Origin of the sequence: Veillonella sp. CHU110 (genome assembly GCF_003992255.1) — a bacterium.
Taxonomy (GTDB): Bacteria; Bacillota; Negativicutes; order Veillonellales; family Veillonellaceae; genus F0422.
The window spans coordinates 1-57,671 of sequence record NZ_RQVA01000009.1 but is presented as its reverse complement, the minus strand read 5'-3'; the positions used below and the strand labels follow the sequence as shown (position 1 = coordinate 57,671).

General features: G+C 40.7%; 51 protein-coding genes (1 of these 51 running past the window's edge). 45 read left to right on the top strand and 6 right to left on the bottom strand.

The window, feature by feature from the left end; genetic code table 11:
* Window positions 1–1,049, top strand: partial view of a homocysteine S-methyltransferase family protein gene (locus tag EO122_RS05220; protein ID WP_127009681.1) — the 3' portion only. The gene continues 1,378 nt to the left of window position 1, outside the view; the window shows 1,049 of its 2,427 coding nt (coding positions 1,379–2,427); the start codon falls outside the window, past its left edge; its stop codon occupies window positions 1,047–1,049.
* Between the two features lie 260 nt (window positions 1,050–1,309).
* Here the strand turns inward: EO122_RS05220 and EO122_RS05215 are convergent, their stop codons facing one another.
* Window positions 1,310–1,798, bottom strand: a complete 489-nt coding sequence (locus tag EO122_RS05215) for a hypothetical protein (protein WP_127009680.1) — start codon at window positions 1,796–1,798, stop codon at window positions 1,310–1,312.
* A 103-nt stretch (window positions 1,799–1,901) separates the two neighbouring features.
* Window positions 1,902–2,390 carry a hypothetical protein gene (locus tag EO122_RS05210; RefSeq protein ID WP_127009679.1) on the bottom strand — a complete coding sequence of 163 codons (489 nt, stop codon included), beginning with the start codon at window positions 2,388–2,390 and terminating at the stop codon, window positions 1,902–1,904.
* Between the two features lie 877 nt (window positions 2,391–3,267).
* Here EO122_RS05210 and EO122_RS05205 point away from each other — a divergent pair.
* The 10 genes from EO122_RS05205 (at window position 3,268) to EO122_RS05160 (ending at window position 10,496) form a co-directional block, all read left to right on the top strand.
* A complete protein-coding gene (locus tag EO122_RS05205; RefSeq protein ID WP_127009678.1) occupies window positions 3,268–4,032 on the top strand; it encodes a ParA family protein in 765 nt (254 codons plus the stop codon).
* Window positions 4,022–4,891, top strand: a complete 870-nt coding sequence (locus EO122_RS05200; protein ID WP_127009677.1) for a ParB/RepB/Spo0J family partition protein — start codon at window positions 4,022–4,024, stop codon at window positions 4,889–4,891. Before EO122_RS05205 ends, EO122_RS05200 begins: the two co-directional genes overlap by 11 nt.
* A 7-nt stretch (window positions 4,892–4,898) precedes the next feature.
* Window positions 4,899–6,116 carry a [FeFe] hydrogenase H-cluster maturation GTPase HydF gene (gene hydF, locus EO122_RS05195; RefSeq protein ID WP_127009676.1) on the top strand — a complete coding sequence of 406 codons (1,218 nt, stop codon included), beginning with the start codon at window positions 4,899–4,901 and terminating at the stop codon, window positions 6,114–6,116.
* An 11-nt stretch (window positions 6,117–6,127) separates the two neighbouring features.
* On the top strand, window positions 6,128–6,649 hold the full coding sequence (locus EO122_RS05190; protein ID WP_127009675.1) for a DUF4446 family protein: 522 nt from the start codon (window positions 6,128–6,130) through the stop codon (window positions 6,647–6,649).
* 12 nt (window positions 6,650–6,661) lie between these two features.
* Complete coding sequence (locus tag EO122_RS05185; RefSeq protein ID WP_127009674.1) at window positions 6,662–7,612, top strand: M23 family metallopeptidase; 951 nt, start codon at window positions 6,662–6,664, stop codon at window positions 7,610–7,612.
* 9 nt (window positions 7,613–7,621) lie between these two features.
* Entirely contained in the window at window positions 7,622–8,200 is a 579-nt protein-coding gene (locus EO122_RS05180) for a cob(I)yrinic acid a,c-diamide adenosyltransferase (protein ID WP_127009673.1), read from the top strand.
* A 64-nt stretch (window positions 8,201–8,264) separates the two neighbouring features.
* The gene (locus tag EO122_RS05175) at window positions 8,265–9,119 is read left to right on the top strand and encodes a hypothetical protein (RefSeq protein WP_127009672.1); all 855 of its coding nucleotides are present in this window, start codon (window positions 8,265–8,267) and stop codon (window positions 9,117–9,119) included.
* A 41-nt stretch (window positions 9,120–9,160) separates the two neighbouring features.
* The gene (locus tag EO122_RS05170) at window positions 9,161–9,505 is read left to right on the top strand and encodes a GerW family sporulation protein (RefSeq protein WP_127009716.1); all 345 of its coding nucleotides are present in this window, start codon (window positions 9,161–9,163) and stop codon (window positions 9,503–9,505) included.
* A 153-nt stretch (window positions 9,506–9,658) separates the two neighbouring features.
* Window positions 9,659–10,114: an OmpH family outer membrane protein gene (locus tag EO122_RS05165; RefSeq protein WP_127009671.1), complete on the top strand. Its 456-nt coding sequence runs from the start codon at window positions 9,659–9,661 to the stop codon at window positions 10,112–10,114.
* Window positions 10,115–10,226: 112 nt separating this feature from the next.
* The gene (locus EO122_RS05160; protein ID WP_127009670.1) at window positions 10,227–10,496 is read left to right on the top strand and encodes a hypothetical protein; all 270 of its coding nucleotides are present in this window, start codon (window positions 10,227–10,229) and stop codon (window positions 10,494–10,496) included.
* Window positions 10,497–10,641: 145 nt separating this feature from the next.
* Here EO122_RS05160 and EO122_RS05155 read toward each other — a convergent pair whose 3' ends face one another.
* The 3 genes from EO122_RS05155 to EO122_RS05145 all read right to left on the bottom strand — a co-directional run bounded on the left by EO122_RS05155 (window position 10,642) and on the right by EO122_RS05145 (window position 12,860).
* Entirely contained in the window at window positions 10,642–10,923 is a 282-nt protein-coding gene (locus EO122_RS05155; RefSeq protein WP_127009669.1) for a cupin domain-containing protein, read from the bottom strand.
* Between the two features lie 94 nt (window positions 10,924–11,017).
* On the bottom strand, window positions 11,018–11,671 hold the full coding sequence (locus EO122_RS05150; RefSeq protein WP_126938068.1) for a hypothetical protein: 654 nt from the start codon (window positions 11,669–11,671) through the stop codon (window positions 11,018–11,020).
* A gap of 1 nt (window position 11,672) precedes the next feature.
* A complete protein-coding gene (locus EO122_RS05145; RefSeq protein ID WP_127009668.1) occupies window positions 11,673–12,860 on the bottom strand; it encodes a DUF1858 domain-containing protein in 1,188 nt (395 codons plus the stop codon).
* Between the two features lie 739 nt (window positions 12,861–13,599).
* Between EO122_RS05145 and sfsA the strand changes: the two genes are divergently transcribed.
* The 24 genes from sfsA (at window position 13,600) to EO122_RS05025 (ending at window position 39,093) form a co-directional block, all read left to right on the top strand.
* Window positions 13,600–14,754, top strand: a complete 1,155-nt coding sequence (gene sfsA, locus EO122_RS05140) for a DNA/RNA nuclease SfsA (RefSeq protein ID WP_127009667.1) — start codon at window positions 13,600–13,602, stop codon at window positions 14,752–14,754.
* Window positions 14,755–14,908: 154 nt separating this feature from the next.
* A complete protein-coding gene (gene gyrA, locus EO122_RS05135) occupies window positions 14,909–17,383 on the top strand; it encodes a DNA gyrase subunit A (protein WP_127009666.1) in 2,475 nt (824 codons plus the stop codon).
* Between the two features lie 330 nt (window positions 17,384–17,713).
* Entirely contained in the window at window positions 17,714–18,631 is a 918-nt protein-coding gene (locus tag EO122_RS05130; RefSeq protein ID WP_127009665.1) for a DUF2156 domain-containing protein, read from the top strand.
* A 191-nt stretch (window positions 18,632–18,822) separates the two neighbouring features.
* Entirely contained in the window at window positions 18,823–19,431 is a 609-nt protein-coding gene (locus EO122_RS05125; protein ID WP_127009715.1) for a LysE/ArgO family amino acid transporter, read from the top strand.
* A gap of 172 nt (window positions 19,432–19,603) precedes the next feature.
* On the top strand, window positions 19,604–20,785 hold the full coding sequence (gene eis, locus EO122_RS05120; RefSeq protein WP_127009664.1) for an enhanced intracellular survival protein Eis: 1,182 nt from the start codon (window positions 19,604–19,606) through the stop codon (window positions 20,783–20,785).
* A 354-nt stretch (window positions 20,786–21,139) separates the two neighbouring features.
* Entirely contained in the window at window positions 21,140–22,078 is a 939-nt protein-coding gene (locus EO122_RS05115) for a DNA cytosine methyltransferase (protein WP_127009663.1), read from the top strand.
* A gap of 118 nt (window positions 22,079–22,196) precedes the next feature.
* A complete protein-coding gene (locus EO122_RS05110) occupies window positions 22,197–23,405 on the top strand; it encodes a restriction endonuclease PLD domain-containing protein (RefSeq protein ID WP_240632662.1) in 1,209 nt (402 codons plus the stop codon).
* A 3-nt stretch (window positions 23,406–23,408) separates the two neighbouring features.
* Window positions 23,409–24,386 carry a haloacid dehalogenase-like hydrolase gene (locus tag EO122_RS05105; RefSeq protein ID WP_127009661.1) on the top strand — a complete coding sequence of 326 codons (978 nt, stop codon included), beginning with the start codon at window positions 23,409–23,411 and terminating at the stop codon, window positions 24,384–24,386.
* Window positions 24,387–24,429: 43 nt separating this feature from the next.
* Complete coding sequence (locus EO122_RS08260; RefSeq protein WP_206168512.1) at window positions 24,430–25,245, top strand: HNH endonuclease; 816 nt, start codon at window positions 24,430–24,432, stop codon at window positions 25,243–25,245.
* A 189-nt stretch (window positions 25,246–25,434) separates the two neighbouring features.
* Window positions 25,435–26,064, top strand: coding sequence for a TonB-dependent receptor (locus tag EO122_RS05095; RefSeq protein WP_127009660.1), 630 nt, complete (start codon window positions 25,435–25,437; stop codon window positions 26,062–26,064).
* Between the two features lie 177 nt (window positions 26,065–26,241).
* Complete coding sequence (locus EO122_RS05090) at window positions 26,242–26,739, top strand: TonB-dependent receptor (RefSeq protein WP_127009659.1); 498 nt, start codon at window positions 26,242–26,244, stop codon at window positions 26,737–26,739.
* A gap of 135 nt (window positions 26,740–26,874) precedes the next feature.
* Window positions 26,875–27,768 (top strand): peptidoglycan editing factor PgeF, encoded by an 894-nt coding sequence (gene pgeF, locus EO122_RS05085; protein ID WP_127009658.1) that lies wholly within the window; start codon window positions 26,875–26,877, stop codon window positions 27,766–27,768.
* A gap of 271 nt (window positions 27,769–28,039) precedes the next feature.
* Window positions 28,040–28,729, top strand: coding sequence for a YggS family pyridoxal phosphate-dependent enzyme (locus EO122_RS05080; RefSeq protein WP_127009657.1), 690 nt, complete (start codon window positions 28,040–28,042; stop codon window positions 28,727–28,729).
* 14 nt (window positions 28,730–28,743) lie between these two features.
* Entirely contained in the window at window positions 28,744–29,247 is a 504-nt protein-coding gene (locus EO122_RS05075; protein ID WP_126938054.1) for a cell division protein SepF, read from the top strand.
* 16 nt (window positions 29,248–29,263) lie between these two features.
* Complete coding sequence (proC, locus tag EO122_RS05070; protein ID WP_127009656.1) at window positions 29,264–30,082, top strand: pyrroline-5-carboxylate reductase; 819 nt, start codon at window positions 29,264–29,266, stop codon at window positions 30,080–30,082.
* Window positions 30,072–30,857, top strand: a complete 786-nt coding sequence (locus EO122_RS05065; RefSeq protein WP_127009655.1) for an RNA-binding protein — start codon at window positions 30,072–30,074, stop codon at window positions 30,855–30,857. The genes proC and EO122_RS05065 overlap by 11 nt, the downstream gene beginning before the upstream one ends.
* Window positions 30,858–30,870: 13 nt before the next feature.
* Window positions 30,871–31,383, top strand: coding sequence for a DivIVA domain-containing protein (locus EO122_RS05060; RefSeq protein ID WP_127009654.1), 513 nt, complete (start codon window positions 30,871–30,873; stop codon window positions 31,381–31,383).
* 68 nt (window positions 31,384–31,451) lie between these two features.
* The gene (locus tag EO122_RS05055; protein ID WP_127009653.1) at window positions 31,452–32,087 is read left to right on the top strand and encodes a bifunctional precorrin-2 dehydrogenase/sirohydrochlorin ferrochelatase; all 636 of its coding nucleotides are present in this window, start codon (window positions 31,452–31,454) and stop codon (window positions 32,085–32,087) included.
* Entirely contained in the window at window positions 32,056–33,342 is a 1,287-nt protein-coding gene (hemA, locus tag EO122_RS05050; RefSeq protein WP_127009652.1) for a glutamyl-tRNA reductase, read from the top strand. Before EO122_RS05055 ends, hemA begins: the two co-directional genes overlap by 32 nt.
* A complete protein-coding gene (hemC, locus tag EO122_RS05045; protein WP_127009651.1) occupies window positions 33,339–34,277 on the top strand; it encodes a hydroxymethylbilane synthase in 939 nt (312 codons plus the stop codon). The genes hemA and hemC overlap by 4 nt, the downstream gene beginning before the upstream one ends.
* Window positions 34,274–35,809 carry a uroporphyrinogen-III C-methyltransferase gene (gene cobA / locus EO122_RS05040; RefSeq protein ID WP_127009650.1) on the top strand — a complete coding sequence of 512 codons (1,536 nt, stop codon included), beginning with the start codon at window positions 34,274–34,276 and terminating at the stop codon, window positions 35,807–35,809. Before hemC ends, cobA begins: the two co-directional genes overlap by 4 nt.
* A gap of 13 nt (window positions 35,810–35,822) precedes the next feature.
* On the top strand, window positions 35,823–36,797 hold the full coding sequence (gene hemB, locus EO122_RS05035) for a porphobilinogen synthase (protein ID WP_127009649.1): 975 nt from the start codon (window positions 35,823–35,825) through the stop codon (window positions 36,795–36,797).
* 21 nt (window positions 36,798–36,818) lie between these two features.
* Window positions 36,819–38,114, top strand: a complete 1,296-nt coding sequence (hemL, locus tag EO122_RS05030; protein ID WP_127009648.1) for a glutamate-1-semialdehyde 2,1-aminomutase — start codon at window positions 36,819–36,821, stop codon at window positions 38,112–38,114.
* 163 nt (window positions 38,115–38,277) lie between these two features.
* Window positions 38,278–39,093, top strand: coding sequence for a sulfurtransferase (locus tag EO122_RS05025; RefSeq protein ID WP_127009647.1), 816 nt, complete (start codon window positions 38,278–38,280; stop codon window positions 39,091–39,093).
* A gap of 314 nt (window positions 39,094–39,407) precedes the next feature.
* On the opposite strand, the gene EO122_RS05020 is transcribed toward EO122_RS05025, so the two are convergent.
* A complete protein-coding gene (locus tag EO122_RS05020) occupies window positions 39,408–40,607 on the bottom strand; it encodes an MFS transporter (protein WP_127009646.1) in 1,200 nt (399 codons plus the stop codon).
* Window positions 40,608–41,157: 550 nt separating this feature from the next.
* Here EO122_RS05020 and ileS point away from each other — a divergent pair.
* The 10 genes from ileS to EO122_RS04970 all read left to right on the top strand — a co-directional run.
* Window positions 41,158–43,992, top strand: coding sequence for an isoleucine--tRNA ligase (gene ileS / locus EO122_RS05015; RefSeq protein WP_127009713.1), 2,835 nt, complete (start codon window positions 41,158–41,160; stop codon window positions 43,990–43,992).
* A gap of 100 nt (window positions 43,993–44,092) precedes the next feature.
* Window positions 44,093–44,626, top strand: a complete 534-nt coding sequence (locus tag EO122_RS05010; protein WP_127009645.1) for a cysteine hydrolase family protein — start codon at window positions 44,093–44,095, stop codon at window positions 44,624–44,626.
* A 45-nt stretch (window positions 44,627–44,671) separates the two neighbouring features.
* Window positions 44,672–44,869 carry a 4Fe-4S dicluster domain-containing protein gene (locus tag EO122_RS05005; RefSeq protein ID WP_127009712.1) on the top strand — a complete coding sequence of 66 codons (198 nt, stop codon included), beginning with the start codon at window positions 44,672–44,674 and terminating at the stop codon, window positions 44,867–44,869.
* Window positions 44,870–45,285: 416 nt separating this feature from the next.
* Window positions 45,286–49,452 (top strand): DNA-directed RNA polymerase subunit beta, encoded by a 4,167-nt coding sequence (rpoB, locus tag EO122_RS05000; protein ID WP_127009644.1) that lies wholly within the window; start codon window positions 45,286–45,288, stop codon window positions 49,450–49,452.
* A gap of 32 nt (window positions 49,453–49,484) precedes the next feature.
* Window positions 49,485–53,729: a DNA-directed RNA polymerase subunit beta' gene (rpoC, locus tag EO122_RS04995; RefSeq protein ID WP_127009643.1), complete on the top strand. Its 4,245-nt coding sequence runs from the start codon at window positions 49,485–49,487 to the stop codon at window positions 53,727–53,729.
* 458 nt (window positions 53,730–54,187) lie between these two features.
* Entirely contained in the window at window positions 54,188–54,433 is a 246-nt protein-coding gene (locus tag EO122_RS04990) for a ribosomal L7Ae/L30e/S12e/Gadd45 family protein (RefSeq protein WP_127009642.1), read from the top strand.
* Between the two features lie 75 nt (window positions 54,434–54,508).
* Window positions 54,509–54,883, top strand: a complete 375-nt coding sequence (gene rpsL, locus EO122_RS04985; protein ID WP_009353904.1) for a 30S ribosomal protein S12 — start codon at window positions 54,509–54,511, stop codon at window positions 54,881–54,883.
* A 46-nt stretch (window positions 54,884–54,929) separates the two neighbouring features.
* Window positions 54,930–55,400 carry a 30S ribosomal protein S7 gene (gene rpsG, locus EO122_RS04980; RefSeq protein WP_009353884.1) on the top strand — a complete coding sequence of 157 codons (471 nt, stop codon included), beginning with the start codon at window positions 54,930–54,932 and terminating at the stop codon, window positions 55,398–55,400.
* A 20-nt stretch (window positions 55,401–55,420) separates the two neighbouring features.
* Entirely contained in the window at window positions 55,421–57,496 is a 2,076-nt protein-coding gene (fusA, locus tag EO122_RS04975; protein ID WP_126938037.1) for an elongation factor G, read from the top strand.
* Between the two features lie 80 nt (window positions 57,497–57,576).
* A partial coding sequence (locus EO122_RS04970; RefSeq protein WP_018590913.1) for a GTP-binding protein occupies window positions 57,577–57,671 on the top strand: 95 nt, incomplete at its 3' end.

Genomic DNA, 57,671 nt, shown 5'->3' with positions numbered 1-57,671 from the left:
AAGAAATCGTCTTAGAAGCGTATAACTATGGATTGCGACCAAATGATTTATTGCTTGACCCATTAGTATTGACCTTAGCAAGTAGCCAACATGCAGCAAGAGAAACATTAAAAACATTAAAACTCTATGCAGAAACTTTTGGATTCCCAACAGTGATGGGTTTATCTAATATATCCTTTGGCTTGCCACAGCGGGCGTACTTGAATGCACAATTCTTGACGATGGCATTGAGCAATGGATTGACTTGCCCTATCATGAACCCAATGAATGAAATCGTACGAAAAGCTTTTATTACAGGGCGTACCTTCATGGGATTTGACCCAGCCGCAGCGGACTTCATTGCTGAATATGGTGATGACGATGAAAATGCAGTGGTGACGAAAAAGGTGAAAGCCACAGCGGAAGCGTTCCACAGTGATGACCCAATTGAATGCATTAAACATGCTGTAGAACAAGGGGAAAAAGAGGCGGTTGTGCCATTGGTAAAAGAAGCCTTAGCACAAGGCCTAGATCCATTAGAGGTGACTCGTAGAGGATTATCCGACGCTATGGCAGTAGTCGGTGAAAGATTTGGAGCTGGTAAAGCATTCTTGCCACAAGTCATGTTAGCGGCAGAAACGATGCAAGCGGCTTTCACAACGATTAAAGAAGTGTTACCAGAAGATACTGCAGAGAAGAAAGCGACGATTATCTTAGCTACGGTAAAAGGTGACATTCACGACCTAGGTAAAAATATCGTATCTGCCTTGTTAGAAAATAATGGATACCAAATCGTGGACTTAGGTAAAGACGTGTCGCCAGAAGAAATTGTTGCAGCAGCGAAAGAACACAATGCACCGATCATTGGTATAGCATCCTTGATGACTACAACGATGCCAATGATTAATGAAACCATTGCGGCGGTACGTGAAGCGGGTGTCAATGCGAAGGTTCTTGTAGGCGGTGCGGTATTGTCCCAAGCCTATGCAGATGAAGCTGGTGCTGATTCTTATGCTAAAGATGGTATCTCTGCGGTGAACATCGTAAAAGGTTTATTAGGTGATGAGTAGAGAGTATTTATAGGAGCAATTTAGTTCATTAATAATTCGATTATAGTAAGATCTTATAATCATAGAAGAATAAAACGCATGTTCTTATACTAGGAACCCAAACATATTAGTGAAAGTCTAAAGCCATATAGAATAGAAAAGCAAACAGAGGAAGATAGACTCTATAAGATCCATCTTCCATATAAAAAAGGGACCATAAGGTCCCTTTTTTATTATATTGTTTCACGTGAAACAATAATTTGTTTAGATAGAATAAGGTATTATCGTACACATATATAGATTGATTTAACATAGCGGTAATTAGTAATAAATTCTATACCAGATTTTAGTAAGTCATGAGGAGTATTGGGAGTATAAGTACCATAGAATAATACATAATACCCTTGATTATTAACATAGGTTGTATCAGGTGGTCCATATTTTGTATAGATATCATCAATACTATCACCCACAGATATGCCTCTAGCAGTAACAGCATCTCGACTCGTAATTATTTTTTTCTTTACTTCAGGATAATTGCCTCGAGTAATTTCAAATATAAGACCACCATATCCAAGGCCATAGCGATATTTAATAGTAGGCTCTCCTAAACTTTGAATAATTGCGTTAGCAGTTGATATTTTTGGAATACCTGCCACAACAAAATCTGAATCTGGAAGATCATGACCTGCAGCATGATTAGTGCTTACTCCTAATGTAGTAAGTGCAATGGAACAAAGCAGTATAAAATTTCTTATTATTTTACTCATAAGATCTCCTTTAAAAGACAAAGTATGCGTTAGACTAACTATATAATGAAATTACAGTAGTTCTAAATACACATCTTTGGGTAGATAATAGAAATGATGAAAGCTATTCTCCAAGGGTTATATCAATTTCACGAACATAGTTGCCATTGGTGTAAAAATCTATTCCAGATGCATATCCACTATTTGGTATGTATTCTCCATAGAATAGTATACGATATCCATCTTTGTTTTGAATGAAATCTGGCTTTCCATAAGCATTATATACATCATTAATACTATCGCCTACTGAAATCCCCCTAGCTGTAGCAGCGTCACGATTTTTAATTGTTTTTGTAGTGATAGCAGGGTAATATTGACGACTAATATAGAATGTAAGACCGCCATAAGAGATTGTATCTCTACCAACAGAGGTAGGAGTTCCTAAGCTCTGACGAACTGCGTTTGCATTAGTAAGTTTTGGAACTCCAGCAACAACAAAATCGGAGTCTGGAAGTTTATGGCCTTGTATTCTTGATGCGTCACCATGGCCTATACCTAAAATAGTGAAAGCAACTGCACCTAGAATAGCTAATGTTTTAAACTTTTTAAACATAGTATATCCCCCTTTATATGAAATAATTGATATCTTAATTATACGATAGATGCATTGGGTTTGTGAATAGATAGTATGACAAATGATGGTATAAAGTATAATAAGAATAAGTAATACAGAAATATTCATAAATTAGTGTTGTATAGTGAGTTAGAAAGATACACAAGAGAAGGATGAATGGGTGGATGTTAAAGATAAAGTAGCCATTAGCATAATGTATAGAGAAAATACTTGCGTTGGATACTTGCATAGATAAAAAAGACGCATAGCTGTATAGGTAGAAGAAATAAGTGCAATATGAAAACTGATGTTACACCGCCTATTTTAGTTTGTATCTTTTTAACATACATATGGCATCATCTAAACTTAGTATGTAATTTTTTATCAGAGATGTCACACTATTAGCTGTGAGGGCGTTATATGTTTCACAGTATTTACGGTGTAGTATAGATAGGAACGATTGATGTACTAATTGTCTAGGGTAATTCGACAGGGTGCTATTATTTGTATCTAGATGTTTCACGTGAAACAATTAAGGGGATACGATGGTAAGGCAAATTCTATTTTAATGAGTACCATATATTGGTAAAAGATATATAATAAGATACTGCTGAAGATTCTAAAATATGGATGAGATTAGTAATAGTTATAAGAAATAGTGTAGCGTTAAATATTTATAATGGTGCATACACACTGAGTTTATAAGGTAGAATAGTCACTGTTTCACGTGAAACAAAGCTATGAAACGATAAATAAACAAAACGATGTAAAAAAGTATAGAAAAAAGAAGAAAATAGCTGAAATCCCATGTTCCTTTCATAAAAAATATAGAAATCTATGTTATAATGTGATAAGACTAGTAGAAAGAGGTGACATAATGGCTAAGATTATCGCCATAGCCAACCAAAAAGGTGGTGTTGGTAAGACGACAACTGCAGTAAATTTGAGTGCTTCTCTGGCAGTAGAAGGAAAACGAGTACTCTTATTGGATTTGGATCCTCAAGGAAATGCAACAAGTGGCCTGGGTATTAATAAAGATGATATAACTCAAGGCGTGTATGAAATGCTTGTTGATGATGTAGCGATTACAGATATTATTGAAGAAACAGTAATAGATACTTTGCATATTGCACCGACAACGATTGATCTAGCTGGTGCAGAAGTTGATTTGGTCAACATGGATGACAAAGGATATATTTTAAAGCATGCTATCGCACCGGTTGTAGCGAATTATGACTATATTATCATTGATTGTCCGCCATCCTTAGGGATGTTGACAATCAATGCATTAACGGCAGCAAACAGCGTATTAATCCCTATTCAGACTGAGTTTTATGCATTAGAAGGTGTAAGCCAGCTTATTAAAACGATTGAACTTGTACAAGAAGAATTAAATGAAGACTTAGAACTAGAAGGTGTAGTTCTTACTATGTACAATGGACGCACTAAATTAGCAGTACAAGTGGCAGAAGAAGTAACAAATTACTTTGGTGATGCTGTATATACAACGACGATTCCTCGTAATGTTAAATTGGGAGAAGCACCAAGTCATGGATTGCCAGTTGTGATTTACGATAAACGATCGAAAGGTGCGGAAGTATATTGTGCATTAGCTCGGGAGGTAATACAACGTGGTTCTTAAAAAGACGAAAGGTGGTCTAGGCAAGGGATTAGGGTCTTTTGGATTAACGGGTACATTTAAGGACGGTCATAAAGGTGGATACGAAGTAGATATCACAAAAATTCAGCCGAATCCAAACCAGCCTCGTAAACGATTTACAGAAGATGATATGACAACTCTTGTTGAATCTATTACAAAACATGGATTGATTGCTCCCATTGCAGTGCGCAAGGTAGAAGATCATTATGAAATCGTAGCTGGTGAAAGACGATGGAGAGCCTGTCAATTAGCGGGACTTTCCAAAATTCCTGTAGTAGTTCGAGACTATACAACAGAAGAAGTGAGTGAAATCGCTCTTGTAGAAAATTTGCAACGGCAGAATTTAGATCCGATGGAAGAAGCTTTTGGATACCAATATTTAATGGATACATTCAAAAAAACACAGGAAGAAATTGCTGCTATTGTAGGCCGTAGTCGTTCCTATATTGCGAATATGGTAAGACTTACACAATTGCCGGAATGTATTCAAGAAGATTTGATCGAAGGGGAGCTAACGGTAGGTCAAGCACGGCCTTTATTGGCATTAAAAAGCGAAGAATTACAACGAGGAGCTTTAGCAATTATTAAAGAAAAAGAGTTGAATGCACGTCAAATTGAACAACTTGTAAAAACATTACAGGCAGGTAAGAAAAAACTTGCGTCCACACAACCTAAAGCGACAGCAGAACTAAGAAAGCTGATGCAACGATTAAAACATAGCCTGGGAGCCCCTGTTGATATTCGTTTAAAAAACACAAAAAAAATACAAGGAACCATTGAGGTGACTTTCAAAAATGAAGAAGAACTAATGCGATTGATTAGCTATATAGAAGGAGAATAAAGCAGCTATGTTAGAAGGAACAGCAAAGGCGAATCGAGTGCATATTGGATTTTTTGGGCGATGTAATGCAGGAAAATCCACATTGATTAATACCTTAACAGAGCAGCAAATTTCCTTAGTATCACCTATCGCGGGAACTACAACAGACCCTGTATCAAAAACCATGGAATTACTTCCATTAGGCCCTGTTATGATTGTAGATACAGCAGGTATTGATGATACATCGGAATTAGGTGTGTTACGGGTGGAGCGAACAAAAACAGTAGTGCCACAAATGAATATGGCCGTGTATATGATGCGTACTGATGTAGCACCGATTCCTGAAGATATCGAATGGTTGCAACTCTTGGAAGAACAAAAGATTCCTACCTTAGTGGTCTATAACGAGGTGGAGGGTTATACAGGTGCAGATTTTATCAAAGCACATCCGGAATTGAAAGCCTATAGTACACATATAGCAATCGCTGATGTGAGTGATGGAGCTCATCGCATTGAGTTATTAGATTCTTTAAGCCGATTAAAACCTGTTGATGAAGAAGTACAGTCCTTATTAGGTGGATATATAGAGGAAAAAGATGTTATCGTTCTTGTATGTCCCATCGATGAATCGGCACCAAAAGGTCGTATCATTTTGCCACAAGTACAAATGATTCGAGAAATTTTAGACCATCACGGCATGGCAATGGTGTGCCAAGTAGAAGAATTACAGGATACATTGCAACACTTGCACAGAGCTCCTAAATTAGTGATTACAGATTCACAAGCGTTTGAGGCTGTCAGTCAAATTGTTCCAGAAGAAATACCTTTGACAAGTTTTTCCATTTTAATGGCTCGATTTAAAGGAAAACTAAAAGACTTAGTAGCTGGTGTACAAGCAATTAGTCAGTTACAGTCAGGATCTAAGGTATTGATCAGTGAAGGATGTACGCATCGTCAACAATGCGAGGATATAGGGACTGTTAAAATCCCTCGTTGGTTACAAGCCAAAGGATACACTGACTTAGTATTAGAGTGGACTAGTGGAGGGCAATTTCCTCACGATGTATCTAGTTATGATGTCATTATTCACTGTGGTGGATGCATGTTGACTCGCCGCGAAGTATTACGCCGTATCGACGTAGCATCTGTGCAAGGAGTTCCTATTGTGAACTATGGTGTGTTGATTGCATCCTTGCATGGCATATTGCAACGTGCTATTGCACCTTTTATACATGAATTAGAATAGAGAGGATTATTGTGTTAGAACAACTATTACCGTGGTTGCCATGGATATTAGGGGGTATTATTGTACTCCTTGTATTACATGCGTTCAGTTTACAGATTCGGGTGAATCGACTGACAAAGCGATACCGATATTTTATGAACGGTGGAGATGGACAAAGTATTGAACGTCGTCTTGCTATCGAAGTGAAGGAACTTCGAGACATGGCAAGCACATGGGAAACCATCTTATCAGAGCAAAAGATTATTAAATCCACACAATCAGAAACATTTCAACATATAGGTTTTGTAAAATATAATGCCTTTGAAAATATTGGCAATGAATTGTCATTTTCACTTACTTTATTAGATGGTAACTTAAATGGGATTGTTATCTCTAGTGTATATGGTAGAAATGAATCTCGTATTTTTACAAAACCGATTGTGAATGGTAAAAGCCTAGCTAGTCTTTCACAAGAGGAATTAGCTAGCTTACAAGCAGCGATGGGACAGCGTAGTAATGGCGATGTATTGGCCAGCTCATCCGTTTCTGCCTAGAAAGGAATAGCAATGCAAGCACCTAAGTGGTTACAGTCACGCCTAGAACAAAAAGGTGAGGATTGGACGTTGCGGTTTACCAAGAAACAGTTGCGAATAGTAGCGGTCATTCTTACTGTTCTGCTAGTAGCACTTCTTGGATTTGGCGTGTGGGGGATAGCTCGACAAGTAGAAGTCTTACAACTACGCCAAGAAAACCAACTACAGAAAGAGCAGCTTAAATTACTCGATCAAAAGGTTGAAGTATTAGATAAAAAAATGAAGACCTTAGATGAGTTAGATCAAAATATTAGAAATATGATTAAGGGGACAGAGTCGGGAACGGTACAGAATACAACCGCTACTCCTAAGACAAATGAAGAGAAAGAGGACCCTTCTCCCAAAAGCCCCAATAAAACTTTCACAATTACACAATTATCTGCACACATATCAAGTTTAGACAGACAGGCACAACGACGCATGACATCGATGTATACCCTATATCATGTGCTTCGTGATGGAGTGGGTAAAGATATTCGTGAATTGCAATCTATGTTATTGTCCGAAGGGGATGATACGAGTGCAAATAGTCATATGCCATCCATTTGGCCAGCAAAAGGTGTGATTACCTCTGGTTTTGGTGGGCGACAAGATCCCGTATACGGTGGCGGTGGATTCCATGAAGGATTAGATATCGCCAATGATACAGGAACGAATATTGTGGCTACAGCGGCAGGCACCGTAGTCTATGCTGGTGATGGTGGCGGATATGGTAACTTAGTAGAAATTGACCATGGCAATGGATTTGTCACACGATATGGTCACAATTCTGCTATTTTGGTGCAACAAGGGATGACTGTAAAAAAAGGGCAGTCTATTGCACTGATGGGTAGTACTGGTAAAAGTACGGGTAGTCATGTGCATTATGAAGTGCGCGTGAATGGTGTGGCTACCGATCCATTATTATTTTTGCCGATTCAATAGGAGGCAACTATGAAAGCCTACGTACAAGTTTATACAGGTGATGGTAAGGGAAAAACAACGGCGGCTATCGGGCTCGCAGTACGAGCGGCAGGTGTTGGTAAGAAAGTATTATTACTACAATTTATGAAATCCAAAGTCTACTCAGAACATGTTGTGTTAGACCAATTAGAGCCAATTACTGTAGAAACGGTAGGGAAACCGTTTTTTATCGTTCCAGAAGGTATGAAACGTGATGAAGAATTGCGTCGTTGGGGTGATGATGTAGTGGTCTTTCCCAAAGGGCAACCACCACAAGAATACAAAGATTTAATTCATATAGGGCAAGAGCGAGCCTTGCAAGCTGTGTCCACAGGCGATTTTGATATCGTTATCTTAGATGAATACAATATGGCTCTTTTCTTTGGACTCGTGGAAGAAGAAGAAGGCCGTGCGATCCTGGCTGCACGCAACCCTGATGTGGAAGTTGTCTTTACAGGGCGAGGAGCTCCACAGTGGTTATTAGACGAGGCAGATTTAGTGACTGTTATGGAAGCATACCGTCATTATTATGATCAAGGTGTAGAAGCTCGTCTTGGTATTGAGCATTAAGGGTAAAGAATGTTATAATTTAAGTAATATACGTCTTGTAAATTGCTGAAAGGCAGGTGGTATCGTGTCACTATGGATGATTCTATTACTTGTGGTAGTAGCTTTCATCATAGCAATTCTATGTATTCCAATCACGTACAGTCTGAAAGTAAGTTCTCGTAAACCCTATGAGTTTGACTTCCGATTGCAGTGGATGTATCGCATTTTAAAAATGCATTTTGCCTATAAACAAGGTCATTCGCTGTTCAAAGAGGTGTATGTATTAGGGTCTATGAAAGTGGGTTCTGCTCGCGATTATGAAGATTGGTTAAATCGTCGCGTTAAAGAAGAGCTAGATCCACTATCCTCGCAAATGGAGGATGAGGAGATGGACGCAGACTCTGTGCAAGAAGAGATGGATCCGTATCCATTGTCTGGTTATGATGGACCAGAGCCAGTGGCATCTGTACGATTTGATGCGGATGGAAATGTCATTGAAGAAGTAGGAACTACCTCATCAACAGACGAACAAAAAGAAACGAAAGATACAAAAGATCTTCCCACATTTTGGTGGTGGAAACATGTATCTAATCCTAAGCTGTATGAAGCCTTGTTTATCGTAAGTAAACAATGTGCTGGTCATGCAAGTCCTAGAGTGTTTCGTTTAGAGGGGGATTTTGGGATTCCAAAACCATACGAAATGGGACTGATTACAGCGACTGCCTATAGTCTTTGTCCGAAACAAATGGAAGAAGTAAATTTCTCCTATACGGATTTTGCCTATACAGGTAGTTTAGAAGTAAAGGGACATATGCAATTAGGAGTGTTTGCTTTTTACGGAACTCAATTCCTTCTAAAAAAAGCAGTTCGAGAATGTCTAACAGATAGCGTAAAAGCATTTTTACAGTATCGTCGTCGTAAGCAAAGTGCAGTAAATTAAAACTTTCAGAAGTCTAAGAATCATAGGAGGTTATGATGGATATAAAACTTACAAACTTAAAGGAAAATTTAGAACCCTTATTTGAACAATTCAAAGAAATGATCCGTGTAGAAACTGTAGTAGGTGAGCCTGTACGTTTGGGCGATACTACGATTGTTCCTTTTGTAGATGTATCTCTTGGTTTAGGCGGATGCCAAAAAGCAGGTGGTGGCGGAGCAAAAGTTGAGCCAACAGCAGTACTTGTTATTAAAGGGGAGCGTATCGAGTTATTCAATATTAAAGGATCTGCTAAATATACTGGCTTTGATCGTTTAATTGGTATGGTTCCAGAAATTATCAGCAAATTACGAAAAGAAGAATATGTATATGTAAGTGAAGAGAAATAATTGCAAACTATTCGCATAGATTTGTAGCTATTGATTTCATGTAATATTCATATACATGACGTATAGTAAAGGGGTAAGGTAAGTTGCTAAATAACAACAACTTTGCTATACTAGATAAATAGATGAAAATATTTCTCATAGGGAGGCTTATACATGAATTTAACTAAAAAAATTGCAACATTAGGTGCATTGGCTGTTATCGGTGCTTTCACAGTATCTAATGCAGCGAATGTAGGTGTTATTAACGAAGAAGCTATTTATACTGGTTATAACGGTTTTGGTGCGATCCAAATGCAAATTGAAAAGTTGCGTGGTGAATATGGTCCAAAATTACAAACTGAGTTCAATAAATTGAACAACTTCAAAACTGATGCAGAAAAACAAGCATACTTCGATAAAAACGTTCGTAGTATCCAAGAAAAATACAATCAAGAAGAAGCAAAAGTATTAGCTCCATTGGATACAAAAGTAGGCGAGGCTATCAAAGCTGTTGCAAATGAAAAAAATATTGATGTAATAGCTATGAATCCATCTTCTGTTGGCGCAGTAAAAGAAGGTAACCAAGTTATCGACTTAACTCAAGATGTAGTAGCTCGTATCAATAAATAAGATATAATAAACCCCTAGGTCGTGTGACCTGGGGGTTATTTTTTTATTCATAGTATGATATTCTTATGGTATAGATATAAGATACGAGTGTGGTAGTAAGGGAGGAAAAGACATGTTAAAACGAACATTACTATTGGCTGTTTTACTGATTTCATTAGGGAGTACGATGTCTTTGGCAACAAATCACTTGTATTATATGGGAACTATAGATGGGACATCATATTATATTGATCAAGACACAGTTCAGAAGAATGATAAGAATGCCTATGTATGGGTAAAGATCGTCGATAACCAAGGCAGTGAAGTATGGGGGCATATTTTAGTTAGTCGTTATGGAAAGTCCTATACTATTACTGAACTACGAGGACGTGGTTGGAGTTGAAAATTAGATCCATATAAAGAGTTACAACCTATTGCACCTAATGCATCAATAGAAAAAATTGTTGATTTAATTTGGTAGGTGAGCTAAAAAAAGGTGTGAGCCCAATGCTAATAGTTAGCATGGATTCACACCTTTTTGTATTGGCTTATTTATGGATTAGGTTTACAATGAACTCGCTATCTTCCACCAATGTAGCTTGGATATAGTTGTTGCCGTCGAAGTGCAATACTTCGCCTGGTGTTAAGATATGGGATTCTGTGTCGTTAAGGAATACGTTTACTTTACCTTTTACCACAGTGAAGATTACGTTAGCCTCTGGGTGATTGTGTTTTTCCACTTTGTCACCAGCGACACCGCCTTTTTTTACGATTTTGTAATTAGGGCCATCAAAAATTAAACCTAGTTCTTGTTTTACAGTTCCTGCCATAGTAGAACCTCCTATTCTGGGGACTTTCACAGCGGTGAAAGTCAATACCAACAGCGGTCATGCTGTTTTAATAATATAAAAAGGGTTTAGCTACTTAGCTTTTTGCAATTGTATATACAGGAATGTCACCATCAAGGTTCACATTGAATGCGAAGTCCGGTGCTACGTGACTCACGAAAGCGCTGAACCATGCTTGGAAGGCAGCGGCCATAATAATTGGATTTACGCCGGCTGTTTTCCAATAGGAAATTTGATTTTGGTGATTTCCGTACCAACTAAAAGTAGTATCAGTTTGCTCGATGATAGTATCGCTTGGATCGCAAGGCATACCATTTACATAGTAGTCTTGCATCACTGTGTAAATAGCAGGTGCTGTTTGAGCAGTAAGTTTTTCTTTTGCTTCAGTACCGCACATTGCGCCTTGTTTGATGAACGCTTCTAATACTGCATCGATACCGTCGTCTCCGCCACAATCCGTTAAATCTTTGATGAAAGTAGCTTCGCGAACGGAAGAGGTTTGTAATTGGTTTTGTAACCAACCGTGGATGTTGTTATGGTCGATGATGCGGTCCAACTGACGATCAGGAGGAATTGGTTTTCCGTATAAATCGATGGCTGTTGCATATAACTCATCGGCTAAGTCGTCGAGGCGACTTTGTGCCTCTTTCTTAATAATTTGTTCACGTTCAGCGATAAGCTGAATTTTTTTATATAACCAGAAATGAATGTGTCCCAGTACTGCTGACATGTTAAGCTCCTTTTCGTGCGACTTCTAATTTAGAAACAAGTTCATCCACATCCATGCCGTGAATGCTAGCGGCTTGCCATAGTGGTTCCCCCGTGGAGGAAGGACAGCCAAGACAACCCATACCGATGGATTGCAACACAGGCACCGTTTGTGGATACATATCTATAATATCACGAATGATGGAATCTTTTGTAATAGCAATTTCAGATACATTGCGACCGGCATTGAGTTTTGCCACTAATTCATCGATGTCCATACCGTGGATATTCGCCGCTTGCCATAGAGGTTCCCCTGTAGAAGAAGGACAGCCAAGGCATCCCATGCCCATGGATTGCAAAATAGGAATCAATTCTGGATATACGTCGACGATATGACGAACGATGGTGTCTTTTGTAATTAGTTGTCCTGGTGAAAGTGGAGTGGCCCCTTTATTGTTAGCCGGTGCAGCTGCCTCTACAAGACCTGCATTGCCTTGACCTGGTAATTTGACAGCTGGTTCTGCAGCGGCTTTCGGAGCAGTTTCTGCAGCATCCACTGTGTCTAATACAGCAGCTTTGAAAGCAGCAAGACCGATGCGTTCAATGAATTGGCCCATACGCTCGATTTGCGCATTTTCTTTATAGTACGTAATCATGCGGTCGATGATGGCTAGTACTTCCTCTTCGGTAGCCACCTCTGTGATTAAATCGCCTAAGCGTGGATGAGCGCCAGCGCTACCACCTGCATAGATTTGCCAACCTTGGTCATTACCGATAACGCCGATATCTTTTGTGATGGCTTCGGCGCAAGAGTTAGGACAACCAGATACGCCAATTTTCATTTTAGAAGGCATTTCTTTAGAGATGTATTTTCGTTCTAATTGCATACCTAAATGTACGCTGTCTTGTTTCGCACGTTTGCAGAATGTCGTGCCAGGACAGAATTTCACAGAACGAACACGATTGGATACGGTATGCGCTGGTTCCATGCCGAGCATGGCCCACGCTTTGTCTACATCTTCTGCCTTTAGGTTTGTAATCATGATGCGTTGAGCACCTGTAATTTTCAAAGTTGCGTGGAATGTGTTTGCCACGTCGATAAATTTTTGTAACATTTGTGGTTGTACGAAACCACCAGGTATGCGAGGGGTAATCGCGTACGTGCGTTTCCCGTTGCGGATACGTTGTAAATTGCCTGCCACTTGTGCCATGTGTATCTCCTTAAAATTGAGTAAATGTTGTTTATGTTTGTATATGAAAGAAGGTATTGTCCCTAATATAGATGATATTGGATAGCTATAATGTATCTAGTCAATCTAGTGAAGGGCTGTATACCTATTTATATGTTATGTAGTAGTATGTATAAAATTATAACAAGTATTTTACATCAAATTGTGTTAGAATACAGTTTCATGAAAATAAATTATATAATTGCTATACATGACTAGGCGAAAGCCTATGCTCTTAGTATACTATAAGAAGTGGTTCTTGTATGTAGCTGAGGCAACGAATTTTATTCACAAACTATACACGGCTTATACACGGGAAATTTAAAGTTACACACAGAATTATCCACAAAAAGTGATTAAGTTATGACAAAAATAAACAAATAGTAAAGATAACTTAGGATTACACACAGAGTATACACAAGATAATCACAGAGTTATCCACATATCAGTGAATAATGAGTGAATAACTTGGAGCTTACACACAGATTAGGCACAGGATACTCACATGGTTATCCACAGAATAGTGTGTATGTGTTACTAATTAGAATGTTAGAGCACTGTGAGTAGAGAAATTTTATCTTTTTTGATGATTTTTGTAATGTATTAATCTTGATTAATATATTATATAAATCTAGATATATGTATTAAACCTATCGTAGAATACGATACGAAGATGGGTTAATAATGATGTTATATGAAGTGATAAAACGTAAGGATATATATGAAAGTATTATATGAAAATGTACAGGTTGCTACCTTTGTAGAGCGACCGAACCGATTTGTGGTCCATTTAGAATTACAGGGACAGATCATAGTGGCTCATTTACCAAATCCGGGTCGTATGTGGGAGCTCCTCTTTGTAGGGGTGAAGATGTATGTAGTGCATCATCCGAAAGAAGGCGCGAAAACGCAATATCGTGTCATCGGTATTGAACGAGATGGTGTGCCCATCATGTTAGACACCAATTATTGTAATGACATGGCGGAGTACATGATTGTGGAACAACTCATTCCAGGATGGGAAGAGTGGCGTGTGGTACGCCGTGAATACACGGTGGGTCATAGTCGTTTTGATTTGCTTCTCACCAATGATAAAGAAGAGCGATTTTTATTGGAAGTGAAGTCTTGTACACTGTTTGGCGATCAAGGAGCGATGTTCCCTGATGCGGTGACGGAGCGTGGTCGAAAACATTTGTTGCATCTTCAAGAGTTGCAACAAGAGGGATATCGCACGGGGATTCTATTCTTAGTGCAGTGGGAACGAGCATTGTGGTTTTCTCCAGACTTTCACACGGATTTGGAATTTACGAAGACATTTATAGAGGTAGCACCACAATTAGACTGGAAGGCGATGGCATTGCAGTGGACACCAGAATTTACTAAGCCTACAGTGGTGCGTGAGTGCTTATACAATGATGCAGCGGTGCAACGAGAAGCGGAGGACCGAGGGGATTACCTCATGGTGTTGCAGGTGGAAGAGCCAGTGACCGTAACCATCGGCAGTAAGGGAGACATGCATTTTGAAGCTGGGTATTATATCTATGTAGGGTCAGCGAAAGCCAATTTAGGAAAACGCATAGAACGTCATAAACGGAAGCGGAAACAAAAACATTGGCATCTAGATTATTTGCGAAGTGTCAGCACTGTTGTGGCAGCCTTACCGATTCGTAGCTCTAGCGATTTAGAATGTGAATTGGCGAAGGCAATGAAGGCTATTAGTGTAGACGAGGTGAAAGGCTTTGGTTGCAGTGATTGTCACTGCACGTCACACCTATTCAAAATGGATGTGAACCCTATCCACAATGAACGCTTTATGATCGATGTGGTGGAAATGTTCCGTATGAATCGATTAAATGAGGCGATGTTAAGCAAATAAGGATAGGTTTACAGGAATAATTATACGAGATATACTTTCATAAGCATTAAAATTTGAGTGTATTGAAACTTTCATGTAAAAAGATAGAAAAAAAGTGCATAAAATGGTATAATGGATTAGTTATATAATCAGTATTGTAAAATGAGGTGATACAATGGAGGAAAAGGCTTGGAGTCACGGCAAGATTGTGCCGGTCCAAATCGATAAAGAAATGCGCAGTTCCTACATCGATTACGCTATGAGCGTTATCGTTATGCGCGCCCTTCCAGATGTACGCGATGGGTTGAAACCTGTACACCGTCGTATTCTATATGCGATGCATGAAACAGGCATGACACCGTCGAAACCGTACAAAAAATCGGCTCGTATCGTCGGCGACGTACTTGGTAAATACCATCCACATGGTGATAGCTCTGTGTACGACGCAACGGTGCGTTTGGCCCAAGATTTTAATACAAGATATCCACTGGTGGATGGTCATGGTAACTTCGGTTCCATTGACGGGGACTCCGCTGCGGCTATGCGGTATACAGAAGTTCGTATGTCTCGTATTGCGACAGAAATGCTCGCAGATATTGAGAAGAAAACAGTGGACTTCATGCCGAACTATGACGAATCTTTGGAAGAACCAACTGTACTTCCAGCAAAGATTCCGAACTTGTTAATCAATGGTTCCGCCGGCATTGCCGTTGGGATGGCGACGAACATTCCGCCCCACAACTTAGGGGAAGTGGTAGATGGTCTTGTAATGCTCATCGACGATCCAGAAGTGGATGTGAACCAATTGATGACGGCCATCAAAGGTCCAGACTTCCCAACAGGGGCGTCTATCCTTGGTCGTGAGGGCATTAAAAAAGCCTACGCCACAGGTCGTGGTAGCATCAAAATGCGTGCGAAAGCTCATATTGAGGCTATGACGAAAGGTAAACACCGTATTGTGGTCACAGAAATTCCGTACCAAGTGAATAAAGCACGCTTGATTGCAACTATTGCAGATTTAAGCCGTGATAAAGTGGTGGACGGCATTACAGCCCTTCGTGATGAAAGTGACCGCCGTGGTCTTCGTATCGTCATCGAATTGCGTGCTGACGTGCAACCAGATATCGTGTTGAATAAATTATATAAACACACACAATTACAAGATACATTCGGCGTGATTATGTTGGCATTGGTAAAAGGCCATCCAAAAGTATTGACTTTGAAAGAAGTATTAGGTCACTACTTAACGCACCGTCAAGAAGTCATCGTACGCCGTACAGAGTTCGACTTGGCAAAAGCAGAAGCTCGTGCGCACGTATTGGAAGGCTTGCTAATTGCTTTAGATCACATTGATGAGGTTATCCATACTATCCGTAGTTCTCAAACTACAGATATTGCTCGGACCGCTTTGATTGAAAAGTTCAGCCTTACAGAAATTCAAGCGAACGCTATTTTAGATATGCGTTTAGCTCGTTTAACAGGCTTGGAACGTGAAAAAATCGAAGAAGAACACGCGGCATTATTGGTGTTGATTGCGGATTTGAAAGCGATCTTAGCCTCCGATGAACGTCAACGTGAAATCATCAAAGAAGAATTGATTGCCATGAAAGAAAAATATGGCGACAAACGTCGTAGTGAAATCACAATCGATACCTCTGACTTTGATGTAGAAGATTTAATTGCTGACGAAGAAATGGTGATCACTTTAACTCGTCAAGGCTATATCAAACGCATGAATGCCAATGTGTACCGCAACCAACATAAGGGCGGCGTAGGCGTTGTGGGTATGAAAACGAAAGAAGATGATTATGTGGCGCAAATTATGCATGTGCGAACCCATAACACATTATTATTCTTCACATCCACAGGCCGTGCGTACCGTTTGAAAGCTTACGAAGTGCCAGAAGCATCGAGCCGTAACTCTCGTGGTACAGCCATCATCAACGTACTTCCTCTTAATGTAGGAGAAACAGTGACGAACATGATCGACTTAGAACGCATCTCTAGCGATGTGAACTTGTTCATGGTCACAAAACAGGGCGTTGTGAAGCGGACATCCATCGATGAATACCGCAACATCCGCCGTGGCGGCTTGAATGCAGTGGCATTGGACGAAGGGGATCAGTTGATCTCTGTAGGCTTGACCTATGGCAACCAAGATGTATTGCTAGGTACGAAAAAAGGTATGGCGATTCGTTTCCATGAAGCAGATGTACGCTTGATGAAACGCGCTGCTCGTGGCGTGAAAGGTATCAACCTAAACGCTGGCGATGAAGTGGTAGGTGCTAGCATCATTCATGGTACTGGCGAAGAATGCCAAGTCTTCACCATCAGTGAAGAAGGCTATGGCAAACGCAATGTAGAAAGCTCCTATACCGTGCAAAAACGTGGTGGCAAAGGAACGAAAAACTTTAAAATCACGGACAAAACTGGCGAAGTAGTAGCTGTAGAAATCGTAAATGACAACGATGAAATGATGCTGATTTCTGAACAAGGCAAGATCATTCGCTTTGACGTGAACGACATTGCTGTGAAGAAAAGTAAAGCCATTTCTGGCGTGAAAACACAGAACTTAGACGAAGGAGATAAAATTGCCTCTGTGGCGGTTATCTCGAGTGAAGAGCTAAAAGAAGACGAAAGCTTGTTTTAAGTCGTCACTTGTTTCGTTATGTAGCCTGTGGCGTTTGTATAGCTAATTATGTATAAGGAAAGACCGTAACATACTCCTTCTCAAACTGATCCTACGGTAGGTTTGTTCAGGAGCATGTTGCGGTCTTTTTGCGTTTTCGTAATTTAGGTGGTTACGAACGCAACAAAGGCTGCTACTCGTAACTGCGTTCCTCAGTGTTTAGGTAGTAAAGGTGCGCCACATGGTTACTACTCGAAATGGCATTATACTTTTCTGCATTGAATTTTATCGATGAATAGCATATAATAGTAATGTTATATCATAAAATCAGTGTATTAGGAGGCGAGTCCTATTTTAGACTTTAAGCGTTTTACCTTAGAAGATAAGCCCCGTATTGATGCGTATTTTGCAGAGCATCATTATGAAGCGTCAGATAACAGTTTTACTACATTGTTTATGTGGCAAGATGCGTATGGCATTACTTGGGCAGAAGAAGAAGGCGTATTATTTATTAAAGGTGGCGGAGTGACGGACACTCCATTTATGCTGCCACCATTTGCAGGAAAAGATGCCAAATTTGTCGATGGTTTACAAATGGCTAAGGAATGGTTCAAAGACAATCAAATTCCATTTTTATTAAAAGGTGTTAACCCTATTATGATGGAACGGATGCAAAAGCTATGTCCAGATTGTTATGAATTTACTGCAGACAGAGATAACTTTGAATATATTTATCGTACAGAAGATATGATTACCTTAGCTGGTAAAAAGTTACGTCAAAAGAAAAATCATTTAAATCAATTCCGTATGCAATATTCTAACTATGAATATATGCCCATTGATGAGACTACAATTCCACTTTGCCGAGAAGCGGCAGCACAATGGGTAGAAACTCATCATGAAGAAGGCATTGAAGATGAGTTGACAGCTATCAACTTACTCTTTGATCATTGGGATGCATTAGGTCTTGTGGGCGGATGCATTAAACTGTTCGGACATGTCGAGGCTTTCACGATTGGGGAAATGCTGAATGAACACATGGCGTTGATCCACATTGAAAAAGCAAATCCGACTATTCGTGGTTTGTATCAAGCCATCAACAATGAATTTATTCGTCATGAATTCGCCGATACAAAATTTATCAACCGTGAAGAGGATATGGGATTGCCAGGTCTTCGCATGGCAAAAGAATCGTATCATCCAGACCATTTTGCAGAAAAATTTGATGCCCGTTGCATCAAACAGGGCAGCTGTGATGACACTCTATAACATATAGCATGTAATTCCTAGGGACAATAGCATAGGTTCCTAGGAGTTTTATTTTCTCGTTGGTTAAAAAGTAGCTCGTTCTTGGCGATGTCATCTGGGGACGCGCTTACTGGTACTGTACAAGACTTCACGTCAAGCCGTACAATACCTAGGTAGTAACAGAATGGATGTAGATAATGAAAGGAGCCAATATGACCTATTTTTGGGAAGGGCTTCTATTGGGATTTGCCGTATTGGCACCCATTGGAATGCAAAACCTATTTATTGTGAATACCGCGTTGGTCCAAAAGGTATCTCGCATTGTGATTACCATTTTAATTGTGGCATTTTTTGATATTACATTAAGCGTGTCTGCTTTTTATGGCATCGGTGCTATCTTTGATATATGGCCATTTCTGAAAGGCATTATTCTACTATTGGGTGGGGCCGTTATTTTTTATATGGGTTATACCGTGTTTAATTCAGAACCACAAGTATCTCACATGGATACGAATGTGACGATTTGGAATATTGTGACCACAGCCTTTGCGGTGGCATGGTTGAACCCACAGGCACTGATCGATGTGACGATGATGTTCGGCGCTGTGAAAGCTAGCATTCCAGAGGATGCCGCTATATATTTCTTGTTGGGGTATATCGTATCTGCCTTTGCTTGGTTTGGTGCCTTGTCTACGGTCATTCATAAGTTAGCCAAGCGGATACAAATTTCTCAGCTCATTTGGATTAATCGCATTTGTGGACTCATCTTATTCGGCTACGGAGCAAAATTATTTGTAGATGGTGTGTTTATGTATCTATAAGCTAACACTTTGTTTTATATACAGTACAACAGAGTAAGTTGTTGGATCTGTAAACTTTCACAAAAGAAGTGTATAAAGGGTCTAGCAGTAGACCCTTATTTTTTTATATAATAATAAGATAGATGAATTGAACTGTTAGTATGTGTACCATATCTATGGAAGAGGGATAATTTTGAAGTTTAGAATAGCAAAAGAGACGGATTTCAATGATGTAAAACGTTTGTGGGCCTACTGCTTCGAGCCAGAAGGGCATCCATTTTTTAATTATTATTTCGAAAAAGCTTATGAAGCGGACAATACGATGGTCGGTATCGATCACAGTTATTTAGTGAGTACCGTTCATTTGCGACAAAATACAATTCGTGTTCGTGGCGTGAACCTCCCTATGAGCTATATGATTGGGGTGGCTACGGATCCTATTATGCGCCGTCATGGAGTTGGTAAAAAATTATTGAAAGCAGCCTTAGAAGAGTTGAAAAAACGAGGTCAAGGGTTAACCATTTTGATGCCATCGAAAGCGGGCTTTTACCAACAATATGGTTGGGAATTATATGCACACCAATGGGTGCAAACGATGAAGCTAGATGATCTTCGTCCGTTGACGAGCCATGAGCTATCCTTTGGCATGTTGCGATCCCCACGCGAGTGGAAACGATTGGCTGGCGTATACGAAACATATACAAAACCATTGTCGGGCTATTCTTTGCGCAAAGAAAAAGAATGGGTTCGTTTGTTAGAGTCCCTATTCGCAGAAGGCGTACAAGTAGGGTACGTGAAAAATGATTCTGGCCAATTAGAAGGGTATTGTTTCTATCGATTAGGAGAGCCTGAAATCAGTGTGTCAGAATTTGTGTACACGACACGTCGAGCACAGAAGTCGTTATTGAACTTCTTATATAATCATCGCTCCCAAGGTGAAAGTGTACGTTGGAACGAAGGTATGATCGATCAAGGGTATATCTTTCAGCCAGATGGAAAAGTGGGGCATAGCACGATGCCGTTTATGATGAGTCGTATCGTGGATGTGAAATTAGCTATGGAGAGTATCCCCGTTCCAGTAGCCTTAGAAGGAGCTATCCAATTTGGGGTACGCGATGAACTATGTCCTTGGAATCACGGTACCTATGTAGTGTCCTATAAAGAGGGAAAAGCACACATCGTGAAGCATAAAGATCATGTAGACGTGAATGCGAAACTAGTGTTCTCCGTAGGTTCCTTAGGGTTATTGCTAATGGGCCGTATGAGTGCCACAGAATTGGCCTTTGAGGAAAAATTAGAAGGGCCGGAAGATATTTTAGAAGTATTGAACCGTGCCTACCCAAGACAAAATACATATATTAATGAATGGTGGTAAGATACTTTTTAAAGTTGATACAATCACCATAAGATAAGAAAGAACGCTATGCATTTCTTGACAAACTGTGAGAAGACTTAAGTTTGCTATAGGATGTGTAGTGTTCTTTTTATTTTTTTATTGATCTTATGTATAAGAGCTGGTACAGTGATCTTAAATTTATTGTAGATGTATGATTTTCTAGTTATAGTAATGGAGAAGCTTATTTATAATTATCATAAAAGGAGTGTCGCAGTGAAGAAGATTCTGTGATAAAATAAGTATGTATATTCCCTTTTATGGCTTTGTGTAGTAAGAAAAAATTTTTGAAGAATAAATTGCGGCGCGCCGCTATTTATATTGTAGGAGATAAATATGTTAAAGTGTGCCTCTTTTTTTGCCGGCGTTGGTGGTATAGATTTTGGCTTTGAAGATGTTTGTAAAACTATATATGCTAATGAATTTGATGAGAAAGCAAGAACTACATTTGAATATAACTTTGACCTTACTGTGGATGGTCGAGATATTCGTGATGTAAAAGCTGAGGATGTCCCAGATGTAGATATTATTTTAGGTGGCTTTCCATGCCAAGCATTTTCGGTTGCAGGATATCGTGAGGGTTTTCAAGATAAAAAAGGTCGAGGAGATTTATTTTTTGAGTTAGCTCGAATTATTGAAGCGAAGAAGCCTAAGATAGTATTCTTGGAAAATGTAAAAAACTTAGTAGGGCATGACAATGGGAATACATTCAGAGTTATCCTAGATACACTACAAGATTTGGGGTATACCGTAAAGTATCAAGTGCTAAATGGTATGACATATGGTAATGTTCCACAAAACCGAGAACGGATATATATCATCGGTTTTTTAGATAAGGAAGTGGCTCAAAAGTTTATGTTTCCACAATCGATTCCATTAGAAAAGAGTATTAAAGATATCATCGATCATGATGAAATGGATTCGAGTTTATTTTATACAGAGAAAAAGTGCAATTTCTATGATTTACTAGAAGAAGCTATGACAAAGACTGATACACTATATCAATGGCGACGTAAATATGTGAGAGAGAATAAGTCCAATGTATGCCCTACATTGACAGCTAATATGGGGACAGGTGGACATAACGTGCCTTTAATTAAGACCCATAAAGGAATACGGAAACTTTCTCCAAAGGAATGCTTTTTATTTCAAGGGTTTCCAGAAAAATTCCAATTACCAGAAATGGCGAAATCACATTTGTATAAACAAGCAGGTAATAGTGTAGTTGTACCAGTAGTTCGTAGAATTGCAGAAGAGATAAAAAAAGCGATGTAGGGTAGGTGATAGTATGTCAGTTTGGGAGCGATATTCAAAGAAACAACGAGAAGAATATATTCACTTTTTAAAGGTTTATGGCGCTTTATCAAATTTGTTTAGGCAGAAACAAGGAGATATGATTCCATATTTAGATTCTAAGTTTCAAGAAACGATTTTTGCTCGCGTATTTCAGGCACAAAATGTAGATATTGGAAATACTCCACATGATATACTATCCGTATTTGGTAATCTACGTATAGGGATTGGTTTAAAAACTTGGATGCATAGTAAACCATCTTATCAAAAGGTTATGCAACTAAAAAGTTATAAATCAGAAATTGATGCTGCTCTACGCACAGATAATCCGTTACATATCGCAACGACTATATCGATGATTAAAAATGATAGAATGCAGTCGGATTATTGTCAGTTGGGCTTAACAAATGGTCATAATATATATCACTATGTAACACGAGATTATGGGAAATTTGTGGTACAAGAAGCATCCTACCCCTTAGTTGATTTACATAATCTAGGTGAATTTGAAAGAACCGCAACATCATTTTCTTGGTCAGATGGACTTAAACGTTATAAATACACTTATGGTGATTCTCAAATTTTTCAGTTTTTTGGTAGTGATGAGCCAGAAACAGAGATTGTAGAAGAATTTGATGTGGATATTATTGAAGATCCCTTTGACTTTCTTCTTAATTCTTATAAAAGTGTTAATTTCAGTGTTCAAGAAGAAGACTCTATGGTTCGTGAAGTATTTTTGCCTCTATATTCCTATCGAACTAAAGAGGTAGAAGAAAAATCTGGATTAAATATGTGGAATGCTGCATCTAAAAGTAAAGGATCTAATAGACGTAGACCGGGACGAGAAATTTACGTCCCTATTCCACAGGAATTTCATAAAAAATATCCAGACTTCTTTACAGATAATATCTTCAAGTTTGTAGAACAACAAAAAGCTGATGTGAATGCGGGCAAGGAAAAACAAGATTTGCGTTTCCATATCGTATTGCCAAATGGAAAAGAAATTCCAGGGCTTATTTCTCAAAGTGGAATGAAAGGGTTCCAATCTGGTAGTAGAACAGAAAAAGATGAAAATGGTGTACGCTTCGGACAAGGGGCATTGGGTGAATGGTTATTAGTGGAAGTATTAGGTTTGAAAGAACGGACTCTAGTCACAAGAAAGTGGTTGGAAAAGAAAGGCACAGATTCTATTCGCTTATGGCACAAAGATGGCGATAAATCTAAAATATATATTGATTTTGCTCCAATCGGAAGTTTTGAGGAATTTATGACAGGGGAAAACCCTTATGAGATAGGGGAGGATGATTAAAAAATGAAAAATGTTATCGCAGTAGTTTGGGACTTTAATAAAACATTAGTAGATGGATATATGCAAGATCCTATTTTTGATGCTTATGGTATCAAAGGAGATCCATTTTGGGATGAGGTAAATGAATTAGGTGCAAGATATTTTACGGATCAAGAGGTTAAGATTAATAGAGAGACGATTTATTTAAATCACTTTATTAATCATGCTAAAAATGATGGATATTTTGCAAAAGGAAAAGCAACGAAGGAGTCAGAGATTACTTCACCATTAAATAATGCGGTTCTTAGAAAGTTAGGTGCAAAAATAAAGTTCTACAAAGGAGTCGAGGAAATTTTTAAATCTACACAGAAACTTTTTGATGATAATAAGGAGTTCAGTGGATACGGATTTTCAGTAGAGCATTATATTGTTAGCACTGGTTTTGCAGAAATGATTAAGGGGAGTATAGTGGCTCCGTATGTAAATGATATTTGGGGTTGTGAATTAATTCAAAGTAAAACACAAGATGATGAATGGATTATTTCTGAGATTGGCTATACTATAGATAATACTTCTAAAACGAGAGCTCTATTTGAAATTAATAAAGGTGCTAATATCAAAGAATGGAATATTGATGTAAATTCTTCTATTCCTGAAAAAAGCAGACGGATTCCTTTCAGTAATATTATTTATATTGCAGATGGCCCTAGTGATATTCCGGCATTTTCTGTTGTAAAAAAAGGCGGCGGATACACATTAGGAGTGTATAAGCTAAATGATGCAAAAAAACATGCTGATGATTATGAAGCTCCCTTTAAGCAGGCAAAAACACTACGAGATAGCAACCGTATAGATATGCTAGCAGAGGCTGATTATCAAGAAGGCACAACAGCACATCTATGGATTAAGAATCAAATCTTAGATATTGCACGTAAAGTAAAACGTGAAATTGAAGATGAAATTAATAAAAATGCATCAAAACCACTTAAGCATTTAACTTAGTGAGTTCGAAAAAGTATTTGTATAGTGTTAAATAAGGGGACATATGAATACATCATTTCAGCAGTTGCAAAAAGAAGATGAAAAGTTCCAAGAATACTTGCGTAGAGGAGATGGAATTTTTGAAGAGTTTTTTGAATTTGTAAGACAAGAGACAATAGAATGTGGGAATGTAAGGAAAAGAACTGACAAGCCTAGGAGCTATTTTGTTTCTATGATTCGATTAATCTATGCATATGAATTTTATTATGGTTGTATAATAGAAGATATTGCCAGTATGGATTGTTACAGAAAATTAAAAAATTTTATGGAACTTCCAGAAATGACTAAAATTAACAGGGAATCACGTAGGTTTTATTCAGCACCATTGTCGTCATTTTACAAATTTTTGCTAAAATATTTAGAAGCAGATTATGTTGATGATAGAAAAACATCAATTGACTTTTTAGATGAAGTAGACTTGGATACTAGCTCTGATGCAAGAGCTGAAAAAGTTTTTTTAAATAACAGATTTATATATCCTCGTAATCCAAAAATTACACAAGAAGCAAAAAAACGGGCAAATTGGAAGTGTGATATGGATGCGGATCATATAACGTTTACATCACAATTTGATGATAATCCATATATGGAAGCGCATCATTTAATCCCAATGGCAGTACAAGATTTTTATGAAAATAGCTTGGATTTTGTAGGAAATATAATTTGTTTATGTCCAACGTGTCATAGAAAAATCCATTATGCTATAGATTCGGATAAAAGAGAGATGTTGCAAGCTTTATTTAAAAAGCGAAAACAGGCGTATGAAGATAAAGGTATCAGTATTACATTAGGAGAGTTATATAAACATTACGGAATGTAGATACAGTATTTAATCCAAATTCTAGTATTGTAAATTAGCATTATACATACTATGTATGTTTTTGTGTTTATAAAGAAATCTTAATATAATAATAGAGAGGCATATATAACTCAATTTTAGAATATGATATATGAGATTATATATGCTTTTTTATAAATGTTCTTAGTGCATAAATTTAGGAGAGAGAACATGAAAAAATTAACCACATCTATTTTATTAGCACTATTCAGTGCCAGCATCTTCACACCAATACATGTAGAAGCGAGTTGGTTGTCTAAAACGTGGAAAAAGGTTGAAAAATCTTGGAATGAAGCGGGGAAGCAAAGTGCTTCTACTGGAACGAGTGGATCATCTACTAGCTCGATTCGTTTGCCACAACGGTCGGAGTATCCCAGTAACTTTGGTCTTCATCAAGTTGTAGGTCATTCATTGGAGGCTATTGAATATCAAGTGTTGGGGGTTCCTATGGGAGCTACTTTCAGACAAGTAAGAAATAGTCTTGGTGAACCTACTGAAATTAATCGCGGTATGAGATATGGTGGAATAAGATTCGATATGTCGTTTACAAAAGGTGACTATTATGATAATAACGTGGTAAATTATATTGAGATTACGAATAGAGATGCTACGACTCACCGTGGAATTGCAGTAGGTGACACACTAGAACAGGTGTATAATGCCTATGGTCGACCAACATATATTTTTGGTAATAATGCGTGGTTTTATGGTGCATTCATGTGGAACTCAGACTATATTTCAGGTATTTATTTTGACAATGATGGTGAAAGAGTAACAAAAATTCATTTGCATTACCATTAATATGTATTGCTAATGAGAGGTAATTTTATGAAAAAACTAACTACATCTATTCTAGTAACACTATTCAGTGTCACCATCTTCACACCAACCCATGTAGAAGCGAGTTGGTTGTCTAAAACGTAGAAAAAGGTTGAAAAATCATGGAATGAAGCGGGGAAACAAAGTGGTTCTACTGGAATGAGTGGAACATCTACGAGTGCGATTCGGTTGCCACAACGGTCTGAGTATCCAAGTAGTTTTAGGCACGGACAAGTAGTAGGACAAAGTATGGATATACAAGACCTTACCATTGCAGGAGTACCAGTGAATGCGAAATATAGAGAAATACGAAAGGCGTTGGGGGCGCCGACAGAAGAAAGAATGTACGATCCTTCTTCATATACTGGTCCAAATACATTTATGAGATATGGTGGAATTAAGTATTCTAGTCTTATGGGAGACCTAGATAGAGCCGGTATGATAACTATAGAGAATAGAGATGCCGTGACTTATCGTGGTATTGCAGTCGGTGGCTCTTTAGAAGCTGTGTATCAAGCATATGGTAGACCTAATTATATTAATAGTGAAAATGATTGGTTCTATGGATATTTTGTGTGGTCTTCAGATGCAATAAGGGGTATATATTTTGAGAATGATGGAGAAAAGGTAACTAAGATTAGGATTATTAACTCCTAAAAAGATACTTATCAAGTTTATTTCCGTAATCTACATCTGAAATTAATAAAGTAAATTCCCATTTAATCTATTATGAATTATAACATCTAAATTCATGATATATATTATTCAACTAATAACACAGGAGGCCCCAACATGAACATAACTAAAACACCCCATTTATGCTCCTCTCTTCGACACGCACCATTTTCTCAGGATACCTCCACCAGTATTACCTATGAATACAGTCCACTGTTAGAGCGGTTTCCCCTGGCTCATGGTGTGACCTACCGATATGGTGGTGTCAGTGAAGGTAACTTTAATAGTTTTAACATGGGTCTGCATGTAGGTGATGATCCGAAAGCGGTGGCAGAGAACCGCAAACGCTTAGCGCAGGTGTTAGGTGTGGATTCAAATCATTTGACTTGTGGTGAGCAAGTGCATGGGGTAGGCGTGACGAGGGTGACGGAAGAGCTTGTCGGTAGAGGTGCTTTCAGTTGGGAAGACAGTATCCCAGACAGTGATGCGATTCATACGAATTTGGTGAATGTGCCACTCTTGTTGCTCGTGGCAGACTGTGTGCCTGTGCTTATCTATGATGCGGTGCATCATGCGGTGGCGGTAGTTCATGCAGGTTGGCGTGGTGCCATCGCTTACATTGTGGAGCGTACGATGGATAGTATGTACGAGGCATATGGAACGTTGCCAAAAGATTGCTACCTCTTCATTGGTCCCTCTATTGGAGCAGACTCCTTTGAGGTGAGTGAAGAGATTGCTGAACAATTTCGACAGGATATGGGTAATTTGGGACTTTCACAGGTAAATGCAGTCGTGCGTTATCTCCAACGGTTAGAACAAGCGACACCTACTCCACATATAGATCTGAAAGGATATATTGCAGCTTGTGTCGTACAAAAAGGCGTGCCTATAGATCAAGTGATTCTGTCTGCTACGGACACGATGATGACAGAAGGATGTTATTCATACCGAGGGGATGCAGGCAAGACGGGACGAATGGCTATGTTTGCAGTATTACGAAATCAAGATTAATAGATGATGGAGTTTCAATAGTTTTGTATATCATAAGACCTTGTGTAGAACATGAGTAGCACGGAAATTTAGAGATACATTCTTAGGCATTGTTCGAGAATAGAATAAAATTATGACAAAGAATAAGAAAATCTTAAGAACTAGCCTTGAAATCATGCTTTTTCTATGTACTTTTCTTATTCTTTCGTTTATAATAAAAAAGATAAAGTATTATTTTCTTTATTAAGACCTTTCACAGTAAATAGAAACGACTAAAAAAGGACTGACATATATGATTGCAACAGCATTACATCATGTGCAACAGCGCATAGAAGAAGCAAAAGCACGAGTGGGTAGAACAGACTCGGTCATGCTAGTAGCAGTGACAAAGAATCATCCTGTCGACGCTGTACAAGAAGTGGCTCGCCTCGGTGTTACCACAGTAGGTGAGAATCGTGTACAAGAAGCGCGAGGGAAGATGGAGCTCTATGAGGGCCCTGAATTACAGTGGCATTTGATTGGTCAACTACAGAACAATAAGGTGCGCAATGTAATTGGAAAGTTTTCTTTAATTCATTCAGTTCATAGTGTCAAATTACTGGATGAAATCCAGCGTGTCGCGGCTAGAGAAGGACTAGTACAAGAAATATTACTGCAAGTGAATGTGGCTCGAGAAGAGAGCAAATCCGGTATGGATGTAGAAGAATTCCCGGCTATACGGGACTATGCGAAAACCTTGCCCAATGTACGGGTGAAAGGGTTGATGTGCATGGCGCCTTTCTTTGATGATCCAGAGGAAGCTCGACCTATATTTAGAGTCGCTCGCGCTTTATTTGAAGATATGAAATCCCATTTTGATGTGGGGCAGATTGAATATATATCGATGGGGATGACCCACGATTTTGAAGTAGCAATTGAAGAGGGTGCCAATATTGTGCGTGTGGGAACGGCAATATTTGGAGAACGCCACTATGATGAGTAACGGAGGAAATAACGATGGCACTGAAGGACAGTTGGAATTCTATGAAAAACTTTTTCGCTGGTAATCAAGATGATGAGTATGAATATGAAGAATATGCAGATGAAATCTATGAAGATGATCCACAACAACCAGTGGTAAGCGCACCAGTGGCAGGAAACCCTGCACCTGTGGCACCAGCTGCACGACCAAAAACAGGAGGATATAACACAGTGGCACAACGTTCTAGTGGTATGAAAGTAGTAATTGTCGAACCAAAAGCGTTCGAGGATTCTGAACACATTACAAATCAATTGCGCGATATGCGTCCAGTAGTGATTAATTTTGAAAATACAGATCCACATGAAGCGGCTCGTATCGTTGACTTCGTAAGTGGTGCAACATTTGCGTTAGATGGCAAATTAGAAAAAATTGGAAAAGATATTTTTATCTGTGTTCCAGTGAATGTAACAGTAGATTATACAGATAAAGAATATACAGAATTATCTGATAAATTAGCTTGGAAAGAACCACAAGCCTAAGTATTAGGAGGTAGCCATGCAAAAAATACTGATGATTGGTGTAGGCTCTATGGGTGGCGCTATTTTACAAGGCGCTCTGGAGCAAGGTGTTTGGGGCCCTGATGAAGTTGACGTATTAGTGCGTCGCAGTGAACAGGCCTCAGAATTAGAGCGCCAATTTGGGGTGACAGCTTTCACAGATTGTGAGGCTATACCAGCCTTTGATGAGTATCGATTGATTGTATTTGGTGTAAAACCTCAAGTGTTACCCTCTCTTATGGAGGAGGTAGGACCACATATTGAACCACGAACTATTTGCATCTCCATTGCGGCAGGAATACCGTTAGAGACCTTGCAATCCTTTGCGCCAGAAGCGCATTGGTTGCGAGCGATGCCGAATACCCCGATTTTGGTGAAAGCTGGTTTTACTGCGATTGCTAGTAGTGAAACAGTGACACCAGGTGAAAGGGAGCAGGCCCTGCGTATTTTTGAAGCTTTAGGGGAAGCTGTTGTTTGCTCTGAAGCGGATTTAGATCGCATTGGAGCCTTAGCGGGGGCCGGCCCGGGATATATGTATACCATCCTAGATGCGATGGCGAATGCAGGTGTACGGATTGGCTTGACTAGACAATTGGCCTTGCAAGCAGCGGTACAAACGATGTACGGTTCTGGTTTAATTGCTTTGGAAACAGGCAGCCATCCTAGTGTGCTTCGCGATCAAGTGACATCACCAGGAGGTACAACTATCGCAGGTATTGCAGCGATGGAAAAAGAAGGTCTTCGTTCAGCCATGATGGAAGGCGTTCTAGCGTGTTATGAGCGGTCCAATGAAATAGGAAAACAACGTGAAAGATAAAGAAAAGTTAATTCGTTATTTTGAGGCTTCTGGAAATGGAGAAGAAGCGCGGCGCATGATCGACTTAGCGGAACAAGTACAAGCAGGTCGTCCGTACCGGGTGACAGACTTTATGTCTCCTGCGGGTTTGGTGATTGCCGATGCAGTGAAAGCCAATTTCGGTGGCATCGAAACCATCTCCAGTGGGGGTTACGAAGGGGCAGAACGTCTTCGTGTAGCCTTTGTAGATCCACACTTTCAAGGTACGGTGGATTTACAAATAGCCGTCTTGAAAGTGTCTTGGGACCCACGATTTAGATTATTAACGCATCGAGATGTGTTAGGTTCCTTGATGGGGTTGGGGATTGATCGCACTCATTTTGGTGATATTATCGTTACCAGTGGGGGCGCTCAAGTGATTGTAGATGCAACGATTGCGGACTTCGTCATCCAAAATTTTACAAAAATTGCCATGGTATCCGTCATGGTATCGTCTATGGAATTGAGTGAATTACAGCCGAAAGAAGAAAAAATAAAAGAAGTGCGTACCACAGTCGCATCTATGCGTTTGGATTCTATTGCATCTTCAGGATTTAGTACGTCCCGTACTAAAGTGGTGGAAGCGATCAAAGCAGGGTTAGTACAGGTAAACTGGCAACCAGCAAAAGGACCATCGCAAGAGGTAAAAGAGGGGGATGTCATTTCTCTTCGTGGTAGAGGACGTATGCAAATTGAAGGCATTACAGGTACGTCTAAAAAAGGACGTATTGGAGTACATCTAAAACGATTTATGTAAGGAGGTAGATCCTATGTTAACACCTATGGATATTCACAATAAAGAGTTTGGTAAAGGTATGCGAGGCTATAAATCCGACGAAGTAGACGAGTTTTTGAGCGAAGTAGCCGAAGCGTATGAAACATTGTATCGTGAAAATCGTGAAATGACGGATAAAGTAGAATACATGGAAAAACGGTTGAGCCAATATGAGTCTACGGAAGAGACGATGCGAAATACCTTGGTATTGGCTCAAGAAACTGGTGAAAATGTAAAAGAAGCAGCTCGTAAAGAAGCAAATTTGATTTTGGAAGAAGCAGGTCAAGAGCGTAAAAAGATTCTAGAAGATGCAAATCGTACTTTGCGCGAAGCAGAAGCAAAATATGCTACCATTGCTAATGAAATGGCCGTATTCCGGGCTAAAGTAGAATCAATTTTGACAGCGCAATTACAATTATTAGATGGAATTTCTTTACAAGATAACTCAGAAACAAACGTATCGTTAGCAAAAATTGCAACGACTGAGGTAATAGATACAGAAGCATAAGGTGAATTTCGGCTTGAGTATTCAAGCCGTTTTTGCCATTGTAGAGATAGATACTATAGGTAGAGATTATGATAACAGTAGGACTTTCACTGAAAGACAGACCATGTCTTGTTGTCGGCGGAGGGCAAGTGGCCCTGCGTAGAATTGAAAAGTTAATAGAAGAAGAGGCTTCGATTCGAGTGGTGAGCCCCGAGGTTGTACCAGATATTGCAGTATACCATGAGCAAGGGAAGTTGCAATGGATAGAGGCACCTTACACATCGAATGATATGGAAGGACAACAATTTGTTATCATTGCTACGGATCGACCAGATGTGAATGAAGCTGTTTTACAAGATGCGAGAGCAGTGGGTGCTTTCATCAATCGAGCAGATGTGAAAGAAGATTCCAACTGGGTTTTTGGTAGCTCTACACAGATCGGGGATTTAGATATTTCTATGTTTACGAATCAAGTAAGTCCTCGTGTGAGTCGATTGTTACGTCAAGATATAGAACGACGATACACTATATTAGCCGAGTGGCTACCTCAGATTCGTCTATGGAGACAAGAATTACAACAGTTATTGTCGACTCCAAAAGAACGGGAGCAGTTCTGGCGTACCTATTTAGGCGAATCGGAGTTTATACAAATACTAGAGGGTCAAGGAGACTTAGTGAAGGAGAATATTGTACATGCAATTAGTCGTATTAGGTCTGAATCATAGAAGTGCACCTGTAGATGTGCGAGAGAAATTTTCTTTTTCCAAAGAAGCTCTCGATCATGCTATGGATCATATCTATGCTCATGAAGAAGTAGAGGAGTGCGTCCTTTTATCAACATGTAATCGCACAGAACTCTATGTCGTCCTAAATGACATGGAGAATGTAAAAGAATATATGATACGTTTGTTGCTACATCTGAAAGGCGAAGAGTCAGTAGACGTAGATGAGAAATGGTTCTTCCTCCATGAAGGAAAGGCGTGTATTTCTCATTTATTTAGAGTAGCATCTAGCTTGGATTCTCTTGTGTTAGGAGAAGGTCAAATTTTGAGCCAATTAAAGATGGCCTATATCTCTTCCTATAGCAAGGGGTTAACAGCATCTGTGTTTAATATTATTTTCCAAAAAGCCATTGCTGTAGGGAAACGGGTACGGACGATGACGGGTATTGCGAATACGCCTGTGTCTGTGAGTTATACAGCTGTGAATTTGGCGGAAGATAGCTTAGATATACCGATGAATGAGGCAAAGGTTCTCATTTTAGGGGCTGGTCAAATGAGTGAGCTCACAGCACGTCATTTGCAAGCTAAGGGTGTGAAGAGTATGTTTGTGTCCAACAGGACTTTCAAAACAGCAGAAGAATTGGCCATACAATTCAATGGTAAGGCGGTGGCCTTTGAACATTTTGTGGAAGAAGCCAAAACAGCAGATATTATCATCACATCCACAGGTGCATCACATTACGTGATCGAGCGAGAAGAAGCAGAAGAAATTATGGATGGTCGTGGTGGTAAGCCAATTGTCATGATCGATATTGCTGTCCCTCGTGATATCAATCCAGATGTAACAGAGATTCCAGGTGTCTATTTGTTTAATATTGATGCCTTGGAAAGTGTAGTAGAAGCGAATAAGCATCAACGAGAGGAAGAAGCTCGCAAAGCAGAACCGATTATAGAAGAAGCGTTACAGGAAATCGAAGAGAAATTGCAATATTTATCGGTTCGTCCTATTATGGTTTTACTCAGCGAAAAAGCAGAAGCCATTCGTAAACGTGAAGTGCATCGTGCTATGGCGAAGTTACCAGATGCGACGGATCGTGAGCGCAAAATTATTAGCAATATGTCTCGTATGTTGGTGCGTAAATTATTGCGGGATCCAATGATTCACTTTGGTGAAATCGCGGGTAAAGAGGAAGAACGAGATTATTGGAAATTATTCCAAGATATGTTTGCTTTGGAAGTGGAGGATGACACACTATGAGAGACACAATTCGTATAGGCACCCGTAGTAGTGCCCTTGCTTTATGGCAAGCCAATTATGTAGCCGATACATTGCGCAAACATTACCCACAATGCCAGGTGGAGTTAGTCTATCACAGTACGAAAGGGGATCGTATTCTAGAAAAACCATTGGCTGAAATCGGTGGTAAAGGTTTATTTACGGAAGAATTAGAAGCATCCATGCGCGATGGTAGCATCGATTTAGCTGTACATAGCTTGAAAGATATGCCTACAGAATTACCAGAAGATTTGGTATTAGGTGCTATTACAGAGCGAGAAACACCATGCGATGCTTTGGTATCACCAAAATATAAAACCTTAGATCAATTGCCACAAGGTGCTAAGGTAGGTACTAGTAGTTTGCGTCGTCAAGCACAATTATTGAATCGACGTCCTGATTTACAGATTTCTGTACTTCGTGGCAATGTACAAACACGTTTGAATAAATTAGAAACAGAAAACTTTGATGCTATTGTATTAGCCGAGGCAGGGTTAAAACGCTTGGGTTTGGAATCTGTCATTACACAGACTTTCACTAGCGATGAAATCATTCCCGCTGTAGGTCAAGGGGCGCTCGGTATTGAGTGTCGCAAGAATGATACAGAAATGCTAGACATGTTATCTGTATTGCACGATGAAAATACTATGTGGGCAACCCGTGGAGAACGCAGTTTCCTTCGTCAGCTTGAAGGTGGTTGCCAAGTGCCGATGGGGGTACATGGGACGATTTATAAAGGACAATTAACGTTGAAAGCTATCATTGCTTCTTTAGATGGAAAAAATTGTTTTGAAGGTGAATTGTCAGGACCAAAAGAAAAAGCAGATATGTTAGGTCGTAACTTGGCGAAAGCTCTCTATGAAGAAGGGGGCAAAGCCATCATTGACGATTTAGTAGAAAGAGGAGTATTGAAATGACAGGCATTGTATATTTAATTGGTGCCGGACCGGGCGATCATAAGTTAATCACTCTAAAAGGCAAGGAATGTATTGAAAAAGCAGATGTCATTGTGTATGACTATTTAGCAGATGCTCATTTCTTGTCCTATGCGAAAGAAGGGGCAGAGATCATTTATGCAGGTAAAAAAAGCAACAATCATACGATGCATCAATGGGAAATCAATGAACTTCTCGTAAAATGCGGCTTAGAGGGCAAAGTAGTAGCTCGTTTAAAAGGAGGAGACCCTCTAGTGTTCGGCCGTGGTGGTGAAGAAGCGTTGGCATTGGCGGAAGCAGGCGTGCCATTTGAATTTGTGCCGGGTATTACATCTGGTATTTCTGCGCCAGCCTATGCAGGGATTCCTGTCACACAGCGCGCCATGGCTACTTCCTTTGCCATTGTCACAGGTCATGAAGATCCAACAAAACCAGAATCTGGTATGAACTGGGAAGGATTGGCAAAGGCTGTAGATACGATCTCCTTTGTGATGGGTATCTCGAATTTACCGAGCATTGCTAATAACTTAATCAAATATGGTCGTCCAAAGGAAACACCAGTGGCGGTTATCCGTTGGGGGACAAAACCAATCCAAGAAACGTTGGTCTCTACCTTGGAGCATGTGGTAGAAGATGTAGAAAAAGCACAATTGAAAGCGCCAGCCATCGTTATCGTTGGTGAAGTAGTATCCTTGCGGGAGCAATTACGTTGGTTCGATAATAAACCATTATTTGGTAAAACTATCGTGGTTACACGAGCTCGCAGTAAAGCTAGCGCCTTATCTGAACGATTACTAGAATTAGGTGCGCATGTCATCGAAGCATCTGCTATCAAAACACAGGCCTTACCTCTTACAGAAGAGATGGATGTGACCTATGATAGCTTATCTTCCTACGATGGATTAATTTTTACATCTGCCGAAGGGGTGCGGTTCTTTTTTGATGGCTTATTAGACCGTGGCTTAGATAGCCGTGCTTTAGGTTCTATGAAAGTATGTGCTATCGGCAGTGCGACGGCGAAATCTTTATTAGATCGTGGGATTCGTGCGGACATCGTGCCACCGAATTACCAAGCGGAATCTGTGGTGGAAACCATTACAGTAGAACAGAGTCGTGTATGGCCAAATCGTGAGTTAGGCGATTTGCGGTTTATGTTGGTACAACCAAAAGTGGCACGCGACGTGATTTATAAAGGACTTTCACAAGCAGGATGCGATGTGACGGTATTGCGTTTGTATGAAACAGTACAAGACACGTCCCACAAAGAATATTTAGAAGAAGCCTTGCGAGCAGGGGAAGTAGATTACATTACGTTTACAAGTTCTTCTACGGTGACGAATACAAAAGATATGCTTGGCTCCGATGCAGTGAATTTATTAGGAAACACGAAGGTTGTTTGCATTGGACCGATTACAGGTGCTACCTGTGTGGAAGAAGGGATTCAACCAGATTTAATTGGTGAAACTTTTACAATCCCTGCGATGGTGGATCTAATCTTGAACGATTGCAAATAGAAAGAGGCATAATATGGAATTACGAAATCGACCAAGACGATTGCGCATCAGCCCAGCTATGCGTGCGTTGGTTCGTGAAACAACATTACAAGTAGAAGACTTAATTTATCCTATATTTATTGTTCCCGGAACAGCGGTGAAAGAAGAAATTTCTTCCTTACCAGGACAATATCATGTGTCCGTGGACGAGGCTGTAAAGTTGGCGAAAGAAGCCTATGACTTAGGTATTAAGGGAGTCGAAATTTTCGGCATTCCTACTTACAAAGATGAAGATGGTTCTTCTGCGTGGGATATGGAACAACCGGTACAGCAAGCGATTATGGCGATCCGTAAAGAAGTGCCAGAGTTGATCGTGATTTCCGACGTATGCCTTTGCCAATACACATCTACAGGCCATTGTGGTCATGTGGAACATCATGAAGTTATTAATGATGCTACGTTGCCATTATTGTGTAATGTAGCAGTGAGCCATGCGAAAGCGGGCGCTCACATGGTAGCGCCGTCCGATATGATGGATGGACGTATTGCTGCCATCCGTGAAGCCTTAGATGCAGCGGGATTTAGCAATGTATCCATCATGAGTTATGCGGCAAAATATGCGTCCGCTTATTATGGACCATTCCGTGATGCGGTCCATTCCGCACCAGGATTTGGGGACCGTAAAGGATACCAAATGGATGAGGCTAACCGTTTAGAAGCCTTGCGTGAAGTGGAACAAGATATCATCGAAGGAGCGGACATCATTATGATTAAGCCGGCTCTATCCTATTTGGATATCGTTCGTGAAGTGCGTGATAACTTTGACTGCCCACTAGCCGTGTACAATGTCAGCGGTGAGTATGCCATGATTAAAACGGCGGCGGCAGCGGGGCTGGTAGATGAAAAACGCATTACTTTGGAAACTTTGCTATCTATGAAACGGGCAGGGGCGAAGATGATCATTACCTACCATGCCCTTGATGTGGCACGTTGGCTACAAGACAAATAGTGTGGAAATATAGGAGCTATTATGTTTAGTTTAGAAAAATCAAAACAAGCCTTTGCTGAGGCTCGTACATATATGCCGGGCGGTGTGAACAGTCCTGTTCGCTCTTACCGCAGTGTAGGGGGCAATCCTCCTTTCATCAGTTCTGCTAGCGGATCTCGCATTTACGATATCGATGGCAATGAGTACATCGATTACGTATTGTCTTGGGGCCCTATGATTCTAGGCCATGCGAACCCTGAAATTGTAGCATCCATTTTGGAAGCAATTCCTCGTGGCACTAGTTATGGAGCGCCAACATTGCTTGAAACAGAAGTAGCGAAAAAAATCCAAGCCTTCTATCCATCGATGGAAATGGTACGCATGGTGAACTCTGGTACAGAATCTACCATGAGTGCTTTGCGGTTGGCTCGTGGCTATACAGGTCGTGACAAAATTGTGAAATTTATCGGTTGTTACCATGGTCATAGTGATAGTTTATTGGTGAAAGCAGGCTCTGGACTAGCAACCTTTGGTGTACCTGATAGTCCAGGTGTACCAGCTGGTGTAGCTTCTGATACGATTACATTGCCGTACAATGATTCGGATGCGGTTCGTCAATTATTCGAGGCTCATGGTGAAAGTATCGCAGCCATCATTGTAGAACCAGTAGCAGGTAATATGGGCTGTGTGCCTCCTGTGGAAGGATTCTTGGAAACCTTGCGTGAAGTAACTAAAGCACACGGCGCAGTTCTCATCTTTGATGAAGTGATGTGTGGTTTCCGATCCAGTTCTGGAGGAGCACAAAAATATTACAATGTCATTCCAGATTTGACATGCTTAGGTAAAATCGTAGGGGGCGGTTTGCCGATGGCAGTATTCGGTGGTAAGAAAGAAATTATGTCTGCCATCGCTCCATCCGGTCCTGTGTACCAAGCAGGCACTTTGAGTGGTAACCCTGTAGCCATGGCAGCAGGTCTTGCTATCTTGTCTATGTTGCAAAAACATCCGAATGCATTCCGTCAAGTCGAAGAATCTACAGAATTGCTTTGCCAAGGCTTAGAAGCAGCGGCGAAAGAAGTAGGCGTACCTGTAGTGGTACAACGTGTAGGCTCTATGTTTACACTGTTCTTCACAGACAAACCAGTTCACAATTTTGATGATGCCAGTGCTTGCGATATGGAAGCGTTCAAAACATTCTTCCATTACAACTTGGAACATGGCATCTATTATGCAGCCAGCCAATATGAAAGCAACTTCTTGTCTACGTGCCATAGTGAGCAAGATTTGGCGTATACATTGCAAATTGCGAAAGAAGCGTTTCAGACGATTAAGGGCTAGTAGGTGAACTGAGGGCTTTCAAAGTATTGAAAACTGACGGGAATCAATAGGATTCAACAGAATACACGTATGAATAGAAATGCCATACACATCGAAGATAATCTATGTTACACTAGATTATAGAGAGTGTATGGCATTCTTTTATTATAATGGAGGTGTAACAATGAGCGCGTTACTTTCACCGAAAGAATTACAAGAACAATTAAATAGAGTAGTGGTCCTCGATGCACGAGGCTTTGATGCCTATGCAGCAGCCCATATTCCAGGGGCTTTTGCCATCGATATGGATGCACACATGAGTGGTCCTTTAGGCGTACACGGTGGTCGTCATCCGGTGCCAGATATGTCCGTATTAGCACAACGATTGAGTGAATGCGGTGTGACCATGGATTCTCACATCGTGGTGTACGATGCGTGGATTTCCTTTGCCGGTCGTTTGCGGTTCTTGCTACTATACATGGGTTTCACCAATGTGAAAGTCCTAGCCGGTGGCATTGAGCGTTGGCACCGTGAGGGGTATCCGTTGACACAAGAATCTACACCTACTGTGGCAAATCCACAACCATTACAGTACACATTGCAAGAGCATTTAGTGATGAGCCGTGATGAAGTATTACAAGCTAGCCAAACAGGTAGTCATGTCATCATCGATGCACGGGCACCACAACGGTACGATGGATCTGTAGTGGATACGATGGATGGTATGACAGGACATATTCCAGGGGCGATCAACCATTTCTACGAATGGGGCTTTACCTCTGATGGCGTACGTCCCATTGCAGAATTAGAACAAGCCTACGGCGACTTAGCTAAGGTGGAAAAACCTATCGTTACCTATTGTGGCTCTGGTGTGACTGCAGCAAACTTGATGATAGTTCTCGCTGAAATCGGTGTAGAACCTGCCATGTACCTCGGTAGCTCCAGCGATTGGGTGACCTATGAGGGATTTCCGTTGGAGACAGGGGTGAATACATTATAGTTTTGATTTGATGTTGTCAGTATAGCGGGTACTGATTCGTAAGTGTGTAAAGTACTACTATAGCGTAATGTATGCTACACATATGGCCGTAGTAGATTAGATTTATATATAAAATGTTTTTAATAAAATAAGATAAAAAACAGCGGCCTTTGGAGTAAGACCTCTGTTTTGTTATATTGCATTTATTTTTTAATAGTTTCTTGCAGGTGTGTCCTTATGAGTATATATTGTATAGTAGATACTAAGTAGTAAAGAACTCATATAATGCGGAGTATATAGTGTTTCAAAATATACAGTATTTTACAGGAACGTAATTAATGATTTGCTGTCTGTGTGCGTCCCAGTGTAACTTTCAAGAACACTCCTGTCAGTGCAATGATAGCCCCTGTGGTGATAAACATAGTGCCGAATCCCCATTGGGAGGCGATAAAGGAACCGCCCAAGGATCCGATGAAGTACCCCATAAATAAGGTGGATTGGTTATAGGCGAAGACTTGCCCTGCAAATGCTTTCGGGGTAATGCTCGATAGGTAGGTATTAATACCTGGTAATAATCCGCCTAGGCCGATACCGAGTAGGAATCGCAAGATACACAAGGTGTAGATGTTATCGACGAAGGCTTGTGGTATGGTCACGAGACCTACATAGATGAAACTTGTCCAAAGGATGAACCGTGGTCCTAGTTTGTCGATGTATTTGCCGAGGACGGAGCTAGCCACCATTTGTGCCAAACCTGTTACGGTAAATGCTAATCCCGCCAAGAGGGCAATGTGCTCCGCTCCTTGCCCCACGATTTGTTGCACGAATACAGATAGGATCGGTGCCGTTGCCATGGTAGTGAAAGCGAAGATAAAGGAACCTACAGAAATATAGATCAGTCCTTTCCAGTCTGGAATGGATGCTTTCAACGTAGCCAGTGATTGCGATGCCCCCTTTGGTTGCGGTGTAAATTCTTCTTTCACAAAGAATAAGGTGGACAAGAAGGCGGTCCCTAATAAGGCAGATACGATGAAGAAAGCGTAGCGAATGCCAAAGAGTCCACCGATGTAACCACCGATCATAGGACCTAAGAGGGAACCGCCGAGATTGGCGGCGGACAAGAGTCCCAGAGCCCAACCTGTTTGGGTTTGTGGCGTTTGCGTAGCTACGAGGGTAATGGAGCCAGAGAAAAATCCTGAAATCATTCCGTTTAAAATCCGTATGATAACGATGTGCTCGGGAGCTTGGGCAAAGCCGAGGAGAGCGTTGGTAATAGCCATCCCAAGACTAGCGCGCAATAGAATGAGTTTGCGTCCTTTGCGGTCTGCGAGCTTGCCCCAAAAGGGTGCGAAGAGAGCCACCATAAGATAGGTCATGCCCATGGCGAGGCCAGACCAATTGGCAAGGTCCGCCTGATTGTGGACCCCTAGGTCTTGTAAATATAGCGGAATGAGAGGGGCTGCTTGACTAAGCCCCACTGATGCCATGAAGGCACCAAATAAGCAAACATATAATGTGCGTTTCCAAAGTTCCATACTGACTCCTATGTGCGTGGTTAAACTGTAATCATCCATGTACCTATGGTAGCATATCAGTGAGATTTATTATACCCCCAACACTAGATATATATGAAAATATAATAGCTATTTCTAACTTCTAAATATATTTTCATAAATATCATTCAATAATGGTATCATGGTCATAGGATATATCGTTTATTGTGTACGTATAGAAATGCGTTTAGACCTATTGCAAGTACTCTGCAGATAGTATATAATTGTACCTGTAATTGACAACGATATATGTTAATACGTTGATAAAGACGGTCATGCAAGGTAGCTCCGAGCGAGTGAGGGATGGTGAAAGCCTCATGGGTGAATGCATGGCAGATCACTTTTGAGTATATGTTGGGGAGCCCATACTGGGGGTACTCACATCGGTGGACACCGTTATATGTTTGAGCGATGATTCGTTGGGGGTAACTTTCACAAGAATCATCAGTAGGGTGGTACCACGGATTTGCATTCGTCCCTTCGGGGAGCGGGTGCTTTTTTTATTGAGAGGAGAAATACAATGTCTAATGAAGTGGATTATGGTAAGACGTTGCACTTGCCTGAAACAGAATTTCCTATGCGTGGCAATTTGCCAAAGCGCGAACCAGAATTTATCAAATTTTGGGAAGATAATAAAATTTATGAAAAACGCCTAGCTAAAAATAAAGGCAAAAAATCTTTTATCTTACACGATGGCCCTCCGTACGCGAATGGTAAATTGCACATCGGTCATGCCTTGAACAAAACATTAAAAGATATTGTGATGAAATATAAAACGATGCAAGGTCATTACACACCATACATTCCTGGTTGGGATACACATGGTCTTCCAATCGAGCATGCGGTTATTAAAAACACTGGTTTGAACCGTCATGAAATGAGTCCTCTGGATCTTCGTAACAAATGTAGTGAATACGCACTCAATTGTGTGGAAGAACAAAAGAAAGATTTCATTCGTTTCGGTGTGCTTGGCGAATGGGATCGTCCGTATTTGACATTGCGCCCTGAGTTCGAAGTGAAACAAATCGGCGTGTTCGGTGAAATGGCGAAACGCGGTTACATCTACAAAGGTTTGAAAACTGTATACTGGTGTACACATTGTGAAACTGCCTTGGCAGAAGCGGAAATTGAATATGCTGAGAAAAAATCTTTCTCCATCTATGTTAAATTTGCCTATGTAAACGGCGCTGAAAGTACATTGCCAGCAGGTTTTGACACTAGCAAATTGTTTTCCGTTATCTGGACAACAACTCCTTGGACAATGCCTGCCAACCAAGCTATCTCTGTGAACCCAGAATTAGATTACTCTTGGGTGAAAATCGGCGATGAGGCATGGTTATTAGCGAATGGCTTGATCGAAACAGCTACCAAAGAAATGGGCGTAGAATCCTATGAAGTGTTGAACACGTTCAAAGGTAACGAATTAGAATTGGCGAACTTTAAACATCCATTTGCTGATCGTAATGCTCCTATCTTGTTGGGTTCTCACGTTACCTTAGACGCTGGTACAGGTTGCGTACATACGGCTCCTGCTCATGGTGAAGATGACTTTAACGTAGTAAAAGCTTACAAAGATGCAGGTAAAATCGATTTTGATATTTTATCCTTAGTCGATGCTACTGGTCGTTACATTGCGAAAGTAGATAAACCTCGCTATGGTGACACAGAACAACCACTAGCTGGTGTTGAAATCCATGATGCAGAAGTACCAGTGATCAAAATTTTAGCTCATAATGGTGCATTGGTGCAAAAAGGTAATATCCGTCACCAATATGCTCATTGCTGGCGTTGTAAAAACCCTGTTATCTATCGTGCTACAGAACAATGGTTCTCCTCCGTGGATGGCTACCGTCAAGAAGCATTGAAAGCCATCGACGAACAAGTACAATGGATTCCTAAATGGGGTCATGACCGTATTTATAACATGATCGCAGATCGTGGGGACTGGGTTATCTCTCGTCAACGTGCGTGGGGTGTGCCAATTCCTATCTACTATTGCGACCATTGTGGAGAGCACATTATCAATGATGATACTATCTCTTCCTTACAAGAATGGTTTGCTAAAGAAGGCTCTAACGCTTGGTGGGCTCATGAAGCAAAAGAATTATTGCCAGCAGGATTTACATGTCCATCTTGCGGACATGATTCTTTCCATAAAGAAACAGACATCATGGATGTATGGTTCGACAGCGGTAGCTCTTGGTCTGGCGTATTGGAACAAAATGGAATGGATGTGCCTTGCGCTATGTACTTAGAAGGTTCTGACCAACATCGTGGTTGGTTTAACTCTTCCTTGTTAACAGGTATCGCTACACGTGGTCATGCACCATACAATGCCGTATTGACTCACGGTTTCGTAGTGGACGGCGAGGGCCGTAAAATGTCTAAATCTGTAGGTAATACAGTGGCTCCTTCCGATATCATCGATGTACACGGTGCGGATGTAATGCGTTTATGGGTATCTTCTGCAGATTATCAAGCAGACGTTCGTTTGTCCAAAGACATCGTAAAACAATTGGCGGAAGTATATCGTAAAATCCGTAATACATTCCGTTTCTTGTTGGGTAACTTAGATAACTTTAACCCTAATACAGATAAAGTAGCTTACAAAGATTTGACTGAGTTGGATCGTTGGGCATTGTATCGTTTAGAAGAAGTTCGTCAAAAAGTAACGAATGCTTACGAAAACTATGAATTCCATATTTTATATCACACGATCCATAACTTCTGTACCGTAGATTTATCTTCCTTCTACTTAGACGTGTTGAAAGATACTATGTACGCAGAGAAAGAAGACAATGTAGCTCGTCGTAGTGCGCAAACTGCCATCTACGAAATCTTGACAACATTGGTTAAAATGGTGTCTCCAGTTCTTTCTTTCACGGCGGAAGAAGTATGGCAATACATGCCAAAAGAAGAAGGCATGGAAGAAAGCGTGATGTTAGCAGATTGGCCACAAGGTCACGCAGACCATGTGGATGCAGAATTGTCTGCACGTTGGGCGACTATGTTAGCTCTTCGTAGCGAAATGACAAAAGCCTTAGAAGGGGCACGCCGTGATAAAGCGATCGGTCACTCCTTGGATGCATCCATTACTGTCTATGCAGATGGCGATGCGTACCAAGCATTGACTGGATTCGGCGGTTCCCTAGCTAGCTTGTTGATCGTGTCTGAAGCACATGTAGTAGAAGGCCGTGACAACGCACCAGCCAACGCAGTAACAGTAGAAGACGGAGTATTATCCATTGTGGTAACTCCATCTGAGTTAGAAAAATGCGAACGTTGCTGGATTCACCGCGACACAGTTGGTCAAGATACAGATCATCCAACATTATGTGCTCGTTGCGCTGACGTAGTAAAAGGATAATGATAATCGCATAAGTAGTTAAAGGTTCAAGTACTATCAATTAGGTAAGGCAAGGGAATGTATCATTTCCTTGCCTACTTTCTAACAAAGGAGATGCTCTATGAACGTATTGATTGTGATAGACATGCAACATGATTTTATTGATGGATCTTTAGGTTCACCGCAGGCACAGGCCATTGTACCGGCGGTACGTGAAACAATTCGTAATTTTGATGGTCCCATTGTGTTCACTCGTGATACCCATGACGGCGGTTATCTTGAAAGCCAAGAGGGCAAACATTTGCCAGTGGAACATTGTGCTCGTGGCACCAAAGGTTGGGAGATTGCCGATGACCTGTTGGAAGTGGCTCGTGAACGAGGTCAACGGGTGGATGTACTAGATAAACCTAACTTTGGATCATTAGCGTTATTGGATCACCTTAAGGCAATGCATGAAGTGGAACCAATTGAAACGATTACAATGGTGGGCCTATGTACGGATATTTGCGTCGTATCGAATGCACTCATTCTGAAAGCGGGTTTACCAGAAGTGCCACTTCATGTGGATCCGAAATGCTGTGCAGGAGTGACCCAAGAATCCCATGATGCAGCCTTACTGACAATGAAAATGTGCCAATGCATTGTGGAAGAATGACATGAGGGGAGCCTACGTAGTATACTAAGACTAGGAGGCTTGCCTATGTACTTTCATATCAAAGACACCTGCGTGTGTTGTGCTGGATGCGCCATGGATTGTCCGACGCAGGCTATCACTCGCAAAGGCGATCGCTATGTCATCCATCAGGACATGTGCATTCACTGTGGTGATTGTTATGCTATATGTCCAGTGGGTGCCGTGCAGATGATAAAGGAAAAGGACTTGGATACGAACGAATAATGCGTTTGTATACCGAGTCCTTTTTGTATACCTACGTATATGGTCATGTAGTAGGAGTGTAAGGAAGAACTGGTCATCTGAATATATAGCAGAGCACTTCTTAAATAAATCTTTAGGAAGTTGTGTCACTAATGTTTGACTACTATAGATATATGAGAGACTTTCAGTATAATAGCTATTGACAAATAGATATAAGAAGATTATAATATTTAATTGCAAAAAAGTAACTATAACATTGAATTGATGAAGGAATATATCCAAGGTTGTGCTGAAATGAGGAAAGCAAGGTTCACAAGAAAAAATTACGAGCCTTGCTTATTTTGTCATTGGTCAGCAGGAAAACTGAGACCTGGAATCGTCTGCAGTCATACCGTTATAGAATATGTAAGCCAATTTTTATGAGGGGTGAAAAGAACATGTTCAAACCTGAGCAGGTGGGTAAGCGTACTCGATATACCTACGCTAAGATCAACGAAGTTCTCGAAATGCCACATTTGTTAGACGTGCAACGCAAGTCTTATGAGTGGTTTTTAGAGAGCGGTTTACAAGATATTTTTAACGATATTTCTCCGATTAAAGACAATTCGGGAAAGCTAGCTCTTTCCTTTGAGGGATTCAGCCTTGGAGAGCCGAAGTACGACATTAACGAATGCAAAAACCGTGATGCAACCTATGCAGCACCTTTGCGTGTCAATGTTCGTCTCGTTAACAATGATCCAGAAAATCCAGATATTAAAGAACAAGAAGTATTCATGGGCGACTTCCCGTTGATGACAGATACAGGAACGTTCATCATCAATGGTGCGGAACGTGTTATCGTATCCCAATTGGTTCGTTCTCCAGGTGTATACTACGGTGGCAGCATCGATACAATGGGTAACCGTTTGTATGATTCTACAGTGATTCCAAACCGTGGTGCTTGGATTGAGTTAGAAAAAGATGCGAATGACATCGTGTCTGTACGTATCGACCGTAACCGTAAATTGCCAGCTACCGTATTAGTACGTGCATTGGGTTGGGAATCTAACGAATCCATCTTGGAATTGTTCTGGAATGGACAAGTGGACGAAAACGGTCATCCAGAATACGACGAACGTTTACTTCGTACATTAGAAAAAGACAGCACACAATCCGCTGATGAAGCATTGGTAGAAATCTACAAAAAACTTCGTCCAGGCGAACCACCAACTGTGGAAAGTGCTCGTAATTTATTCGATAACTTATTCTTTGACTCCCGTCGCTATGATTTAGCGCGTGTAGGTCGTTATAAATTAAATAAAAAATTAGGCTGGCGTCAACGCTTGTTCGGTCAAACTTTGGCAGAACCAATCGTAGACGAAAATGGCGAAATCATCGTAGATGCTGGTACATATGTGAACGAAGATGTTCTTGATGTAGTAGCCAATAGCGGTGTATACAGTGGTGATGTGGTGCCTGAGTTCTTCGTAGTGAATACAGAAGGTACAGTGGTGAAAGTGATCTGTAACAACAGCAACTTGCCATTCAGCCATCGCACAGTGACTCGTGAAGACATGATCGCCAATGTAAGTTATATGATGAACTTAATCGAAGGCATTGGACAAACTGACGATATCGACCATTTAGGTAACCGTCGTCTTCGTTGCGTAGGCGAATTGTTGCAAAACCAATTCCGTATCGGTTTAACTCGTATGGAACGTGTAGTAAAAGAACGTATGACAATCCAAGACGTATCTGTGATTACTCCACAAGCTTTATTGAATATCCGGCCAGTTGTGGCAGCCATCAAAGAATTCTTTGGTTCTTCCCAGTTATCCCAGTTCATGGACCAAACTAACCCATTGGGCGAATTGACACACAAACGTCGTCTATCTGCCTTGGGACCTGGTGGTTTGTCTCGTGAGCGCGCGGGCTTCGAAGTTCGTGACGTGCATCATTCCCACTATGGCCGTATGTGTCCAATTGAAACTCCAGAGGGTCCAAACATCGGTTTGATCAACTCCTTGTCCAACTATGCGAAAGTGAACGAATTTGGTTTCATTGAAGCACCATACCGTAAAATTGAAAAAGTATATGGTACTGGTGATGAAGCTAATAAAGTTGTAAAAGTTCGCGTTACAGACCAAGTTGTATATATGACAGCTGATGAAGAAGAAGGCATGACAATTGCCCAAGCGAACTCTCGTATTGATGAAGAAGGATACTTCGTGTCTGAACACATCGCATGTCGTCGTGGTCATGACGTATTAGAAGTATCTCCAGATAAAGTAGACTATATGGACGTAAGTCCAAAAGAAGTAGTATCTATCGGTACTGCTATGATTCCATTCTTAGAAAATGACGATGCGAACCGTGCCTTGATGGGTGCGAACATGCAGCGTCAAGCAGTGCCTTTACTTCGTGCGCAAGCACCGCTAGTAGGTACAGGTATGGAATACAAAGCGGCGACAGACTCCGGCGTTTGCGTATTAGCAAAAGAAGCTGGTATTGTTACACGTTGTTGGGGCCATGAAATCCATGTACAACGTGACAATGGTCGTGTAGACGTATATAAATTGAATAAATTCATGCGTTCTAACCAATCTACATGCTTTAACCAAAAACCAATTGTATACCGTGGTCAATCCGTTGTAAAAGGTCAAGTATTGGCAGATGGTCCAGCTACAGATGGTGGTGAATTGGCATTAGGTTTCAACGTGTTGGTTGCCTTCATGCCTTGGGAAGGTTACAACTACGAGGATGCGATCTTATTAAGTGAAGAACTTTGTAAAGAAGATATCTACACATCCATCCATATTGAAGAATACGAATGTGATGCTCGTGACACGAAACTAGGTGCCGAAGAAATCACTCGTGAATTGCCAAATACTGGTGATGATAATCTTAAAAACTTGGATGAAGATGGTATTATCTGCATTGGTGCAGAGGTCAAACCAGGCGACATCTTGGTTGGTAAAGTAACTCCTAAAGGGGAAACTGAATTAACTCCAGAAGAACGCTTATTGCGTGCTATCTTTGGCGATAAAGAACGTGAAGTTCGCGATACTTCCTTGCGTGTGCCACATGGTGAAGCAGGTAAAATTGTGGATGTTAAAATCTTTACTCGTGAAAATGGCGACGAATTGCAACCAGGCGTAAATAAAGTCGTTCGTGTGTACATTGCGCAAAAACGTAAAATCCACGAAGGCGATAAAATGGCCGGCCGTCACGGTAACAAAGGTGTCGTTTCTCGCGTTATGCGCCAAGAAGATATGCCATTCTTGCCAGATGGTACACCAGTACAAATCGTATTGAACCCATTAGGCGTACCGTCTCGTATGAACATCGGACAGGTATTGGAAACTCATTTAGGCTGGGCTGTACAAGGCTTAGGTATGCAAATTAAAGCAACAGACCTAAAAATCAAAGAAGTCTTGAACGAAGCAAAACTTAATGGTGCATATTGGGATGAAATCGATGGCATTAAAGATATCTATGCTGAAATTGAAAGCTTAGAACAAGCCATCGCAGATCCTACGATCAATAACTACTTGGAAACAGATAAACAAATCGACAGCCAAAAAGTAGTAGCTTTAGATAAAATCCTTAACCGTAGCCGAGAAAAATTTGAAGAATTGGGCGGACAAACACGTTATGACTTCTTATTAGCAGAAGAAAAACGTATCTATGAATTAGGTATTGAGACATTTGATGATGTAGACGCAGAACGTCCAGAAATGGAAGAAGCATTAGCAGAAGAGTTGCACACCCTTCGTCGAGTGGTTACTGTGATCGAAACGATTCACCATGTTCGAGAAAAACGCAGTCACTTACGCGCTGAGTTGGAAAAATATGGTTATGACTATGACACATATGGTATGCCAAAACCAGACAAAGCGGGTATTCATATTGCAACACCGGTATTTGACGGCGCTCATGAAAGTGACGTATTCGATACATTGCGTATTGCTGGTCGTGATGATGATGGTAAAACAGTATTATACGATGGCCGTACAGGCGAAAAAATGGATAACAAAGTTACCGTTGGTTACGTATACATGTTGAAACTTCACCATCTAGTAGATGATAAAATCCATGCTCGTTCTACAGGTCCGTACTCCCTTGTTACGCAACAACCATTGGGTGGTAAAGCTCAATTCGGTGGACAACGTTTTGGTGAGATGGAAGTGTGGGCTCTTGAAGCGTATGGCGCAGCCTATACATTACAAGAGTTGTTAACTGTGAAATCTGACGATGTTGTGGGCCGTGTAAAAGCTTACGAAAAAATCGTTAAAGGTGAAAATATTCCTGAACCAGGCGTACCTGAATCTTTTAAAGTGTTGTTGAAAGAGTTACAAAGTATCGGTCTTGACGTAAAAATCTTGAACGAAGATCAAGAAGAAGTTGTCATCAAAGAGTTAGATGAAGATGATGCACCACGTCATGATGACATTCGTGAAGTGATGGAAGAAGGTACAACAGAAGCGACTGCGGAAGGAGAAACTTCCACAGTAGAAGGAACACCTGACGGATATATTGTAGAAGAAGAACCTGTGACAGCAGGTGAAGAAGACGATATCATCAGCCAAATCAGCGGCTATGTAGAATCTTCTGATAATGAGTAAGTACCACTATCTCGTAAAGGAGGGAGCATACAGTGCTAGACGTAAATGAATTTGATTCCATGCGAATCGGTTTAGCTTCGCCACAACAAATTTTGGAGTGGTCTCATGGAGAAGTTAAAAAACCTGAAACAATTAACTACCGCACCTTAAAACCAGAGCGAGATGGTTTATTCTGTGAGCGCATTTTCGGGCCAACAAAGGACTGGGAATGTCATTGTGGAAAATATAAACGCATCCGTTATAAAGGTGTTGTCTGTGATAAATGTGGTGTAGAAGTCACTCGTGCCAAAGTGCGTCGTGAACGTATGGGCCATATTGAATTGGCTACACCAGTGTCTCATATTTGGTATTTCAAGGGCATCCCATCTCGTATGGGATTGATCCTTGACATATCCCCTCGTTCCTTGGAACGTGTATTGTATTTTGCTGCGTATATCGTAGTGGATCCAGGTCAATCTCCATTGTCTAAACAACAATTGTTGTTTGAAACTGAATTCCGTGAATACGAAGCGATGTTCAATGATGCTGATTACAAAATCGCTGGTAAAAGTGTCATCATTGAAACGATTGCACAACGTCGTGAACGTTTGCAATTGATCAATTCTGCTAACCACAAAGAAGCTGTCAATGCAGAGTTGGCAGCGAACACTGAAATTCCAGAAGAAGAAAAAGAATACGAAGTATTAACTCGTGAAGAAAAATTAGAGCTTGGTGCCTTGGAAGAGAATACATTCGTGTGTATCGACATGGGTGCAGAAGCCATTAAAGAATTACTTTGCGAATTAGACTTAGAAGCATTGAACGATGAATTGCGTGCTGAGTTAGAAACTGCAACAGGTCAACGTAAAGTACGTGCCGTTCGTCGTTTAGAAGTAGTAGAAGCATTCCGTCAATCTGGCAACCGTCCAGAATGGATGATTATGGATGTAGTACCAGTTATCCCACCTGAATTGCGCCCAATGGTGCAATTAGATGGTGGCCGATTCGCTACGTCCGATTTGAATGACTTATACCGTCGTGTTATCAATCGTAATAACCGTTTGAAACGTTTATTGGATTTAGGCGCTCCTGATATTATCGTGCGCAACGAAAAACGTATGCTACAAGAAGCTGTAGATGCGTTGATCGACAATGGTCGTCGTGGTCGTCCTGTGACAGGTCCTGGTAACCGTCCATTGAAATCTTTATCCGATATGTTAAAAGGTAAACAAGGTCGTTTCCGTCAAAACTTATTGGGTAAACGTGTTGACTACTCCGGCCGTTCCGTTATCGTAGTTGGTCCAGAATTGAAAATGCATCAATGTGGTCTTCCAAAAGAGATGGCATTGGAATTGTTCAAACCATTCGTGATGAAACGCTTGGTAGAACGTGGACAAGCAAGCAATATTAAAGCGGCAAAACGTCAAGTAGAACGCATCGGTGCTGGTGTTTGGGAAGCTTTGGAAGAAGTTATCAAGGAACATCCAGTATTGCTAAACCGTGCGCCTACGTTGCATAGATTAGGTATTCAAGCCTTCGAACCAATCCTTTGGGAAGGTCGTGCTATCAAATTGCATCCATTAGTATGTACAGCCTTCAACGCCGACTTTGACGGTGACCAAATGGCATGTCACTTACCATTGTCCGTAGAAGCACAATCGGAAGCACGTACCTTGATGCTTTCATCCCATAACATCTTATCTACAAAAGATGGTAAGCCAGTAGCGGTTCCATCTCAGGATATGATCTTGGGTACTTATTACTTAACAGTAGTTCGTAAAAGCACTGAAGATACAGCAAAACGTTTTGCGAACTATGACGAAGTAATGTTGGCCTATGATGCTGGTGTCATCGGCTTACAAGACGTAATCTACATTCGTATCGAAGGATATGGTCTAGTTAAAACGACAGCAGGCCGTTTGATTTTCAACGAAGCTTTATATCCAGAAATTCGTCAATTTGTGAAAGAAGAAGACGGCACATGGTCCTTGGGTAAAGTTATGGATAAGAAAATGGTTGGTAAATTAGTCGACCAATGTTTCCAAGCATTTGGCAACGAAAAAACAGCAGAATTGCTTGATCGTATCAAATCCTTGGGTTACTCCTTCGCTCGTCGTGCTGGTATGACGATTGCTATTGCGGATATCAAAGTACCAGAAGTAAAAGCTGGTATCGTAGAAGAAGCAGATACAGAAGTTAATAAAGTATCCCGTCTATATCGTCGTGGTTTAATTACAGAAGAAGAACGTTATCGTAAAACGATTGATCTTTGGAATGAAGCCATCGACAATGTTACAGAAGCCATGATGGATAACATGGCGGCTGACCAAGACGGTTTCAACCCAGTATATATGATGGCCATCTCTGGTGCCCGTGGTAACAAACAACAGATCCGTCAGTTGGCGGGTATGCGTGGTTTGATGGCGGACCCATCTGGTCGTATCATCGACTTACCAATCAAAGCGAACTTTAAAGAAGGTTTGACCGTATTGGATTACTTTACGTCCTCTCACGGTGCTCGTAAAGGTTTGGCCGATACAGCCCTTCGTACAGCTGACTCCGGTTACTTAACACGTCGTCTTGTTGACGTATCTCAAGACGTAATCGTTCGTGAAGAAGACTGCGACGTAGTAGGTATTGACTTAGCTCGTGAAAGAGCTCGCTTAGCGCGCAATACAAAAGATGCGTTAACATACTTAAAAGATGATTTAATCGGGCGTGTATTAGATCGCGATGTAGTAGACCCTATGACTGGGGAAGTGATTGCTGACGCTGAAAGCATCGTAACAGAAGCAACTATCGAAGCCTTGGCAGAATCCCAAGTGAAATCTATCGCATTGCGTGGTGCACAATTGGGTAGCGATAGTGATATCAACCATACTAACATTGTTCAAACTATTGCATTAGGTGAAGTAGACGATACGATTCGTACCACATTACGCAACACAATGGTTGAAAATATGTTGGGTAAAGATACTGTGTATCCTGTTATCGATAGTGAAGGTGTAGAAATCTTCCCTGCGCATACAGCATTGACAGAAGAAGGTATCGAAGCTATCTTGAACTCCGATGTAAAAGAAGTTCAAGTTCGCAATAATGAAATTCATGGCATTGAAGTAGAAGCCATCGTAGAAGGTACTGGCGTTATCGAACCATTGAAAGATCGTATCGTGGGCCGTACAGCAGCAGAAGAATTAATCAATAAAGAAACTGGTGAAGTTATCGTTCCATTGAATGGTGAAATTACTGACGAATTAGCTGATGAAGTAGTAAAACATTACGACACAGTGAAAATCCGTTCTGTATTGACTTGTCGTTCTCCATATGGCGTATGTATGAAATGTTATGGTCGTGACCTAGGTACTGGTGGACAAGTACAAGTGGGTGAAGCAGTAGGTATTATTGCGGCACAATCCATCGGTGAGCCAGGTACACAGTTAACAATGCGTACATTCCATACAGGTGGTGTTGCCGGTGACGATATCACACAAGGTTTGCCTCGTGTCGAAGAATTGTTTGAAGCACGTCGTCCAAAACGTAATGCCATCATTGCAGAAGTAGAAGGTACTGTACGTGTCGTTCCTAACGACAATAAAAAAGGTACCAATACAATCTTCATTACTACAGCTGAGGGCGAAGAGTTTGATTACTTAATCCCTTACGGATCTCGTATCATCGTGAAAGATGGTGATGTAGTATCTTTAGGTGCGCGTTTAACAGAAGGATCCATTAACCCTCATGACATTATGCGTGTCATGGGTACAGAAGCAACGCAACGTTACCTAGTATATGAAGTACAAAAAGTATACAAATCTCAAGGTGTAGAAATTAACGATAAACACATCGAGGTTATCGTTCGACAAATGTTACATAAAGTAAAAATTGAGGATGCTGGGGATGCAGATGTATTACCAGGAGACTCCATTGATGTAAATACATTTGAGGATGAAAACCGTCGTTTACGCTTAAATGGTAAAAAAGAAGCCACTGGCGTACGTACACTATTGGGTATTACTAAAGCAGCTTTGGCAACAGACAGCTTCTTGTCAGCAGCTTCCTTCCAAGAAACAACACGTGTTCTTACAGAAGCAGCGATCAAAGGTAAAATTGATCCATTACTTGGCTTAAAAGAAAATGTTATCATTGGTAAATTAATACCAGCTGGTACAGGCATGAGCCGTTATCGCAAGATTAAAGTAGTGAAACAAAGCCCACAACTAGAAGATCTAGTAGTAGATACAGAAGTAGTAAGTGCTGGTGAAGCATCCCAAGAAGTAGTATCTGAAACAAACGAATAGTCAATACTTCAAGAGATATAGATTCCTAGATAGTTAGTTCTATATAAGTGAAAGGTAATACTTTCCTTGTATAGAGAGGATATCTTAGATACGATAATAGCGAATAACCTACAAAAGTATGGTTATTCGCTATTTTTGTATTTCTTAAAAAGACAAACACTGTAGTCAACTTAAAAAATAAAAAAACAAGTATATCAATTTTGCATAGCTAGAATTAATTAAAGAAAAGTAAATGAATGTATATACATAAAAATAATGAATTTTGTATAAAATAGATATATTTTATGCAAAAAATAAAATATATGAACCACACGGAAGCATGTACACATAAAATGGCTTGATATAGCACTTTTAGGGGCTTAAAATCGTTTGACATGACCTATAAAGGGTGGTAAACTATTAGAGTGCTTAAGGGACAGTGCGCCCTAAAGCGAGTAACGAATGAGAAGGAGACGCATATGACAATCGATATGCTTTCAAATGCAAATCTCACAATAGGAGCGAAACAAACGCGAAAAGCCGTGAGTCGTGATGAAGTAGAGTGTGTATTTGTAGGTCTTGATAGCGATGACCGACTTATCTTGCCGATTCTGGAAATTTGTTTAGAGCACAACGTGCCTGTGAACCGAGATCATACGATGGAGGAACTAGGGCAGGTTGCTCACATTAAGGTAGGAGCCGCTGCAATCGGCGTGCTTCGCTAGTTTTGGTAATATCCGAGCGACATATTGTTGAGCGGATCAATTATAAATCTAATTGTTTGGAAAGGAGGTGCCCACATGCCAACTATTAACCAGTTAGTACGTAAAGGCCGTAAAACTTTAGTGCGTAAATCTGACTCTCCAGCTTTGAAAGAGTGTCCACAAAAACGTGGTGTATGTACTCGTGTATACACAGCTACGCCTAAAAAACCGAACTCCGCGCTTCGTAAAGTTGCCCGTGTTCGTTTGACAAACGGTATTGAAGTAACTGCATACATCCCAGGCATTGGTCACAATTTACAAGAACACAGCGTTGTACTTATCAGAGGTGGACGTGTTAAGGACCTTCCGGGTGTGCGTTATCACATCGTTCGTGGTGCATTGGATACAGCTGGCGTACAAAACCGTATGCAAAGCCGCTCCAAATACGGCGCGAAACGTGCTAAAAAATAATTTAGCATAAGATTAGAAAACACACATCGTTAAAGGAGGAATTGACATGCCAAGAAAAGGCCCTGTTGTGAAACGCGATGTATTACCAGATCCGGTATACAATAGCAAATTAGTAACACGTTTCATTAACAAAGTAATGTACGATGGCAAAAAAGGCATTGCTGAATCCATCGTATATGATGCATTTGAAATTATTCGTTCCAAAATGGGTCAAGACCCAATGGAAGTTTTTGATCAGGCTTTAAAAAATGTAATGCCTGTATTAGAAGTACGTGCTCGCCGTATCGGTGGTGCTAACTACCAAGTACCGGTTGAAGTTCGTGCTGACCGCCGTTTATCTCTAGGTATTCGCTGGATGGTAAACTATGCTCGTCTTCGTGGTGAACGCACTATGAAAGAACGTTTAGCAGGCGAATTAATGGACGCGTTCAATAACACTGGCGCAGCTATTAAGAAAAAAGAAGATACTCATAAAATGGCAGAAGCTAATAAAGCATTTGCTCATTACAAATGGTAATTAGTTAAGGAGATATACAAGTGGCAAGAGAAGTTTCTTTAGAGAAAACTCGTAATATCGGTATCATGGCTCACATCGATGCTGGTAAAACAACCACAACGGAACGTATCCTTTACTATACTGGTCGAGTTCACAAAATCGGTGAAGTACATGAAGGTGCTGCTACGATGGACTGGATGGAGCAGGAGCAAGAACGTGGTATTACTATCACGTCCGCTGCGACTACTACTCAATGGAAAGGTCATCGCATCAACATTATCGATACTCCTGGTCACGTAGACTTTACAGTAGAAGTAGAGCGTTCCCTTCGTGTACTAGACGGTTCCGTAGCTGTATTCAGTGCTAAAGGTGGCGTTGAGCCTCAATCTGAAACAGTATGGCGTCAAGCGGATAAATACGGAGTACCTCGTATCGCTTATGTAAATAAAATGGATACAGTAGGGGCTGACTTCTTCCGCGTAGTTGATATGATGAAAACTCGTTTAGGTGCAAATAGCGTTGCTATCCAAGTACCTATCGGTGCAGAAGACACTTTCAAAGGTATCATTGACTTGGTAACTATGAAAGCTGAAATCTACATCAGTGATGACGGAAAAGAATACGAAATCACTGAAATTCCTGAAGAATATGCAGATGTGGCAGCAGAACGTCGCGAAATGTTGGTGGATGCAGTAGCTGAAACTGACGACGAATTGATGGAAAAATACTTAGAAGGCGAAGAAATTTCTGAAGAAGAAATTAAAGCGGCTCTTCGTAAAGCAGTGTGTGAAAACACATTGTTCCCAGTTCTTTGCGGATCTTCCTACAAAAACAAAGGCGTACAAATGTTGCTAGATGCTGTAGTTGACTACATGCCAGCTCCAACAGACGTACCAGCGATCAAAGGTATCGACCCTAGCACTGGTGAAGAGACTACTCGTCCTTCCACAGATGACGGCCCTTTCGCTGCGTTGGCTTTCAAAATCATGGCTGACCCTTATGTTGGTAAATTAGCGTTCTTCCGTGTGTACTCTGGTACATTAGAGTCTGGTTCTTATGTATTCAACTCTACTAAAGGCAAAAAAGAACGTATCGGCCGTATCTTGCAAATGCATGCTAACAGCCGTCAAGAAATCGACCGCGTATACGCTGGTGATATCGCTGCTGCAGTAGGTCTTAAAGATACTACTACTGGTGATACACTTTGCGATGACAAAGCGCAAGTTATTCTTGAATCCATGGAATTCCCAGAACCAGTTATCTCCGTTGCGGTTGAACCAAAAACTAAAGCGGACCAAGAAAAAATGGGTATGGCTTTAGCTCGTTTGGCTGAAGAAGATCCAACTTTCAAAGTTCGTACTGATGAAGAAACTGGCCAAACAATCATTTCCGGTATGGGTGAGCTTCACCTTGACATCATCGTTGACCGTATGAACCGTGAGTTCAAGGTTGAATGTAATGTAGGTAAACCTCAAGTAGCGTACCGCGAAACAATTCGTAAAGCAGTTAAATCTGAAGGTAAATTCGTTCGCCAATCTGGTGGTAAAGGTCAATACGGCCATTGCTGGTTGGAAATCATTCCTCAAGAACCAGGTGCTGGTTTCGAATTTGAAAATAAAGTTGTTGGTGGTTCTATTCCTCGTGAATACATTGGACCAGTTGAGAACGGTGTTAAAGAGGCTATGGAATCCGGTGTTATCGCTGGTTATCCAATGGTTGACATCAAAGTTATCGTGTTTGACGGTTCCTACCATGATGTTGACTCCTCTGAAATGGCCTTCAAAATTGCAGGTTCCATGGGCTTCAAAGAGGGTGCTCGTAAAGCTGACCCAGCATTACTTGAACCATACATGGCTGTTGAAGTAGAAGTTCCAGAAGAATACATGGGCGACGTAATCGGTGATTTGAACTCCCGTCGTGGTCGCATGGATGGAATGGAAGCTCGCAACGGTTCCCAACACATCAAGGCATATGTTCCATTGAGCGAAATGTTCGGATATGCTACTGACCTTCGTTCCAAAACACAAGGTCGCGGTAACTACTCCATGACATTCGATCATTACGAAGAAGTGCCTAAGAAAATTGCTGAAGAAATTCAAGCTAAGAAAAATGGCTAATCAAAAGTACATCCTGTGGAGCGCTTAGCTCCATAGGGTTACTATAAATAAGTTTTAATTATCCGGGAGGACAATTCAAAATGGCAAAAGCAAAATTTGAACGTAATAAACCACACGTTAACATTGGTACTATCGGTCACGTTGACCATGGTAAAACTACTTTAACAGCAGCAAT

Coding starts and splice junctions, on each gene's coding strand:
- EO122_RS05215 (WP_127009680.1), bottom strand. CDS start 1,798: ATGAGTAAAATAATAAGAAATTTTATACTGCTTTGTTCCATTGCACTT.
- EO122_RS05210 (WP_127009679.1), bottom strand. CDS start 2,390: ATGTTTAAAAAGTTTAAAACATTAGCTATTCTAGGTGCAGTTGCTTTC.
- EO122_RS05205 (WP_127009678.1), top strand. CDS start 3,268: ATGGCTAAGATTATCGCCATAGCCAACCAAAAAGGTGGTGTTGGTAAG.
- hydF (WP_127009676.1), top strand. CDS start 4,899: ATGTTAGAAGGAACAGCAAAGGCGAATCGAGTGCATATTGGATTTTTT.
- EO122_RS05185 (WP_127009674.1), top strand. CDS start 6,662: ATGCAAGCACCTAAGTGGTTACAGTCACGCCTAGAACAAAAAGGTGAG.
- EO122_RS05180 (WP_127009673.1), top strand. CDS start 7,622: ATGAAAGCCTACGTACAAGTTTATACAGGTGATGGTAAGGGAAAAACA.
- EO122_RS05165 (WP_127009671.1), top strand. CDS start 9,659: ATGAATTTAACTAAAAAAATTGCAACATTAGGTGCATTGGCTGTTATC.
- EO122_RS05160 (WP_127009670.1), top strand. CDS start 10,227: ATGTTAAAACGAACATTACTATTGGCTGTTTTACTGATTTCATTAGGG.
- EO122_RS05155 (WP_127009669.1), bottom strand. CDS start 10,923: ATGGCAGGAACTGTAAAACAAGAACTAGGTTTAATTTTTGATGGCCCT.
- EO122_RS05150 (WP_126938068.1), bottom strand. CDS start 11,671: ATGTCAGCAGTACTGGGACACATTCATTTCTGGTTATATAAAAAAATT.
- EO122_RS05145 (WP_127009668.1), bottom strand. CDS start 12,860: ATGGCACAAGTGGCAGGCAATTTACAACGTATCCGCAACGGGAAACGC.
- sfsA (WP_127009667.1), top strand. CDS start 13,600: ATGAAAGTATTATATGAAAATGTACAGGTTGCTACCTTTGTAGAGCGA.
- gyrA (WP_127009666.1), top strand. CDS start 14,909: ATGGAGGAAAAGGCTTGGAGTCACGGCAAGATTGTGCCGGTCCAAATC.
- EO122_RS05125 (WP_127009715.1), top strand. CDS start 18,823: ATGACCTATTTTTGGGAAGGGCTTCTATTGGGATTTGCCGTATTGGCA.
- EO122_RS05115 (WP_127009663.1), top strand. CDS start 21,140: ATGTTAAAGTGTGCCTCTTTTTTTGCCGGCGTTGGTGGTATAGATTTT.
- EO122_RS05110 (WP_240632662.1), top strand. CDS start 22,197: ATGATTCCATATTTAGATTCTAAGTTTCAAGAAACGATTTTTGCTCGC.
- EO122_RS05105 (WP_127009661.1), top strand. CDS start 23,409: ATGAAAAATGTTATCGCAGTAGTTTGGGACTTTAATAAAACATTAGTA.
- EO122_RS08260 (WP_206168512.1), top strand. CDS start 24,430: ATGAATACATCATTTCAGCAGTTGCAAAAAGAAGATGAAAAGTTCCAA.
- EO122_RS05095 (WP_127009660.1), top strand. CDS start 25,435: ATGAAAAAATTAACCACATCTATTTTATTAGCACTATTCAGTGCCAGC.
- EO122_RS05090 (WP_127009659.1), top strand. CDS start 26,242: ATGAGTGGAACATCTACGAGTGCGATTCGGTTGCCACAACGGTCTGAG.
- pgeF (WP_127009658.1), top strand. CDS start 26,875: ATGAACATAACTAAAACACCCCATTTATGCTCCTCTCTTCGACACGCA.
- EO122_RS05080 (WP_127009657.1), top strand. CDS start 28,040: ATGATTGCAACAGCATTACATCATGTGCAACAGCGCATAGAAGAAGCA.
- EO122_RS05075 (WP_126938054.1), top strand. CDS start 28,744: ATGGCACTGAAGGACAGTTGGAATTCTATGAAAAACTTTTTCGCTGGT.
- proC (WP_127009656.1), top strand. CDS start 29,264: ATGCAAAAAATACTGATGATTGGTGTAGGCTCTATGGGTGGCGCTATT.
- EO122_RS05060 (WP_127009654.1), top strand. CDS start 30,871: ATGTTAACACCTATGGATATTCACAATAAAGAGTTTGGTAAAGGTATG.
- EO122_RS05055 (WP_127009653.1), top strand. CDS start 31,452: ATGATAACAGTAGGACTTTCACTGAAAGACAGACCATGTCTTGTTGTC.
- hemA (WP_127009652.1), top strand. CDS start 32,056: ATGCAATTAGTCGTATTAGGTCTGAATCATAGAAGTGCACCTGTAGAT.
- hemC (WP_127009651.1), top strand. CDS start 33,339: ATGAGAGACACAATTCGTATAGGCACCCGTAGTAGTGCCCTTGCTTTA.
- cobA (WP_127009650.1), top strand. CDS start 34,274: ATGACAGGCATTGTATATTTAATTGGTGCCGGACCGGGCGATCATAAG.
- hemB (WP_127009649.1), top strand. CDS start 35,823: ATGGAATTACGAAATCGACCAAGACGATTGCGCATCAGCCCAGCTATG.
- hemL (WP_127009648.1), top strand. CDS start 36,819: ATGTTTAGTTTAGAAAAATCAAAACAAGCCTTTGCTGAGGCTCGTACA.
- EO122_RS05025 (WP_127009647.1), top strand. CDS start 38,278: ATGAGCGCGTTACTTTCACCGAAAGAATTACAAGAACAATTAAATAGA.
- EO122_RS05020 (WP_127009646.1), bottom strand. CDS start 40,607: ATGGAACTTTGGAAACGCACATTATATGTTTGCTTATTTGGTGCCTTC.
- EO122_RS05010 (WP_127009645.1), top strand. CDS start 44,093: ATGAACGTATTGATTGTGATAGACATGCAACATGATTTTATTGATGGA.
- EO122_RS05005 (WP_127009712.1), top strand. CDS start 44,672: ATGTACTTTCATATCAAAGACACCTGCGTGTGTTGTGCTGGATGCGCC.
- rpoB (WP_127009644.1), top strand. CDS start 45,286: ATGTTCAAACCTGAGCAGGTGGGTAAGCGTACTCGATATACCTACGCT.
- EO122_RS04990 (WP_127009642.1), top strand. CDS start 54,188: ATGACAATCGATATGCTTTCAAATGCAAATCTCACAATAGGAGCGAAA.
- rpsL (WP_009353904.1), top strand. CDS start 54,509: ATGCCAACTATTAACCAGTTAGTACGTAAAGGCCGTAAAACTTTAGTG.
- rpsG (WP_009353884.1), top strand. CDS start 54,930: ATGCCAAGAAAAGGCCCTGTTGTGAAACGCGATGTATTACCAGATCCG.